This window comes from Paenibacillus sp. Dod16 (assembly GCF_049893405.1).
In the GTDB taxonomy this organism is placed as follows: Bacteria; Bacillota; Bacilli; order Paenibacillales; family Paenibacillaceae; genus Paenibacillus_AQ.
On sequence record NZ_JBNDYG010000038.1, the window covers coordinates 57,672 to 115,342 of the forward strand.

The window sequence follows — 57,671 nt, forward strand, 5'->3', positions numbered from 1 at the left end:
TACTGCACGTTTATTGATGAAACTTTTGAAGGGGATACGTTCTTCCCTGAAGTGAACTGGGACGAATGGGAAATTGTCGAAGAAGTTCCCGGCATAACGGATGAAAAAAACCCGTATGCCTACCGGTTTGTTACGTTTGAACGAAAATAATGAGCTTGATGACGAGCTTTGAAGGGATAGACATACTCCAATCCATCCATGTTGACAACGTTTTGTTAGTAGGATAATACAAATGATCATGCATATAGTCCATTTAACAGGGGAAAAGCGAAATGCTACTATATTTTTAATGTTTATACAAATCGCTGCTTAAATAGCCGCTAATCATGGGGTTTCATGCTCTGATAAAAAATTTTTTAGCATAAATAGAAAAAATAAATCAGACTGAAACCTGTTTCTTGGGTCATCTGAAGGTCGATATCGGATGATTTATGATATGATAAATTGTACATGGTAACCAGCATGGATAGAACGGATGGGGGTAAAGCAGTATGTCTACACCAACAGGATTTATGGAATATCAGCGCCAGCTTCCGGCAGATCGGAGCCCGGCCGAACGAGTTAAAGACTGGGAAGAGTTTCATAAACATTTAGAAGAAGAAGAGCTCCAGACCCAGGGAGCACGCTGCATGGACTGCGGTACGCCATACTGCCATACAGGAATCGATATGCTCGGCGGCACTTCGGGCTGCCCGATTCATAATCTGATTCCGGAATGGAACAATCTTGTATACCGGGGCTTGTGGAGAGAAGCCTTGGAGCGTCTCCACAAAACAAACAACTTCCCTGAGTTTACCGGACGCGTATGCCCTGCTCCTTGTGAGGGTTCCTGCACCGTCGGTTTAATTGGGGAGCCGGTCACGATTAAATCCATCGAGCAAGCGATCATCGACAAGGGCTTTGAAGAAGGCTGGGTCGTTCCCGAGCCGCCGGCGAAGCGTACGGGACGCCGCGTAGCCGTTGTCGGTTCTGGTCCGGCAGGGCTGGCTGCGGCTGCTCAACTGAACAAAGCAGGTCATTCCGTAACCGTCTATGAACGTGCCGACCGTATCGGCGGATTGTTAACTTACGGGATTCCATCCATGAAGCTGGACAAGGGTGTTGTTCAGCGCCGTGTAGATCTGCTCGCAGCTGAAGGCGTCAAATTCGTTGTCAACACCGAGATCGGCAAAGACATTCCCGCCAAGCAGCTGATGGAAGACTACGATGCCGTCGTACTGTGCGGCGGTGCAACAAAACCGCGTGAATTCAATATTGAGGGAAGTGACCTCAAGGGCATTCATTATGCGATGGACTATCTGAACGGAACCATCAAGAGCCTGCTGGATTCGGGTCTCGAGGACGGCAACTACTTGTCGGCAAAAGACAAGGACGTTATTGTCATCGGCGGCGGCGACACCGGCTCTGACTGCGTCGCAACAGCGCTTCGTCACGGCTGCAGCAGTATTACCCAGTTCGGCACGCATAAACAGGCTCCGCTGCAGCGTGATCCGATTGCGAACCCTTGGCCGCAGTTCCCGAACGTGTACACGCTCGATTATGCACACGAGGAAGCCAAAGCGCTGTTTGGCAGCGATCCACGCGAATTCTCCATTATGACCACGAAATTTGTCGGGGATGAAGAGGGCAATCTGAAGGAGCTTCATACCGTTCAAATCGAGCGTATTGTAGACGAAACCGGCCGTAAAGTGTATCAACCGATTCCGGGCACGGAGAAAGTATTTCCTGCTCAAATGGCGTTCATTGCCATCGGTTTTGACGGACCGGAGCATACGTTGGTCGAGCAGCTTGGACTTGAAACGGATCGCCGTTCCAATGTGAAAGCACCGTATGGCAAATATACTACCAATGTAGATAAAGTATTTGCCGCCGGAGACATGCGTCGCGGACAAAGCCTCGTGGTATGGGCCATCAACGAAGGCCGCGAGGTAGCGCGCGAGGTAGACAAATATTTGATGGGTGCGACCGTACTGGTTTAATCCTTCTCCTAAATATGCTATCATACTAATAGTAGTTAAAAGGACTTCGCAAGAGCGAAGTCCTTTTTGGAGTTAGCCACCGCGCCATGGTTACTCATCGGGGAGGAGAATGTCATTTGAAAACGTTGGTCATTGCCGAAAAGCCGGATATGGGACGGAACATCGCTGCGGTCATCGAGCCGCGGGCCAAGAATAACCGTACATATCTTGAAGGTGAGCAATACATCATAACTTGGGCTATCGGACATCTGGTTGGGCTGGCGGAGCCGGATGCATATGATCCGAAGTACAAACGCTGGAATTTACGGGACCTGCCCATCATTCCGGAGCAATTCAAAATCATCCCGAATCCGAAAACCAAGGATCAGCTGAAGGTCATTGGAGAGGTCGCCAAGCGCTGCAGCCATATCGTAAACGCATGTGATGCGGGACGAGAAGGACAATATATTTTCGCTCTTATCCAACAACAACTAAAATTGAAACAGCCTGTAAAAAGACTATGGATTTCGGATTTAACGGCGGAAAGCATCGCCCGTGGCTTTGCGGAGCTGAAGGATGGGGTTGAATTCGAGAATTTAACGCAAGCTGCGCGCGCACGCAGTGAAGCCGATTGGTTGATCGGTATGAATGCTTCGCGTGCCTTTACAACCCGTCATCAGACTTTACTGTCGGTTGGGCGGGTCCAGACGCCGGTTCTGGCTCTGATCTATGACCGGCAGAAGGAAATTGAAGCCTTTGAATCGCAAACGTTCTACGACGTGAAGGCCGTGTTCAAGCAAGAGCAGCTGGAGTATACCGGAACATGGCAGGGAGAGCGGCTGACCTCGCAAGAGAAAGCAGAGACGATTGCAGCCAAGGTTAATGGGAAGAATGGGCTCATCACCAAATATGAAGTCAAAGAAACGAAAGAATATCCGTTTAAATTGTATGATTTGACCCTTCTTCAGCGTGAAGCCAATGCCAAATACGGATACTCTGCCAAAAAAACGCTGGATCTTGCGCAAGCGTTGTATGAGCGTCACAAGGTCATTTCATATCCGCGTACCAACTCCAATTACGTGAATGAACAGAATATCGAAGGCATGCACAAGGCACTTCACATGTTGAAATCGACCTCCTATGCATCGATGGCGGAAGGAGCGGATCCTAGCCGGGTGCACATAAATAATAAAGCGGTATGCAATCCGCAGCGGGTTGAGGATCACCATGCCATCTTGCCGACGTTAAAGCGTCCTGGCACGCTCAGCAAGGAAGAACAGCATATTTACGATCTGGTCATCATCCGGTTTCTCTCGCATTTTTACCCGCCGGCCATGTACAAGCAGCATACGGTGCTTACCGAGGTTGAGGGCGAAACGTTCAAGACGGGGATTAAGGAACTGCTGTCGCTTGGCTGGAAGGTGCTGATTGCCCAGGATAAAGAGCAAAAGAAAGCCAAGTCTTCCAAGAAGGGAAAAGAGGACGAGGAAGAGGAGACCCAGGAATGGAACGACCGTTCCTTTGATCTGTCCCCGGATGAGCCGGTGCACTGCAAGAAATCCGAAGTGAAAGAAAAGGCAACGCAGCCGCCTAAGAGTTATACGGAAGGAACGCTGCTGAAGGCGATGGAAAGTGCCGGAAAATCCATCGAGGATGAAGCGCTTCGGGATGCGATGAAAGACAGCGGGCTTGGAACGCCGGCTACCCGTGCAGCGACCATTGAACGCTTGAAGAAGGTCGGATATATTACGATGCAGGGCAAAAGAATCACGGTTACCCAAAAAGGAAGGACGGCGGTGGAGCTGATCCGTCATGCAGGCGTAGAATTACTTGCTTCGCCTGAGATGACGGGCCAATGGGAACGGCGCCTTCACCAAATATCCAAGGGCGAGGCTTCCGCCGACGTGTTCATGCAAAACGTGCAGAAGTTTACCATTTCGATCATCAATAAGGTATCCTCGCAGCGTCCCGCGCCTTCGTCGCTTTTCGGCGGAGATGAGGACAAGTCCAAAGGAAGAGGGAAGCGAAGCACAGAAAAAGCTGCCGCAGCCCCACGCGACAAGGAAGAACGAACGGCTAAGCGGACTCCGAGATCCAATGCCTCTACTTCAAACGAAACGTCGTCCGTACGTTCTTCATTAGGCCGATGCCCTAGACCCGGATGTGAAGGGCATATTATTGAAGGGCGCAAAGGCTATGGTTGTGCCAATTTCAAAATCGGCTGCAGCTATGTCATCTGGAAGGAATTTGCCGGTAAACAGGTTTCGCATGCGATGCTGAAATCCTTGCTGCTGCAAGGCAAGACCCAGGTATTATCCTTTAAAAACGAGGACGGCAGCACGTTTAAAGGCAGAATTGTCCTAACTGCTGAAGGGAACGGAAAGCTTGCTGTTCAGGCAGAGGACTCGAGTGAAGCCGTGAAATCGTGAAACGGCACAGTTAAATAAAAAAACCGAGCCCATCAGGGATGCCATCCTTGATCGGTTCGGTTTATTTTGATTAATCCAAATGCTCTTCAATGACCTCGGGCACTTCGGTCAGCGCCGATACGGTATATAACACGTTATGAGGCTCCTGCTTCAGCTCGACCAGGTTATATTGCCATTCGCGCTGCTGTTTGATATAGATGCTGTTGATGCCGGCCGTCAGCGCCGGAACGACATCGGTGCGAAGTGAGTTGCCGATCATCCAGGTATCGGAGCGGGAGAATGTCCCCATCGTGAGGATTTCTTCCAACGCCGCAATATTTTTATGCTGGCGAATGTAGATTCGGTCTTTGAAGTAATCGGCCAGCTTCATCTGTTCGATTTTCCGCTTCTGAATCCGGGTCTCGCCTCCTGTGTAGAGATGGAGACAATGGCCATCCTGCTGGAGCTTCTCGAGCGTCTCAACCATGCCGGGGTAGGCTTCGATTTCCTGCTCATATACACTGAGTCCTAATTCGTAGAGAAGCTCTTCTTCCTTGGGCGAGCTTTCTCTTCCATGAATGCGGCCGAAATAATGATACGTATCGATAAGGGATTGCGGGAAGTTCGCACTTGCAAATCCCAGCTTATCTATGCCGGCTACGTCGACCTCCATCTGCTTGGCTCGGACTTCTTCGGTAGTCAAGCCAACATGTTGAAACCATTCGGTCATCCACTCGAAGTAATCGCCAAGAATCAGATCGAAATATTTGTTGCAATGTATTAATGTGTCATCCATGTCGAAGATAATATGCTGCGATGTTTTACTCATGGTTCACTCCTTCTTACTATGAAAGTCGAATGTATGACTCCAGGAACATCTGAAGTTCGGCAGCCCCATCCGGTCGCAGGCTGAATCTTTCGTTATTCTCGGATTTCAGATGGGAGCGCAGCAAGCCGGCTGCCCTCAAAATCATCAGATGGTGCATCAATTTCTCATAAGGCTGACCCAACTCGGAAGCCATTTCGGACACGGCTTTCGGTTCATCGGCAATATATCGCAGGAGACGCAGGCGTTCCGGGTCCGCAAGCGCCTCGGTCATGCGGAGGAGAACCACGGGCGGCTCATCTTCCTCTTCTTCCGGGACATCGATCGGATACTGCAGCAGGAGTACGTTCTCATAGAAGCAATAGGTATTGATCGGCCGGAAATGCGTGCCCGGGAACAAGACTACGTTCTCCTGGGGCACGTCGTCGAGTATAACGCCGCTAGAAGCGTATTCGATTAAATTTTCGTCGTCCATTTTCGGAAGGAGCATTCGCTTCTCTTCGGCATCTTCTTCCAGGAGTTGGTACAGTTCAGGCTCCACTTCCGAGAAGTAGTGCTCATGCCACAACTTCATCAACGGTGTGTAGTTTTCTCGAATTCTAGATGTTTCATCCAGCGAGAGAGACGGCAAGTGCGGCAGCAGCAGGTCATGCAGCTCTTCCACGGCGGAAGATTCGACCCAATTCAGAAAATCCGGGATTTCAATGTGCTCTCCCCGAAGCATGATCAAGGCGTATAACACATCATAATCCGCTAGTGGCCATGAACGGGCTCGACTGAACTGGACACGAACAGGTTGAGGTAATCGCTCGTCCATCTCCGTTATCAGCTGTTTTCCGATATCCAGGTTATCGGTCCATTTCCTTGTTGCATATATCATGAAGCTGCCCAGCAGCTCGTAGACCATAGATACATCGATACTGACTTTATATTTCATTAACGGATACCCTCCCAATTGATGGCATTGTTATTATTATGGCTTGTATGGATTGGGCTTGTCCACTATAATGTTCATCTGACTGTTTAAATTCATCGTTTTTTCACATTAGAGGAGGACTATATTTCAGTGACAGAAGCTGTAACCCCCCGTCAGGGGAGAACTCATTATTTCATTTTAATTGCCGTCGTGGTTGCGGCTGGTTTAAGCCAGGGACTGTTATTGCCGGTGCTGGCTATTTTTTTGGAACGGATGGGCATTTCATCCTCCATGAACGGATTGAACGCGGCGGCCTTGTATTTAGGCTCATTTGCGATGACGCTTGTTGCGGAAAGACTCCTCGGCTGGGTCGGTTTCAAAAAACTGATCATTTCGGGACTGGTCCTGGTGATGCTGTCACTGGTCGCCTTTCCGCTGATTCCGAGCGTGGCCTTCTGGTTTGTCCTGCGGGTGCTTGTGGGTATTGGGGACAGCGCACTTCATTATGCGGCACAGCTATGGGTGCTGATGATGTCTACGACGAAGAACCGGGGGCGAAGCATATCCTTTTACGGCATGTCCTACGGTTTGGGATTCAGTATAGGACCGCTGGGCATTCCGCTGCTAAAGTACGGCGAAGCGGTACCGTTTATAATTCTGGCGGTGCTGTTCTTGTTCATTCTGCTGGTCGTAGTCTCTAAACTTCCGAATCTGAAGCCGGAAAAAAGCGAGAACGGGGAGCAGCAGCCGGCTGGACGATATCTCAAAAGCTACCGCCTGGCCTGGTTTGCATTGATTCCCGCGTTTCTCTACGGCTATATGGAAGCAGGAATTAACAGCAACTTCCCGGTCTACGGTTTAAGAAGCGGATTTACATTGGGCGAAATATCAGCATTGCTTCCTTTTGTCGGCATCGGCGGTCTGGTGTTGCAGCTTCCGCTCGGCATTTGGAGTGATAAATTCGGCCGCAAACGGGTGCTGGCGATTGCCGGTATTGTGGGCGGATGCTGTTTCTTGCTCATTCCCGTGGCGGGAACGAATTTCTGGGCAACCTTAATATTGCTAACGCTGGCCGGCGGACTGGTTGGTTCCTTCTTCTCGCTTGGTTTGGCTTATGCGGCGGATATCCTTCCCAGAGTGCTGCTGCCGGCTGCCAACGTCGTAGCTTCCTTCCATTTTAATGCGGGCAGCATAGCAGGTCCGAATGCCGGGGGCGCCATCATGGAAACAGGGTGGAACGGGGGGATCTTCGTTCTGCTTGGAGGATTGTATATTCTGTTTGCGTGTACGGGATTATGGTTTAAAGTCAAAACTGCATCAACACAGGGATAGAACATCTGTTCTCATGGCAATTGCTTTCGCTTTCTTCTAAACTAGAGAGTAGGAATATGCACTTGACGGGGAGAGACGATAACATGATTAAAGTGGATCGGCTGAAGAAAACGATGGGTCCTGAACGCACACCGGTGTTAAAGGATATCACTTTTCAGATGGAGCACGGGGAAATGATCGGTCTGATCGGTGCTAGCGGAAGCGGGAAAAGCTTGTTAATGAGCTGTCTATCCATGCAGCAAAAATGGGACGGCGGCAAATTAACGATTGATGGCGAAGATATGATGAATCCTGCGGGAAAACGGAGAATTCGCCGGGAATGGGCTTATCTTGAGCAGAACCCGTCCTTGAATGTTAATCGAACGGCACTGAAGAATGTATTGATCGGACAATCCAGCCAGACACCGCTGTGGCGAATGGTAACCGGTATGGTCCGATCTGATGATTATATGGGAGCTATGGATACGATCGAGCACCTTGGGTTGTTGGACAAGGCCAAACGCAAGGCCGGCGAGTTAAGCGGCGGAGAGAAGCAGCGGATAGCTATTGCCCGCGCACTTGTGCATGGTGCCAAGGTGATTTTGGCGGACGAGCCGGTCACGGGACTTGATCCAGCTTCGGCCGAGCATGTATTGAAGACACTTAAAACCTTGTGCGAGGAAGAACGTTTAACCGTATTTACCGTGATACCCTTGGAGCTGGCCGAGAAGTATTGCACCCGGATCATGGGTCTATCCGGCGGAGAGCTGGCCGTGGATGTGACCGGAAGACGTTTAACCCATGGCGAGAAGTCAAGACTGTAATTATCGATCACCAAAAACGCCAGGTGAATGAATAGAAATGAGTTGATACTTATTGAAATATAGAGTGATGCAAGCCCTCTTGGCAGGCTTGTTACTATTAATCATAAGCGGCTGCACGTTTATTCAGGACCCGGTCTCATTAATGAAGAAACCGGATTTGCCGACGGATAAAGCGACGCTGAATGGCGCCATCCAATCTGCGCTTCTGAAGAATAAGCTGGATGCTGGTTCCATTATCCGGCCGCGAAGTGACGTGGACAGCAGTTCCATCCGTATTCATGACCTGGACAATGACGGAATTATGGAAGCTGTCGTCTTCTATCAGACGCCGGACGATGAAGTGAAAATCCATGGCATGATCATGCAGCAGCAAGGCGATACATGGGTGAAGCGGCTGGATTTCGATGGAGAAGGGACGGTATTGGAGTCTTTTGATTTCGTCGATTTTACGAATGACGGCAAGGTCGACATCGTAGCCGGCTTCTCCCGCGGAGAAGAGGATCTTCAGAACCTGCTGGCCGTATATTCATTCTCCGGGGACTCGCTCGAAAAAATACCGGCTTTGCCATATACACACTTTAATATCGGAGATATGAACGGAGATAAGATCAACGATATTACGGTTGTCTATCTTCAGCAGAAAGAGCTCTCGTATATCAGCACCTATCAATACGATAAGTTCGAGAACGCCTTTGTCGAGCTGAACAAGCTGGATCTGGGACCGAATATCGAAAGTTATTACAATGTTGTAGCAGGTAAAGTGGCCAAGGACAAAGAAGGTATCATCTTGGACGCATCGGTTGTATCCAACTCCTCTTATTCCAAGCTCATCATTATGGAGGATAACGAGTTTATTGACGTCCTCCAGGATGAATTGCTTACCTATAAGGAACTGCCTGTTGAGAGCGAAGATGTGAATGATGACGGTATTCTAGAGTTTGGTGTTCTTACAAGACCAAGCGGCTGGGAAGATCGGCTTATCCTGGATGAGATCCCGTTCTTCACCACGTACTTCCAGTGGGACGGAGAAGTACGGGAGAGCAATGAAAAAGAAGGGCTTCAATTCGTACTCCAGCGGTACTACGATATGAACAATCGCTTCTATCTGGACTTTCCGCCCGACATGTACAATAAGATTACCATCACACCGGAATCCAACAAAAATGCTTATTTAAACTTTGTCATGACCGACACGGGAGAGTCCGTTGCCGAGATTAAATTCTTTTCAACGGCCCAGTGGGGGAAAGCTGAATCCGATTGGGATATTTTGGTGAAGGAGAAGAACCGCGTCATTGCTTATCGCAGTCATGGCGATCTGAAACTGAGTAAAAAAGATAAAAAGCCAAGCAGCAATAATGTGGCTCCTATCGAAAGAAAGGGGAACTAGACCTTGAGTAAAGTGCTCATATTAGAAGATGAAGAATCTATTCGCAGTTTTATCGTCATTAATTTGAAACGAAACGGCTTTGAAGTCCTGGAGACTGGGGACGGCAACGAAGCCCTCCGCTTGCTGCAAACGACGCCAGATATCGATATCGCCTTGCTCGATGTCATGGTGCCAGGGATTGACGGATTTGAAGTATGCCGCAGAATTCGGGAAACGAATGAGCGGATCGGCATTATTTTTCTGACGGCAAAAGTTCAGGAGCAGGATAAAGTGTATGCTCTCTCCGTCGGGGCCGATGACCACGTAAGCAAACCGTTTAGTCCAACGGAGTTAATCGCTAGACTGCAATCTCTGCTGCGGAGGGTCAATGTCCAGCGTGCGGGTACCGCCAAGGTATCGTTTCAATCAGGTCCGTTTACACTGGATCTGATCTCCAAGCAGTTTAAGAAGAACGGGCAGCCGGTGGAACTGACGCCTACTGAATTTTCACTGGTGCAGTTTTTCCTGGAGAAAGAAAACACGCCGCTTAGTCGTGATGTGCTGCTCGATCACGTATGGGGCAAAGAATATATGGGTGACCCCAAAATCGTGGACGTGAACATTCGGAGACTGCGCCAAAAAATCGAAGGCAATCCTTCCGAGCCGGAATACCTCCAGACGGTGTGGGGACACGGCTATAAATGGAAGGGTCAGGGACAATGATCATCAAAAAAGGCATTCGGCGGCAAATCGTGCTGCACTACTTCCTGGTAGTGTTCATCGCCTTGCTGCTGATTGAGGTTATATTTCTAATCGCTTTACGATCGTATTATTACGATACGGTATACAATCATATTGTGAATCATATAAATACCGCCAACGCTTTTTATCAGCCCTTCCGATTGACGTCAACGGACAACGTCAACCAGCTGAGTGAGATGATTCGTCATTTTGAATTGTATACAACGGATCTTCAAATTTTGAATCCGGCTGGTCAGGTCCTCTCCACATCAACCGGCTTCGAAATCGAGCAGACCATCAAGACCAGTGATGTCACACAAGCGCTTGCAGGCAATACGGGCCGCTGGATTGGCAAGCAGCAAGGTACGGGGCAGATCGTAATGGCCGTATCCCAAACCGTTTCGAACGGGTTTGAGAAAACGTACATTCTTCGCTACGTGACTTCGCTGGAGTTCATTAACGACAAGTTGATGAAAATTACGCTGTTTGCCGTCAGCATCGGAGGGGCCGTGCTAGCGCTCGTGCTTGCTTTCAGCATTGGGCTGGCCAACTCCATCGTAAAGCCGCTTAACAACATTACAACGGTATCGGCGCAGATGGCCAAAGGCAAGTTTAACGTTAGAATCAAAGGCGACTATAAATATGAGCTTGGCGAGCTATCGTCAACCCTGAACTACATGGCACAGGAGATTGTACGAAGCAACCAGGTGAAGGATGATTTTATTTCATCCATTTCACATGAGCTGCGGACTCCGCTCACTAGCATTAAGGGCTGGAGCGAAACGCTAGACTCCGGCGGCTATGATCCGGAAGAAACGAAGATCGGGATGCAGATCATATCCAAGGAAACCGATCGTTTGATCGGTCTGGTTGAAGAGCTGCTCGACTTCTCCAAGCTCCAGCAGAATGAGATGAAACTTGTGAAGGGTATCGTGAATTTACGTGAGCTTCTGCAGGAGATTATGCTCAATCTGTGGACAAAGGCCGAGAAGAAGGGCATCCAGATCAAACTGGAGACCGACGAAAAACCGATCCTCTATGGAGATGCCAACCGCTTGAAGCAGGTGTTTCTGAATATTGTAGACAATGCAATTAAATTCTCGCATGAGAACGGCGTGATCAACCTGTCCTTCGCTATGGAAGACAAGTTTGTTATCGTAACCGTGGAAGATCACGGTATTGGCATATCGGACGAACATCTGCGGCGGGTAAAGGACCGGTTCTTCCAGGTTAATCCGCTTAACGGAGGAACGGGCCTGGGCCTGGCGATTACGCAGCAGCTCATTGAGCTCCATGGAGGCACGATGGAGATGGAAAGCGAGCTCGGGCATGGAACATCCGTGATCGTCAAGCTGCCGCTGCCTGAAGGAAAAATACCGATGGCCGGCGGATTAGAGAACGGTGAGGACGACGTAGCCGGACCGACCGTATAAGCTTTGCCGGGTTTCCGGCAAAGCTTTTTCTTAAGATCACAGAATTGATAAGTTTTTCACGAAGCGTAAGGATTCTGAAGTATAGACTCGACTTTGTGGGGGATTGTATTGGGGCTCCCGCAAAGTATTTTGAATAAGCGTCGAAGCAAAGGCTCTACGTTGTGGTTTTTTATGAGGGGGAGTGTGGAAGTGGGATACACAGCAGCAACGTTTTCTACGGAGCAAGGTCTGTTTGAATTAAAGGCTGCTGAAGCAGAACAGGCAGGGGAGATGCTGTCGCTTCTCAAGGAAGCGGCTGAGGTAATGGAGCAGCAAGGGCGCAAGCAGTGGAGTCCATCGCTCTTTTCCTTGGACTTGATGGAGCAGTACCTGGCGGAGCGTGAAGTGTTCATCCTATGGCATAGAGACATGGCCGTCGGCATGTTTACGTTACAGTATGGGGATCCAGCCTATTGGGGAGATCGGGACGATCCGGCCTATGGTTAGCCTATGGTTATTTGCATCGGCTGACCGTACGCGCTTCCTATCGGGGACTGGAGCTGGGAACAAAGATGATTTCTTTTGCGGAATCGTATTTGTTATCCAAGGGTAAACAGGGTTTCAGACTGGATTGCGTATCCCATCTGCCAACGCTGAATCAATTTTATCAGCGTCAAGGATTTCTGTTCGTGGCTAAGCAGGATATGGGTGGTCGCTTCGTGAATTTATATGAGAAGAGGTTTATGTAATAATTTTACCGTGTTACCAATCTATGTCGCATGCGCTTAAGACACAGTCAGCAGGGCTCGATACATGAGAAAAAGCGATCCGTCACGGATCGCTTTTTTGTATAAAAGTCTGTAGGATTTATCTCAGAGCTAATATTCTGTTGAAGAAACTCGTTTAAGATGAAGAGACATTCGCCCGCAAGCGTCCTTTTTCGTATACATCCTGAAGCAGTCGGGACGGTTGGGTACGAATGGTTGGTTTCGGAAGCACGGTCTCGTAAGGTCCAACGACCACAACGTTGCCAAGGGCTCCTTTAACAATGGCTCCATCCTTGATGATCGCTCCCTCGCCAATAATAGCATGCTCGATATGGACACCTTTGCCGATTTTGGCATTCGGCATGACCACACTGTCCTTAACGATGGAGTATTTACCGATCTCCGCACCGCAGAATATAACGGAGCTCTTGGCTTTTCCTTCGAAGGTGCATTGGTCATGAATCAAGCAGTCCGTGTGTTCCGCATTGCGTGTCCGCGCTGCCGAAAGTTTGGTCTTCCATGCACGGGTATACATGGGCCAATCGGATCTCTCAAGAACAAGCTCGTTTTGGCTTAGCACATCCATGTGGGCTTCCCAGAGGCTCTCTACGGTGCCCACATCGCGCCAGTAGCCCTGGAAGCGAAACGCAAGCAGCGACTCTTCTCCGGACAGCATCTTCGGGATGACATCCTTCCCGAAGTCATGGCTGGAGTTTGGATCAGCCGCATCCTCAATGAGGTGCTGCTTCAGATAGTCCCAACGAAACAAATAAATACCCATTGAGGCAAGGTTGCTTTGCGGTTCTGCCGGCTTTTCGGCAAATTCAATGATATTGAGATTGTCATCAACGCTCATGACGCCGAACCGGCTGGCGTCTTCCCATGGCACTTCCATCACGGAGATCGTTGCAGGAGCCGCTTGTTTCATGTGAGCTTCAAGCATTTCGCGGTAATCCATCTGGTAAATATGGTCCCCGGATAGAATAAGGACGTGTTCGGGATTTTGATCATCGATGTATGGAATGTTTTTATAAATGGCGTCTGCTGTACCCAAGTATCCATCTTGGTGTGTACTGTTGGATGGAAGCAGAGCAATGCCTTCGCGTCCTGTATGTGTTAGTCCCCAGGGTTCACCTTCACCGATATGTTCGTGTAATGATTCTGCCTCATATTGTGTAAGTACTCCAACCGTATCGATTCCGGAGTTCACACAATTGCTGAGAGGAAAATCGATTATACGATAATGTCCGCCAAAAGGAACGGCGGGTTTTGCCAGCTTGGACGTAAGGGGAGCTAATCGTTTACCCTCTCCACCGGCCAGAAGCATAGCAATACAGTCTTTTCTCTTCATCACGTTTCCCTCCCAATGTATTTTCACGTTGTACATTACATAAACGACATTCCCGGGGTTTGAAACGATTATATTGAAAAAGTAAAATGAAAATTACAAAATTATTTTTCAGGGACATTTTTTATTTTCAACATGGTTAGAATGGGGTAATAGCACTAATAATATTGGATTTTTAAGAAAAAGCGGGTGACGATGATTGAACCAAGCAGTTAGGGAAGGAAACATGACTCCGGAACAATTGTATTTATTTCATGAAGGAACCTGGTATCACAGTTACCAATGCATGGGCGCACACCGTGCAACTGAAGATGGAGAAGAAGGCGTGCGTTTTACGGTATGGGCTCCAAATGCAAGGCAGGTGGGTCTTGCCGGAGACTGGAACGGCTGGGACGGTTCCCAAGACACGTTATATAGGATACCCGATTCGGGAATTTGGAGTCGGTTTTTCCCTGGGATGCAGACTGGAACTTATTACAAATATCATATCACCGGACCGTATGGAGAAACGTTCTTGAAGGCCGATCCATACGCGTTTCAAGCCGAAGTTCGACCTGCAACGGCATCGGTTGTGACCGACCTCTCTGGATATCATTGGCAAGATGCTGCATGGAAAAGAAAGAACAAATCCCCTTACACCAAGCCGATGAACATATATGAAATGCATTTTGGAACCTGGCGGCAAAAGGAGGACGGCTCGTTCTATACATACCGCGAACTGGCGGGCCAGCTGATTCCTTACTTGCTTGAGATGAGTTATACCCATGTGGAATTCATGCCCTTGGCTGAGCATCCGTATGACCTTTCATGGGGGTATCAGGGAACCGGATTCTTTGCGTTGACCAGCAGATATGGAAGTCCCCATGATTTCATGTATCTTGTTGATCAGCTGCACCAAGCGGGTATCGGCGTGCTGCTCGACTGGGTGCCCGCACATTTTGCCAAGGATGCCCACGGGCTTCGGCTGTTTGACGGGGCGCCTCTTTATGAGTACGCAGATCCGCAAAAAGCAGAGAAACCGGGCTGGGGAACATTGTCTTTCGATTATGCCAAGCCAGAGGTGATTTCATTCCTCATCTCCAATGCCTTATTTTGGATGGATATGTATCATATTGATGGACTTCGTGTTGACGCCGTGACAAGCATGATCCGGCTGGATTTTGAAAAGCGAGAAGGTCAGTACAGCCTAAATGCGCATGGTGGGGTGGAAAATCTTGAAGCGATATCCTTTCTGCAGGAATTGAATAAAGCCATGTTTCGATATTACCCGAATGCCTTGATGATGGCCGAGGAATCCAGCGCATGGGCAGGGGTTACCGCACCCGTGCACGAGGGAGGTCTCGGGTTTAATTACAAATGGAACATGGGCTGGATGAATGATACGCTGTCCTATGTGGAGCAAGAATTCGATCAGCGGCCTACCCATCATAATTTACTAACATTTCCCATTTGTTATGCCTATTCAGAGAATTTTACATTACCGCTGTCCCACGATGAAGTAGTTCATGGGAAGAAATCACTGCTTAATAAAATGCCGGGGAGTTATGAACAGAAGTTTGCGGGGCTCCGGATTTTGCTCGGATATCAGATCACCCAGCCCGGCAAGAAGCTGCTGTTTATGGGGGGCGAGTTCGGCCAGTTCATTGAATGGAAGGATCAGGAGCAGCTGGATTGGCTGCTGCTGGACTACGAAAGCCACCGGAAGCAGCTGGCTTACACGTCAGCGTTAAACCGCATGTATGTGGAGGAGAAGGCGCTATGGGAGCAGGATCACAGGTGGGAAGGCTTTGAGTGGCTTAGCGCCGATGATCATGAGCAAAGTGTCCTATCGTACATGAGAATGGGCACAAAACCTGGTGATACACTGATCATCGTCATTAATTTTCAGCCCCGGGCATATGACCAATATCGGATCGGCTTACCGAGATCGGGGCAGTACGTGGAAATATTGAATTCCGATCACACCGATTATGGCGGCTCCGGACTGGTCAATAACGAAGTCATGAAAGCGGAGAAAACGGTGTGGCATGGCCAAACATACAGCCTCGAGATCAAGCTGCCTCCGCTGAGCATGGTGGTGTTAAAGAAAAAGCCGCGTTCCAGAAAGCCGCGTTCCAGAAAGCCGCGGGCTCAAGAGGACGTTTCACTGAAGGCGGCAGAAGTAAAAGAAAAGACGGCACGAAAAACCAAGCGAAATGAAAGGGGGAAGCAGGATTGAAATTGTTATTTGCAGCCTCAGAATGTGGACCGTACATCAAAACAGGCGGATTGGCGGATGTGATCGCTGCTTTGCCTAAATCCCTTCATGGCATGGGCGAGGATATTCGGGTGGTTCTGCCCAAATATCTGGGAATTCCTGAGGACTACCGGGAGCGCATGGCGCATGTAGGGGAAACCCGGGTTCGGGTAGGCTGGCGCGAGCAGTATTGCGGCATCGAGTCCCTGGTTGAGGACGGGGTCACGATCTATTTCATAGATAATGAATATTATTTTGGCCGCGACGGCATTTACGGCTACATGGACGATGGCGAACGCTTTTCGTTCTTCAACCGTGCCGTCCTTGAGCTATTGCCGGTTATCGACTTTCAGCCGGACGTGCTTCACTGCCATGATTGGCATACGGCCATGATTCCGCTTCTCCTTGAAGATGTCTACCGTCATGATCCCTACTATGCGGGAATACGAACCGTATTTACAATCCACAATTTGTTGTATCAAGGTGTGTTTCCGTACGAGGTGCTGGTCGATCTGCTTGGAATCCACAGCCGCCATTTTACAGCGGAAGGCGTGGAATATTACGGAAACGTAAATTTCATGAAAGCGGGCATCGTCTATGCAGACCATGTAACGACGGTAAGCCCGACTTATGCCTCGGAGATTCAGACCGGTTATTACGGATACGGCCTCGATGGGCTTTTGTCAGCCCAAGGTTCGAGATTAAGCGGTATCGTGAATGGCATTGATACCAAGAGCTACAACCCGGCGACCGATTCGCATATCGCGATGAAGTACCGGAGCGGTCTGAATAAAAAAACGCAGAACAAAATTGCCTTGCAGGAAGAGTTGAATCTTCCCGTGGCACCGCATATTCCGTTGATGTCCATGGTGACGCGGCTGGTCGATTCGAAGGGACTCGATCTGGTCATTCGGATTCTGGATGAGCTGCTCTACTACGATGAGATTCAATTTGTTGTCCTGGGAACGGGGGACCCTTCTTATGAACATTGGTTCCGGGAAGCGGCGAATCGGTATCCCAATAAAATGTCGGCCCAGATTCGCTTTAATGAACCGTTATCTCGGCGCTTCTACGCTGGCAGCGACCTGTTCCTGATGCCTTCCAAATTTGAACCGTGCGGTATCAGCCAACTCATCGCCATGCGGTACGGCAGTGTGCCGATTGTCCGCGAAACAGGCGGACTGAATGATACAGTTCATGCATACAACGAATATACGGGGGAAGGGAATGGATTCTCCTTTAAGGATTACAATGCGCATGATATGATGAACACGATCCGGCGCGCGACCGCTATTTACCGCCAGCCTGAGCACTGGCGTAAAGTGAGCAAGAATGCGTTGGGCGGAGATTACAGCTGGAACGTTTCGGCCAAGGAATATCAGGAGATCTACCAGCAAATCACCAAATCTCATGCTTAAAAACGGCAACAAGACACAGGGGTGCAAGGATAGCTGAATAACGCTGCTATCCTTGCACCCCTATGCTCGTTAAAGCCTGGTATGGATTTTACGGTGTCAGTGGTTTACATAAGATGGGTTTACGAATGTTTCAATTGTCGGCATAAAATTCGATACGAGTATGGTTCTAAATCGATATGCATCGTACCGTTTACCGGTTTTACGGGATCCTTCGTCTCGGCATCAATCCAATCGGTCGTGACAATAGGATGCGAGATGGTCCGCTTCGAGTCACTGTTGTTCATCCAGACGATAAAATGCATGGTCTCGTCCGCACGCTCGTACACAATGCAAGGATCATGGAGATTCGCTTGCAGGAAGCGGAAGCGTCCCTGTCTCAGCGCCTTATGCTTTTTCCGAAGCGCGATCATCCCTTGATAAAACTTATAGAGCTCTTGATTTCGTTTCTTAGGATCCCATTCCATGCATTTGCGGCAGTCGGGATCTCCGTCCCCTGTCAATCCGATTTCGTCGCCATAAAAGATGCACGGCGTTCCCATGAATGTAAACAGAAATACAACCGTGAGTTTCATGCGCCGGATATCTCCACCCACACGGGTAAGCAGCCGCGGCGTATCGTGGCTGCACAGCAGATTAAAGACCACTTCGTTGGTCTGCTGCGGATATCGCATCAGGATCGAACCGATGCGGTTGGCAAACGTGAGCCCGTCCATGTTGCCATTGAAGAATTCCAGGACCTTATCGGCAAAAGGATAATTCATCACGGAATCAAACTGGTCACCCTGCAGCCAGATTAAGGAGTCCGACCACACCTCGCCCACGATATAAGCTTCAGGGTTGGCTTTCTTGACTACCTGTCTGAAATCCCGCCAAAAATGATGGTCAATTTCATTGGCAACGTCCAGACGCCAGCCGTCGAGATTGATTTCCTTGATCCAATATTCGGCTACACCTAGCAAATACGCCTTCACTTCAGGATTGGCGGTATTGAATTTCGGCATATTTCCGAAAAAGCCGAAGGTGTCATAGCTGGGAATGCCATCCTTGACCTCGCATGGAAACTGGTTCACATGAAACCATTCGGCATATCTGGATTTTTCCCCGTGCTTCAGCACGTCCTGAAAGGGAGGAAACTCCTCGCTGCAGTGATTGAATACCGCATCGAGAATCACTCGAATGCCTTTTGCGTGGCAAGAATCTACTACTTTTTTCAGCAACTCATTATCGCCAAAGTGCGGATCCACCTGTTTATAATCAACCGTGTCATATTTATGATTGGAGGGGGAGAGGAAAAGCGGAGTAAAATAAATGGCGTTTATACCCAGATCAACGAGATCATCCAGATGATCCAGCACGCCCTGCAGATCACCGCCGAAGAAATTATCCACCTCCGGCTTGCCGCCCCAGGCCTCGGTTTCTTCAGGATTGGTGGCGGGGTTTCCGTTAGCAAAGCGTTCAGTCATAATTTGATAAAACACGGCTTCTTTGGCCCATTCCGGTACTTTGAATACATCGACCTCATGTATGTACGGAAATTCAAAGTAACCTGCAGGCGGATAAGGATAGTCCCATCCAATCCCGCTGTCCACCATATATACCGTCTCATCTCCGGCATGAATCCGAAAGCCGTAGGACAGTCTTTTGTATTTCGGCCTGACTCCGCATTCCCAGTAATCAAACATGTCATCCGAGGCGGCCTTTTCCATGGTGATCTCGAAGTACGTACGGTCCCAATCGTATTTGTCGCCGGTCATGGCAACAACAGAATCAATGTCGTTTTTCTTGGTTCGGATCCGAAGATGAATGGTTTTTGTATCATATGCATAAGCCCATTTATCTCTTGGAACATGATACAGTGCTTCTAACAGCATGGTTACACCTCCTATATGAGTAAAGCTATAGCTAATTAATAACCAACTGCTGGCTTGCATGAATCATGGAGTGAAAGAGACAGTCCGGGAACCGTTCATTTATCATGTGCCGGATTTCATACGCTATTATAAGATGGGAAGGGAACGGATAGATTATGCATCATTAAAAAGGAGTTTGCCCTAGATCCTCTTATCACCTAATGGGTAATGCTGAAGTCCTGTATTTACATTAATATGAAGGAAGAAATGTATGTCCCGTACTGGCTATATGGGCAAAGTATTATCCACAATATGGCTATCTACTGATTTTATCCCCTAATTTATTTGTTTAAATGATTAAAGGAATGAAGAGTTACATAATCCTATGTGTATGATGAATTGACCATTGTATTAAAATAATGAAACAAACGCAATTAGTAAGGCTTATATTAAGTATGATGATCATAAGAGCCGATGAATTTTCATTGCATATTCATGCATCCTGTTTTATAATGACTCAGTTGCATTTTTTCTATGATTGAATCTATACGTAACAGTTAGGGGAGAAACGAGACATATGAAACGTAAATTTACAGCGTGGATGACCCTGTTCATGGTGGTTGTGCTGTCTTTTGGCAGTATCGTCCATGCGGAGGGTGAGAAGAAAACGGTGATTCTCGGTACGAGTGCCGATTATGCACCTTATGAGTTCCATAAAACGATAGATGGCGTGGATACCATCGTCGGATTTGACATCGACATCGCGAAGGAAATCGCCAAGGATCTTGGCGCCGAGCTCATTATTAAGGACACCTCCTTTGATGCACTCTTGCCAGAGTTGACGAGCGGACGCGTGGATTTCGTCATATCGGGCATGAATCCGACGGAAGAACGCCGAAAAAGCATCGATTTTTCCGAGCCTTATTATGCAGCGGAACAATCGGTCGTCGTCCGTAAGGAAGATGCGCTAAAGTTCAACACGCTTGAAAGCCTGGAGGGAGCTCGGATCGGGGTTCAGAAAAGCTCCATTCAGGAGTCCATTGCAAAAACAATCCCGAAAGCCAATGTGATATCACTGGATAAAATCCCGGACCTGCTGCTGCAGCTGGAATCTGAACGCGTGGATGTTGTCCTCGCCGAGTATCCGATCGCAAAGACCAATATGAATGAAGCAACGATGGCGATCACGGACGCTAAACCGACGGCTGAGAACGACGCCTATGCCATCGGGGTTCGTAAAGGGAACGAAGAGCTGCTGAAGAGCATTAATGCTACACTTGAGCGCTTGAAGGAGAATGACCAGATCCAGAAATTTGTCGACGAGGCCAGTGACCTGGCTGCAGGCCGTAAGGCAGAGAATCTGAACACATTTGAATTCTTTTGGAAATATCGCGATTATTATGCCAAGGGCATCCAGTTTACGCTGCTTATTTCGGCACTTGGTGTATTCTTCGGATTCATTCTCGGTCTGATTATCGCTTTAATGCGGATGTCGGGTGTCAAAATCCTTAAGTTTTTGGCTACCGCTTATATCGAGATCATCCGCGGTACCCCGATGCTGGTGCAGTTGTTTATTATTCATTACAGTTTGGCGGCGTTCGATATTAAATTCTCACCGATACAGTCGGGTATTTTGACGCTTTCTATCAACAGTGCGGCATATCTGGCTGAAATATTCCGTGCCGGCATTCAAGGCGTGGACCGCGGTCAATTGGAGGCCGCACGTTCCCTCGGAATGACCAAGGGCAAAGCGATGCGCCACATTATATTGCCGCAGGCGTTAAAAGGCGTTTTGCCTGCCATCGGTAATGAGTTTGTTGTCATCATTAAGGAATCCTCCATCGTCTCCTTTATCGGTGTGGTGGATATTATGTATCAAGCACAGATTTTGCGCGGCATGACCTTTGCGGCATTAAATCCGCTGCTTGTGGCTGCCCTGATCTACTTTATACTGACATTCGTTCTTTCGAAGCTTCTGGGTGTCTGGGAAAGGAAGTTGAGTGCAAGTGATAACCGTTAAGGATCTTCATAAATCATTTGGCAAGCTGGAAATATTGAAGGGCATTAACATCGAGATTGCAAAAGGAGAAGTGGTGGTTGTCATCGGACCGAGCGGCTCCGGAAAAAGCACCTTTTTACGCTGTCTCAATTTGCTTGAAGTGCCGACCAGCGGCGAAATTTCGTTCGAGGGTGAGCTGATCACCGCCAAGAATCACAATATCAATGCTACCCGCGAGAAAATGGGCATGGTGTTTCAGCAGTTTAACCTGTTTCCTCACAAGAAGGTCATCGAGAATATTACGCTTGCTCCTATTCAGGTGAAGGGGGTCTCGGCGAAGGAAGCCGAGGCTACTGCAGACGAGCTGCTAAAGTCGGTGGGGCTGCAGGATAAGAAGGAGTCTTATCCTTCCCAGCTGTCCGGTGGACAGAAGCAGAGAATCGCCATAGCGCGAGCACTCGCGATGCAGCCGCATGTCATGCTGTTTGACGAACCAACCTCCGCACTGGACCCGGAGATGGTGGGTGAGGTATTGGAGGTAATGAAGAAGCTTGCCGATGGCGGGATGACGATGGTCATCGTCACCCATGAGATGGGCTTCGCCCGGGAAGTGGGAGATCGGATCCTGTTCATGGATGGCGGTAAAATCGTAGAGGAAGGTACGCCGGACCAGCTGTTTGGCAATCCGACCCATCCTCGTACGAAAGAGTTTTTAAGTAAGGTTTTGTAACTTTTATATCTACATTGCATCAGACGAAAACAGCGCTATACCTGATTGTTTCAGGAATTGTCGCTGTTTTTGTTTGCGTATTGGTAACAATTGCTTGCAGTATAGGTTACAAAATTGTGATATATTCATGTTCGTTGACATACTACATCCGATTTACCAAGTTACATATAAGGAGGCATCTTTAGATGTTACAACAAATGAAAGCATGGACTAAACATCGTGGACTCAACCATAAGATCGCTGGAAAAACAGCAAAATGGTTTACCATTACAGCCGTTGCGCTAGGCATGACTTTTGCCGGAGGCGGCTTGCAAGCCCATGCAAGCTCCGTACACGTAGCGAAGAACGGCGATACCTTCTATTATTTGTCCAAACAGTACGGTGTTAATATGGACAAGCTGATGAAAGCCAATCCGAAAATTAAAGCAACGAATATATACTCTGGTCTGAAAATCACCATTCCCGGCTCGGTATCGATGAACTCGACAGCGTCTGCTGCACCCATCGCTCCAGGCGCTTCCGGGTTTACGCCTAGCTTGAGCGTTTCCCCTGAGAAGAATGTAGTGGAAGCATGGGGCAAGACATTTAATTACAGCAAAACATTGTCCGTCAAAGCAACCGCATATTCTGCTGCTGCAAGCGAGAACGGCAAATGGGGCGCTGTTGATTACTTCGGAAATTCCCTTGAGCTTGGTACGATTGCTGTCGACCCAAAAATCATTCCGCTCGGCACCAAGGTGCTTGTTACAGGGCATGAGCATCCAGGTCTGCCGAAAAAGGCATTTGTGGCAGAAGCACGTGATATCGGCGGGGCTATTAAAGGGAATAAGATTGATATCTTCATCCCGGGTTCCCAATCGTCCGTGAAGCAATTCGGCATCCAGGATATCAAATTGTTCATTATCGAATAATTCAATCCATCATCATCGAAAAACAATTTTAATATGGTAGACGGCTAGTCTGGATTAATGCTCCAGTCAGCCGTCTTTTTATGTTATGGGGATCTATCTCGACTCTGACACGCCTAACATCTCCGGCAGTGTCACGAAGCTATATCCCTTTCTCCGCAGTTCGGTAATAATATCCGGGAGCGCTTCAATCGTTCCGGTTAGGTCCGATCCCACGCCACCTCCGGCATGCTGGAGTACGATCGAGCCTGGTCCGACAGCTGACAGAATGTTGCTCTTAACCTCTTCCATAGGCAGACCTTTCCAATCGAGCGAGTCAACATTCCAATTCACGACTTTGTATCCGTTTTTGCGTGCCCACTGTAGCTGCTCTTCATTTATATCGCCGTAAGGTGGACGGATTAGCCGCGGATCCACACCGGTTAGTGACTTCAAGATCGTGTTGGTACGTTCGATTTGGCCTTTAAATTTGTCCAGGCTCAACTTGTTCAGCTGCGCATGATTATAGGAGTGATTGCCAATGGCGTGACCTTCATCATGGATTCGTTTTGCGAGATCGGGGTGTTTTTTGGCCCGTTCCCCCACTGCAAAGAATGTGGCTTTTACTTGATACTCTTTAAGGACGTCCAGAACTTTGCCGGTAAATCGGGGATCCGGAACATCATCAAAGGTCAAAGCGATCTGTTTGACCCGGGGTCCGCTAGAGCGAAAGGTATCCGGGTATTTTCTCAGCAATTGACTTAAAGACGGCGCATCGTCTGAAATTTGGTTCTTGCTTTGATTGGCATGCTGACTGGACTCCGACATGACCGAAGTGTCTTGGGGGTGAAGTGACAAACGATGTACATCGGATGCATTTGCCGGGATGTCCGGCCCTATTAAAAAGAGTAACATAATCCACAACAGGTAGCTTCCTGCGCGGTATCGTTTGAACATCACGATCGGCCCCTTTAGCTTTTTAATATGGTATGCCCAGTTGATTGGGGGATTATCCTCAATATGGGAATGCGATGATTTTTAGTTTTCCCTTAGAAAGGTGTATAATAACCGGTATCAGATTTTATTACATCTTGATCATTTGGATATGGAAGGAGATAATCGCTTGGCAGACTTGTTTACACCTTACAATTTCAAGAATTTGACCCTCAAGAACCGCATTGTTATGCCACCGATGTGTCAATATTCCGTTCAAGCCGAGGACGGGATTCCGAATGATTGGCATTTTGTTCATTACGTCAGCCGTGCCGTAGGAGGTACAGGCTTAATTATTGTGGAAATGACAGGTGTCCATCCGGATGGACGGATCACGAATCAGGATACGGGGATATGGGACGACAACCAGATTCCGGCCTACCGCCGTATTGTGGAGAGCGTGCATTCTTATGGAACCAAGATTGGTATCCAGCTTGGGCACGCCGGAAGAAAAGCGCAGGATGCAGAGCCGTCGGTGGCCCCTTCTGCGATTCCGTTCAGCTCCCACTACAAAATGCCCAAGGTGCTATCCGGGGCGGAAGTGGAAGAGCTCATTCAAGCCTTCCAGGAAGGCGCTCGTCGAGCTGTTGAGGCCGGGTTCGATACCGTTGAGATTCATGGCGCCCATGGCTATCTCATTCATCAGTTTCATTCGCCGCTCACGAATCAGCGCAGTGACGAATATGGTCAAGATCTTCCGCTATTCGGCGAGCGGGTTGTTCAAGCGGTTAAAGAAGTGCTGCCTGAAGGCATGCCGATCATTATGAGGGTATCTGCGAAAGAATACGTGGACGGAGGCTACGATGTGCAGTACTGCGCGGAAGTCTGCACACGTTACCGGGATGCCGGCGTCGATATTTTTCATATCTCCTCGGGGGGAGAAGGCCAGGTCGGCGCAAATGGCGGCCCGGAAGCGAAGCCCGGTTACCAGGTGGATCTGGCAGCAGAGTTCAAGCAGCTGTTAAAGGTGCCTGTGATTGCGGTAGGAATGCTGGATGATTACCATGCCGCGCAAGAGGTGGTTTTGTCAGGCAAAGCGGATCTGGTGGCGATCGGCCGGGGAATGCTCCGGGATCCCTACTGGGCTGTTCACGCCGCCAAGGCGCTTGATGGAGGTCAGAAAGTTCCCAAGCAGTATGAACGGGGATATTAAATAAAAAATATTTTGAAACGTTTTGGATCATGGAACGTAAACATTAATCATATACCAGTATTTTAAAGTGAAAGCGAGAGGAAGAGAACGATGTCCATATTTAAAAGATTGCGCGATTTGACCATGTCCAATATTAACGCCATTATCGACAAGGCGGAAGACCCGATTAAAATGACGGATCAGTACATTCGGGATATGACGGAAGATCTTGAGGATGCCGAGAAAGCAGTAGCTTCGCAAATTGCCATCGAGAAACGCTTTAAAGCACTTTATGAAGAGCAAGCTGCACTTGTTGAAAAACGGACGCAGCAGGCTCATACGGCAGCACAAGCTCAAAACGTTGATCTTGCCCGCCGCGCGCTGGAAGAGAAGAAGGCCGCCGAGGCCAAGCGTGATGAGTACAAAGCAAGCTACGATCAGAACAAACTGGCAGCTGACAATCTGCGCGGCAAGCTGGAAGAAATGCGTAAGCAGCTTACCGCGATGAAGAACAAGCGCGAAACTTTGGTCGCCCGTTATAATGCGGCTAAAGCGCAAACCGAGATCAACAAAGCGATGAACGGGTTTGGTTCCGACACAGCATCGGCTGGATTGAAACGTATGGAAGAGAAGATGCTCGCTATGGAAGCACGTGCGGAAGCAAGCAATGAAATGTCGGCAAAAGAGAAATCCCTTGATGAAGAGTTTGAGAACCTTGGCAAGGACAAAGTCGTTGAGGATGAGCTTGCAGCCTTGATGAAGCAATACGAGAACAAGTAAAAACGGATTCAGTGGTCTAACAGGTAATATAGTTTAGGGGGCGAGGGAGAAACAGCAGGGCTGAATACAGCTGTGCTTCTCCTTCGCTTTTGTTTGATTGATCGTAGATATACATGGAGCACATCCCCTTTATGAACGTCTGTCTTCGATTGAAGCAGTTCGAGCTCAAGGAGTTTGTTTGTATGTTGAATGTGGAGGCTTAGAGATGGATTTTGATATGATCTTGCGTGTATTGCTTTGGACAGCTGTCGGTGGGCTGCTGTTGTTTGTTTTGATGTTTGTGGATTCCCTGTTCACGAAATATAACGATCTTGAAGAAGTGAAAGCGGGTAATATGGCGGTAACCACAAGACTGATACTGAAGCTGTTCGCACAAGGGTATATTTTATCCGTGTCGATCGGAACGTCATATCATCTGCTTGAGGCCATTGTGGTATCGATCATTTCATTTATCATATTGCTGGTTCTCGAATCGTTAACAGAGCTCATGCTTCGTAACTTCGGCAAGCTGAACCTTGACAAAGGGACTCGCGAGGGAAAGACGGGATACGGTTTGTTTGCAGGTTCGCTGCATGTGGTTGGGGCGTTAATTATTACCGCTTGCCTATAGAACGCATAATGGAGATAGGGGACAGGAAAGATGAGTATGTGGAAAAGAATCAGCAATTTATTTAGTAAGCCGGAGCCGCCCAAGGTAGAGAAAAGCATGCTGCAGCTGGCTCCTGGCGATATTTGCGAAGTGTCTCTGGTCACTTATGAAGTCACGGGTCGCGTGCACAATCGCGGTCGTAATGCGGTCGTCTTGACGCTGCAGGATGGCAGCACCATTGCTTACCTTCATATCGAAGAACGCGAGACGGTACAGTACGCGTTATACGCTCCGATCGATGGACGGCTGGATTCTCCCGATGAGGTACCATCCATCATCGATTTGGACGATCATGTATTTCATCTGGAAGAGGAATATGGGGGGCATGTTTCGATTACCGGTCGTACCGCGTTTACGCAAAGCGGGGAGCAGCACGTATGGCAATACCAATCGGACGATTACAAGCTGCTGCGGATTGAATGGCAGAACGGGCGGTTTATGTTGTATGAAGGCGAGAAAGTGATACCGGGGGACGTTCGAGTTATCCGGGCGACTTAGGAGTGGTGGCATGAAGGAACGCTCTTTTATATCTATAAAAATCATGTTGGTGCTGAGTTTGTTCGTATCATTATTGAGTGGATGCGGAGCGCCGAATATCAAGGATACCTATCCGCTGGAATCCGTCAATCGAGACGGAAACGCAACGTCCTATGTGTACCGGGCAGCTGATAAAAGCGTTCCGGATGTCGCAGGCGAGCTCATCGCGGCGAACACGCCGGATCAATCGTCTCCTGAGGATACCGAGCGGATGTTTCTGGTATATGGGGATGAGTATTACCATTTGCAGCAGGATCCCCAGAAGCCGACCGATACGCTGATCGAAATCGACTCCAAGGAGTATGTTCAGCGCAATTATGATTCAAGTTTCCTGCAAGGGTACTTAACGGCCGTTCTGATCGGGAATTTATTCGATTCGATGGGCGGCGGGGGTTACCGGGGGTATACAAGTAAAGATGTGTATAAACCGGCACAAGGTAACTATAAGAAGCCAACAAGCCAGGATAAGAAGATCGCTCCGCCGCTGACGGTGGACCGGAGCGGGAAGATTACCCGGCGTGGCCAGGATTCTGCCGGTACGGGCGGAAGCCTGTTCAGACGAAATCCGGATACAGGCGGAGACCGCGGCACGATCAAGCGCGGCGAAAGCGGCGGAGGTTTGTTCGATTCGCCGAAGAAATCGTACAAGAAGCCGAAGACCCGAATCGGATCTGGCAGGATCTCCCGAAGGGGACGAAGGTAAAGCAAAGAGTTCAAGCGCATGGTCAAGTGACCATGCGCTTTTTTGTCTGGTGACCCATACACACTCGGTTGTTGTGATCCTCCTACAAAACGGCGAATGGATGAGACCGGAAGCTCGGTTTGAAGATTGCGCAGAATGTAGTACAGTAAGAATGTCAGTTTTTTCTTTGAGTCAGAAAGCGAGGAATGCGTAGTGAAGGATAATCATTCAATATTGCCTAAGAAACACAATCATAAATTTGATCGGCGTGCATTGCAGGTAAGGGACGCACAAAGGCTAGCCGTTTCTAATGCGGAGCTTGGTCAGGAGGAGCTTATTCGGCTGCAGGACAGCGATGGACGTGTGCTTGCTTCCGATGTGATCGCACCCCACCCGTTTCCGGCTTTTGCGCGTTCGGGCATGGACGGTTATGCCGTTCGATCAGCGGATTTAGCCGCATGCGATTTAGGGGAACAGGTGTGGCTAGAGGTTGTCGACCAGATCCCGTGCGGATATGTGTCTTCCATTTCAATCGAGCAAGGCAAGGCTTCCCGCATCATGACGGGCGCTCAGGTGCCTGAAGGGGCAGACGCTGTCGTTATGCTTGAAGCGACGGAGCTTCGAACAGAGGATGGCCTTACCCATGTAGGCTTCAAGCGGTCCATCGAGACGGGGAAGAATATTACTCCCCTCGGATTCGAGCTTCAGGAAGGTGATTTGATCCTCCGCAGAGGAACACTCATCGGACCTGGAGAAATTTCGGTTCTGGCCACCTTTGGCATACACCAGGTTGAAGTGTATCGTCAACCGGTGGTAGGAATATTCTCGACGGGCAGCGAACTATTGGACATCACCGAGCCGCTTGAACCTGGTAAAATTCGCAACAGCAATACTTATATGCTCGCATCGCAAATTCGGGAAGCCGGTGGTGTCCCGGTGATTATGGAGGCGATCCCGGATGATATCGAGCTCGCCCGCCAAAAGGTGGAAGAAGCGCTCCAGGTGTATGACATCGTGGTGACGACAGGCGGCGTATCTGTAGGCGACTACGATATTATGGGGGAGCTGGTGACATCCGGAGGTCTGGACATGCTGTTTAATAAAGTCACAATGCGGCCCGGAAGTGTTACAACCGCGGCTGTGAAGGAGGGCAAGCTGCTCTTTGCGTTATCGGGTAATCCGGGGGCCTGTTATGTGGGATTTCTGTTGTTTGTCCGACCTGCGATCCGAAAGATGCTTGGCATGGAGCAGTTGTTTTTAACCGAATGGACGGCAGAGTTGGGTTCGGATTATTCGAAAGTGAACAACTTTACCCGTTTCGTCCGGGGGAGCCTGGAGGTGTCTAACGGCAAGCTTGTAGCGACACCTGCTTCCCTTGATGAGTCAAGTGTCATGATCACGATTAAAGACAGTGACTGTTTAATCGTGATTCCGCCAGAGCTTCGTGGTGCCGTTAAAGGCCAAACCGTACAAGTTCTCGTTCTGCCGGGGGCCTGGACATGAAGGTTTTCCAGATATGCGGTTATAAAAACAGCGGCAAAACCACATTGATTGCCAGCTTGATCCCACAGTTGAAACGGCATGGCATTCGGTCAGCCGTCATCAAGCATGACGGGCACGGATTCGAAATGGACCATGAAGGGACGGACACGTACAAATTCAGAGAGGCGGGAGCGGAGGGGATCGCCATCGCTTCACCGGGGCGTACGGCGATGCTGATGGAAACGGAGCTGGAACTTGCGTCGTTGATCCATTTGTACAGTGATTTTGATCTGGTGCTTGTCGAAGGCTATAAGATGCAGCCTTATCCAAAGCTCGTATTGCTGCGGGGAACAGAGGACATGGGGCTGCTGGATCAAGTTAAGGAGACCCGGGGTATCGTCGTGCGTCCTGAAATGCTAAAGGAACCGTCAGCCCTGCATGAGATGCAGCAGCGGCTAGCGGTTCCCCTATTTACATGGAATGACACGGAGCGGATCACGTCGCTGCTGCTGTCATGATGAAGAAGTTAGTCCTCCGAGCGGCGTTCAATCGCCTCGGACATCGTTTTGTCCGTTAAGTGGGCATACACTTCAGTTGTCTCGGTGGACGCGTGTCCCAATTGTTCTTTGGTTTTGTAAATATCATTTTGCAGATAATAGTCGGTGGCAAACGAATGCCGCAGCTTATGAACGGTCAGGGACGGCTTGCCAAAACGCTTGGCGTATTTGATGATCATCGCCTGAATCGCCCGCTTGGTCATGCGCTGCCCTTCATTCTGTCCGTTACGCAGTGCAACGAACAGAGCTTTTTCTTTTTTTGGCACCTTGTAGCGGGCCTGCCGAAGCTGCAGATAATATTCAAGATCGTCTTTGGCTTGCGCACGGAAGTAGACCGGGGTCTTAAAGGTTTCGTCGTTATTACCTTTACGATAGACATGCAGCATTTTATTGTTCAGGTCGATGTCCGCAAGATTCAAATTGACCACTTCGGATACACGAAGGCCGGAATTTAATATGAGGCTGGCGATACAGGCATCTCTGACCTTATTTTGTTCATGCGCATAAAGCGCCTGTCTTCCAGTATTTTTCCTTTTAACTTGGCAGCCGTGTCTTTTGGTTTATGAATTCGCTTAATTTCTACTTTAGCCATGATGTTACGCTTGAGAAGCGGGTAAAACTCCTCGTCTTCCGCAATCTGGCTTAAATAATGAAACAGGGAGCGCAGCGATGAGAGCTTGCGGGAAACCGTGATTCTGGAGTTGGTCCCCTCCCGGCGTGTAGTCAGATATAACCGGTAACTGGTGATGCTGTCCATGCGCAGCGTCTCCAGCTCAAGCAGCGTTACCTCGCGGTTCGAGGCTGCTTGTGACAGCCCCTCCGAACGGAGCCAATTAAAGAACGTTTCATAATCCCTTACATATTCGAGCAGGGTGGAGGGGGAGAGATCCGGGAGCTTGTAGTCGATAAATTGCTGTACAAACCAAGGCATGTCCGGCGATTTCTCATCGAGTCTTGCACGGTCGATATCTTTTTGTATATTCATGTTCCACCTCGAATGATTGTCTTTATAGCAATGACATGTGTCATTAATTACTAGTGTAACATATGGAAAGTCGATCTTGCTTGCGTGTGTCAGATCACCATGGTCGATTCTCACGAACCCGATATGGCGCTTGTGCCACAATGAGCGGATAATACGATGAAGATAAGAAGCATTAAAATGATAGATGAGATGCTTTAGGGAGGCGGCAGCATGATTTCAGATCGATGTGAACGTATGGGAATTGAGCTGGTTCCCAAGCGGAAACAAGCCGTTATCGTAAACTTGATGCAATTGTACTTATATGATTTTACCAAGTATCTGGATATTTCGGTGAATGATCAAGGGCTGTTTTTACCGTATCCGGATCTGGATGAATTCTGGAAAAAACGAGAACGTAAATATCCTTATTTAATAACGTTTGATCAACGGCCAGCCGGGTTTGCCTTGATCGAGCGGATGGATGATGCCCTAGATGCGGACTATTACATGACGGAGTTTTTCGTTATGCAAAAATATCGGCGTACGGGATTAGGGACTTGGGCGGCAACCCGGCTGTTTGATCATTTCCAGGGACGCTGGAAGGTGACGCAAATCAGCAGTAATATACCGGCGCAGGCTTTTTGGCGAAAAGTCATTGAAGCTTATACGGGCGGCCGATATGAGGAATATATTGATCCGGTTCGCCACAATCCTTCGCAATATTTCAATTCCTAGAATTGTTTCACGGATTTTAAGGAACGTTCCATTGTTTGCTTATAAAATTTGGTTACAGATCAATGCTTAGGAGGGATTCGGATGTATTTACCGAGCTTTCATCTGGAAGGGAAAAAAGCTTTTGTTACAGGGGCTGGACGCGGGATCGGACGCGCCATAGCCATAGGATTGGCAGAGGCCGGCTGCGAAGTCGGCTTGATGTCCCGAACCCGAAGCGATTTGGAGGAGACTGCAAATCTGATCAAGAGCTTGAACCAGGGTCAGGCATTTGTGCTGCCGGGTGATCTGACCGTAAGAGAAGAGATGGAGGGAGCGATTCGAGAATTTGTACATCAGGCAGGACGAATCGACATACTGGTGAATAATGCCGGGATGAACATTCGTACGCCTGCGCTGGAAGTGACGGATTCGGAATGGGACGTGATTGTGCAAACCAATCTGAAATCGGCTTTTGTCGCTTCTCAAGCGGCTGCCCGATTTATGAAAGATCAGGGCAATGGAAGAATCATCAACATCTCTTCCGTAGGCGGACACACGGCTCTTCGCACAGGCGTTGTTTATGGTTCAACGAAGGCGGCTCTCATCCATATGACCAAGGTGCTTGCGATGGAGTGGGCGCAGTATGGAATTCAGGTTAACTCGGTCGGACCTTGGTATTTCCGGACTCCGCTGACGGAGAAGCTGCTTAATGATGAAGCTTATATGCAGGCCATATTGGACCGGACACCGCTTAAGCGCGTGGGAAGTCTGGAAGAAGTGGTGGGACCTGTCGTTTTCCTGGCGTCGGAGGCTGCCAATTACATGACCGGGCAAACGCTGCTGGTGGATGGCGGTCTTAGCATTTATGGATTCTAGCAGGGGAGCATTCTTTCAAACAGAATAAATATAGTGAAATCGAAAATGTAACGAAAATAGGCTTTCAGGTTTATTCGTGTCGGGTAATGATGAATGGGATGAACAGGGAGGAGAGTGAAGGAAGATGGAACGAAGAGCATTTGGACGTACGGACATGCAGGTTAGTGTGTTGGGTTTTGGAGGGGCCGAGATCGGCCAGTCGGATCAAAAGACGGTTGACCGGCTGCTGCACAGCGCCATTGATGCAGGCCTTAACATGATTGATACCGCGGAATGTTATGGCCACAGCGAGGAATTAATCGGCAAGGCTTTGTCAGGTCGAAGAGATGATTACTACCTGTTTACGAAATGCGGCCACGCTTCCGGTTTGGATTATCCGGATTGGGATCCCGTGATGCTTGCGCAGAGCATTGACCGCAGCTTGAAGCGACTGCAGGTGGACCACGTCGATGTCATCCATCTTCACAGCTGCTCGGAAGAGATTTTGCGCCGGGGCGAAGTGATTGAAGTGTTAAGAAGAGCTAAGGAGCAGGGGAAAACGCGGTACATCGGCTACAGCGGCGATTCGACCGATGCGCTCTATGCCCTTCAAACCGGCGTGTTCGACAGCTTTGAAACTTCGCTGAACATCGCCGACCAGGAGGCGATCGATCTCACGATTCCGCTTGCCATGAAGCAGGGCATAGGGATCATTGCCAAACGTCCGGTAGCCAATGTTGCCTGGAAGAACGAAACGCTAAGCGAACAGGATTATGCTTATCCTTATTGGATCCGGCTAGGCGAGTTGAATTACGATTTTCTCGCCGATGTTCAGCAAGGCGTTGAAATGGCGTTAAGATTCACTTTAAGCACGTCGGGCGTAGCTACCGCCATCGTCGGTACGGCAAATCCGGAGCGGTGGGAGCAAAATGCTGCGTTACTGGAAAAAGGGCAGCTGCCGGAGGATATTTACGAGTCGATCCGCAACCGCTGGCGAGAGGTTGCCGGTGCGGATTGGGTGGGTAAGGTGTAAGTGATCTAAAAAAGAGCCTGTCGAGTTCTCTCGACAGGCTCTTTTTTGCGGCTTAAAAGAATACGAATGCTGGTAATAAAATTAATGATGTTATTTCAACATATGAAAAATTCACAATAGGGAAGTGCCGATCAATATCATCAGCTAGCAACTACCTTATTTTACCTGGTTTCTCGATACCTAGCACATTTTCTAGTCTAAAAGAGGAGGCGTGAAGCGAATAAAAGATTGATATGGAAATATTTCCCCCTGTAGAAGATGAATGTCCCCCTTTGAAACCAGTAGGGCTTGGAATAAAATTCTGGTAGACAGCAAGTATTTACATAGGGTTCTGAAAAAATACTTAGGGGGATTAGAAATGAAAAGGACTTCCATGTTACTCATGAGTGTCATGTTGCTGCTCTCCATGTTCCTCGCAGCATGCGGTAACAACAGTGGCACCAACACTCCTGCTGCTGGAGGAGGAGAAACTCCGAAGACGGAAACAACTCCGCCGGCCGATGATAAGAAGGATGAAGCCGCTCCGGTTTCACTCCGCGTGTTCTCGACTTTCGGAGGAACTGACGCAGCTCGCGAAGCTTTCCAGGCAGCGTTGGATGAATTCACGAAGGAACATCCGAACGTGAAGATAGACAACGACACCATGTCAGCAAATGATGACGGTTTCAGAACGAAAGTGAACACCGACATGAACAGCGGCAACGAGCCTGACTTGTTGTTCTACTTCATCGGGGCTGACGCAGAAGGATTCGTCAATGCCGGTAAAGTTGTGCCGTTGAACGAAATTCTCGACGCGGACGCTGAGTGGAAGAACGGCTTCATTCCTGATGCGCTCGAGCTTGCCAAGCAAAAGGACGGTAACATTTACGCTGCACCATTGACCGGTTTCTATGAAGGCTTGTTCGTTAACAAAAAAATCTTCGAAGAAAATGGTTTGGAGCTTCCAACAGACTGGGCGAAATTGACCACAGCTGTGAAAACGTTATCTGCCAAAGGCATTATTCCTTTGTCCGTACCATTTGACCAATCTCACTACCTGATCGAGCATACCATTTTGTCTGCAGCAGGACCTGAAGGACAAAACAAAGGTCTGCTTGACGGCATCGATCCAAATTGGGAAAAAGCGTATGCAGCTATGAAAGAATTGTATGACCTTGGCGCGTTCCCTAAAGATGCGGCAACGATCGATCTGAGCATGTCCGGCAACTATTACAGTGAAGGCCTGGCTGCCATGACCATCGAAGGATCTTGGGCCATTGGCGGTTGGAGCGATGAAACCCGTGACAACTCTACAGTACTGCCATTCCCGACAGTTCCTGACGGCGCTGGCAGCGGTAACGATATCGTCGGCGGCTTCGGTTCCGGTTTCTATCTCTCCAAAGCCACTTATGATGACGCAGCTAAAAAAGAAGCAGCAATCGCCTTGCTGAAACATCTGACTTCCCCGGCGTCCATTCAAAAAATCGCTTCGGCTAACGGCGGAACACCTGCGGCTGACGTAGAAGTGACTGGATTGCCCCAAGTAGCTCTTGACGGTTTCGCTATGGCCGCGAAAGCAGCTTCCATCAGCGCGCCGGTTGACAGTAAAGTTTCGCAAGAAACGTTTGGTAACCTTCGTGCTAGCGTCCAGCCTGTAGTGGAAGGCAAGAAAACTCCTACTCAAGCGATCGAAGAAGCGAAGAAAACCGAGGATGCCAACAAAAAATAGTTTTCATCAGAAACGGTAGAAATAAAAGTGACGTACGCCGCCCCTCTGCTTTCATTTGGGCGGCGTAGTCATTTCGGCATGGACGTTGAAGAAAAATAAACATCAAGGGTGATTAATATGAAGGGTGATCGCAAGTATATTGTGATGTTTTTATTACCCGCAGCAGCCATCATGACAATCTTTCTATATTATCCGTTCTTTAAGAGTTTGTATCTCAGCTTCTATCGCACAAGCGGCTTTTTCGATAAAAAGTTTGTGGGAGGGGCTAACTATGAGAGACTCATTACGGATAAATTGCTTGGCGCTGCAACATTGCACACGCTCGAAATCATGCTCTATGTTATCGTGTTTCAGGTGGGGATCGCGCTTGTGTTGGCTGTCCTGGTAGATAACATTTCCAAGCTCAAAGGTTTTTATCGAACGGTCTTTTTCTTCCCGGTTGTCATCTCCGGTACTGCCATTTCCTTATTATTTGTATTGTTCTACAATTACAACTTCGGTTTGCTGAACAACTTGCTGGCGAACTTCAATATTGAGAAGATTTTGTGGCTGGATGCGAAGAATGCGCTAAAGGCGGTATCGATTCCAACGGTTTGGCATTATGTGGGCTTTTATTTTGTTCTGTTCTTGACCGCGATGTCCAAAATACCCGCGGATTATTATGAGGCTGCAAAACTGGAAGGAATCACGGGGCTCAAGAAAACAACGATGCTTACAATTCCGCTCATTATGAGTGACATCAAGGTTGTTATCACACTTGCCATTACGGGTACGTTGAAGGTGTTCGAATTCATCTGGGTCATTACAAGCGGCCAGAATGGAACGGAAGTCCTGGGAACGTATATGTACAAAAAGGCCATGGTGGATCAGAACTTTGGTTACGGATCAGCGGTTGCGATATACATGGTGGTCTTTGGCGTACTGCTTGCGTTAATTGCCAACCGTTTGTTGAAAAGAGACGAGATTACATACTAAGCATTATAGGGGTGTACTGTTATGGAGCCAACCATCGTCGTTGAACACAAAACTCAGCGCGTTAGGAAGAGTCGGTTTAATTTAGGCACCACGTTGATGTACGTTGTTTTGACAGCGTGGTCCCTAACAACCATTTATCCGTTATTCTGGATCGTGAACAACTCGTTCAAGGTTTCTCGCGATGTGATGAATAATTCCTTTGGTATCGCATGGGAACCGGTGTTTGTGAACTATCAGAACGCATTTGACCGCATTAATATCGGAAGAAGTTATATCAATAGTTTGGTGATGTCCTTCAGTACCGTATTCTTGGTATTACTGCTCGGGGGATTAGCCGCTTATGTATTGTCCAGATTCAACTTCAGGGGCAAGCGCACCATCTATTCCATTCTGTATGCGACTTTGTTGATTCCAGCGTTTGCAACCGTAGTCCCGGTATACGAGCTGCTGATCAAAACGAGCCTGGTCAATACATATTGGGGCCTGATCTTCCCGCAAACGGCAGGCAATCTGACGTTTGCCACCTTGGTGATTGCCGGTTATATGGCAACCATCCCGAAAGAGCTTGAAGAAGCGGCTTTCATGGATGGATGTAACCGATGGCAGATGTTTGTTAAGATCTTCGTGCCGATCTCGCAGCCGGTATTTGCATCGGCGAGTATATTTGTATTTATGTGGTCGTACAATGACTTGTTCTCAGCGTTGATCTTTGTAAACAAAGAGAATGTCCGTCCGATCGTTGCATTGCTGAATGAGATCAGCTCCCAATACGGAACAGACTTTGGTCTGATGGCTACGGCAGTATCGTTGACCGTTATTCCGGTGCTGATTGTATACCTGTTTATCTCGAAGTATATTCAGAAAGGTTTGACTGAAGGAGCTGTCAAGGGTTAAGAAGAGAGCGAACTCAACGAATAGGCAAGTCAAGAGGGGACATTGTCGTCACCTGTTTGACTTGCCTATTCGTTGTTATATTCCATTTAGTCTTTTAATCTGAAGCAAGAGTTGAATCAGCAATTTAAGCAGTTGGACGATTAAATTCAACTAAGCGTGAGAAACCATCTTCTCCATGACCGGCATGGATTGCTCTTTGGGCAATGGCTTTTGCTGCGTTTAAAACGCTGCTATCGATGCCGTGATGTTCGGCCACGTGGATGATATGCTCCATACTTGTCATATTGGAGATGAGACTCGAGCCTTCACCAGGGTATACGCCTTGATCCACATCTTGTGCGATATAGGTCATGATATCCGGCATAATGTTGATGATATTTTGCGCATAGGGAGCGATGTCTTTCGCGGCAATGTTCTCAGCGCGTGCGATAGCCAGAGCGTGTACATAGCCGCTCATGGCTGTCCAGAACACATCCAGCAATGCAACATCATAGGCTGCGGCACGACCGGGATCCTCCCCAAGGAACGAAGCGGTCCCTCCCAGACTGGAAAGTGTTTTCAGGTGGCTGCGGTAAACTTTTTCTTGCCCGCTGTACAGAACAACGGCTGAAGGCTGCCCAATGGTCGTTATCGGCGTCATGATCGCACCATCAATATAGTTAATACCGTTCTCGGCTGCCCAAGCCGCCATTTCGCGTGCACGTTCAGGAGAGTCGGCTGTCAGGTTTATAAGGGTCTTCCCTTTCAATGCGCTAGTCGCATTAGAGAGAATGGAGCGGACTGCATCATAATTGAGTACACAGATGATAATAAGCCGGCTGGCAAGCACGGCATCCGGAACAGTCGGAGCAAGCACTGCACCTTGTGTAATAAGTGGGTCGGCCTTAGCAGCTGTCCGGTTCCACACCGTTGTAGCATGGCCATTCTTGATAAAAGCTCCGGCAAGCGCTTGGCCCATAGGGCCGAGCCCGAGCACGGTGACATGTTCCTTATTGGTGTTTTGCTTAGTTTCACGAACATTAGGTTCGATCCCATGACCTTGATTTTGATTCAATTGTTCCATCCTTTTTTCCTCCTTGAGTGTTGGCTTCGAATATAGTGTAGACCTTGACACTAATGTCAAGGTCAATCGTTATTTTTAATCTCCAAAAAGAGGTGAGTAATTCAACATATGAAAAATTCATAACAATGAAGAATAACGCTCTCTATCTCTCAATCAAACTATATACGCTTTTGAACGTACCTAATTACGACGATCATAATAAAATCAATCATAAGACTAACTAAAAGAAAGTTGTTGACAATATATTAGTGATGTGTTAATTTGTATATACAAATGAGAGGTGTCTGGTTATGAACATTGATGATTCCATACTGAGCTCATGCTTGTTTTTTACTTCAAATCGGTTTGCTCGTTCGATGACCAAGATGGCGGAGGATGCTTTTGCGAAGGCCGGCTTATCTCCTACGTATTCCTACGTTTTGGTGGTGATCCATCAATATCCCGGCATTACGCAGAAAGAGCTAAGCGATAAGTTGTCCATTGCTCCATCCACAAGCACACGGTTCATCGATAAGCTGGAGGAGAAGCAGTTAGTACAGCGCAAATCTGAATGGAAAGAAACGCATATTTTCTTAACGGATGAAGGGAAGTCGTTATATGAGGAGCTGAACCAATATTTTGAACAGCTGTATGGACAGTATGTTTCCCTCTTGGGGAAGGAACATAGCGAACAGTTAACTAAACTTCTTCATGAATCCAGTGAAATATTGAAAAAGGGAAAATAAAGCCTTTTTTTCGTCCCTCATTTGCATATACAATTGATAAAGGAGAGATTCACAATGCAGATTGGTATTATCGGTGCGACAGGGAAAGCGGGAAGTCTGATTCTCAAGGAAGCACAAGCACGCGGTCATGAGGTAACGGCAATTGTACGGAATGTTTCCAAGATCTCCGATTCGAGCGTGAACATTTTGGAGAAGAACGTGCTGGATTTGACGAATGCCGATCTTCAGGGCCTCGATGTCGTCGTGAATGCCTTTGCGGCGGCGCCCGGGCAAGAAACGCAATATGTGGAGGTTGGCCGGGTATTGATAGAAGCTCTTAAAGGCACGAATACCAGACTGTTTGTGATGGGTGGGGCCGGAAGCTTGTTCGTGGATGAAGCCAAAACCTTGCGACTCTTGGAAACTCCAGATTTTCCTAAGGAATACTATCCGACGGCATTTCATGCCAGTGAGAACTTGAAAGACCTGGAACAATCTTCCGATGTGAAATGGACGTATCTAAGTCCGGCAGCGTTCTTTAATCCGCACGGTCAGCGCACGGGCAGCTATCAGGAAGGCAAGGACCATGTCATTGTCAATTCAAACGGTCAAAGCTATGTCAGCTATGCAGATTACGCGATTGCGGTATTGGATGAGCTTGAACAGCCGAAGCATATCCATGAGCGGTATACGGTAGTATCCGAGGCGGAATAAGCCCGGCAACAACCTTTATATAAATCTCGACAAGCTGATTTCATTAGAAATCAGCTTGTTTTGATGCGAAATAACTGTTTCAATAAGTGAGTAATTCAACATATGAAAAATTCACAATAATGGAATAACCTCTATTTATCTAGCCACTTCTATCTCTCTGGCACCCCGACCATCCATATAGACCCTGTCACTTAAGTATAAATGGTGGGGAAACCTGCATACAACCAATGTTGTACGCAGGTTTTTTCAGATTGTGACTAACGGGTAAGGTATCTTCGTTCATAAGAAACGAATATTGATATCGCGAAATCGGCCTGTAGACATTTTAGGCATCTTAATTTGTAAAGTGGGCTGTTTATAGGTCGCGATGCTTTGCGCAGGAAGAATGGGGACAGGCAAGACGATGGTCTGGCTTTGATCTTTTGGCAAACCGTGGATTTTGATCTGTGTTCGATTAAGTTTAATCCATAAATTTTCCGGATGGACACGTTTGGGTACATAGCATTTCACAACCAGAAAGTTATGAGTATCAAAAGTTTCGTATCGAAGCGTATAGGGGTTAGGCAGCATTTCATTTCCGGCCGTTGCTTGTCTTATCGTATCCTTCACATAATCTTCAATGACGGTTGGATCCAGCTGAAAATCCTCATTGAGGTCATTAAGATCCTTGAATTGAAAGGAACTGTTGTTGAAAAAAGAGTCCTTCGATAACCATTCAGGGCGCTTGGATCTTGAGTTCACTAGATATCCCTCCTTCGTTCTGTAATTTCATTGTATGGGCGAAGGAAGGTTAGAGTGACATCTGGGCATCCAACCACATAGAATAAATCCAAGCGTATGATTTTGAATGAAGAGGTGGAATTGTGGTTTCGATTATCGGCAATATGAAGATTGTTAACGTGGGCCCCAGTTCTACGGTCTTGGTTGGAAATACAGGCGTCATTGATTTAAACAGCTCCACAAAAACGTATTCCGGCGCCAACTCGTTCAACACCGGTGACAATATTGGCACGAATATTGCAAACAACCAGGCCAACAGCTTGAACACCATTGATCCGGACCTGATTGATTCGGCTAATGCTTAATTAAGGTTGTGATCCACTGTGAATCTAACGGTACATCAATGTATTAACATACAGCAGCTTCGGGTTGAGGCGGTAACGAATTCTTCGGTGCTGCAGATTGGGACCGCTGGAGAGATCCGGGCATTGTCCAATATTTATAATACGGGTGGATTTACAGGCCCTGCCCCTGAATTTGAGCCTCAGCCTAATAACAATCCCCTGGTTCCTCTACCTGCTCCGACTGAAGGACTATATAGACAAGAATGAGGTGAATGGCCTGCGCATAGATTGTATAGGAGCAGGGGGGCGGTTCCATGTACGATTATTATATACAGCAATTGTTCCATATTCTTCATACCCAGTCAGAGCAGCTGAGTAGAATGGAACAAATGCTGAAGGAAATGCGCAGTGAAATAGATCGATTAAGACAGGGAAGCGAGAAAACGATAGATCGGGTGGAATATAATTTTGATTTATTGAAAATTGAAAAGTTGGAAGGCACTTTAAATATTGGACTGATGCCAAAGGATGGGCAGTCCCTGGACGATATTACCGTGAATGGTCAGCCGCCGTTAGAACTGTCCCAGTCGGGATATTCGGGCGGCGAACTGTACTCGAACATCTATCAGAATGTATCACGTTATCTAGAAGATACAGTACCCGAGCAGATCGAGCGCATGATTCCCGAAGCCCATCTTGTGCTTGGTGATGAATATGCTGCCGTTATTATTGAAGATGTGCGCAAACAACTCGGTGACCGAATTACGGTGTATTTGAAGCAATATCAAACGAACAGGGAAACCATGAACCCGCAAGAGGTAGAGCAATCGATCATCAAACAAATGAAGAGTGAGATCGCTTCAGCAGTTGAGCAGCACCTTCTTAATTTGCAACGAGGGAAGTGGCATTCAAATGAAAATGACAGTCGTCAATAAAGAGCTCCAGGTTGGTTCGATCCGCATTACGGCGATCTCAAGCTCGTCCGTACTGTTGATTGGAGATACCCATGTGATTAATAGCTCCTCCATGTATGATACACCTTCCGAATCACTGCAGATCAGCCCGCTTGTTCCGTTATCCCCGGGTTCCGCACCATGAAACGTCATTCACATGTTGATCACATGTATATCATCAATATTTCAGATAGTTCAGCATGTATATGCGGTGAATCGGGACATATCGATGCCAATACACGCGCATTGGCGGTTCAGCGGCAGGTGCCGGTGTTTTTTGAAGACGAGGGAGATTATGAGGATTACTCGATATTTTCCCGATCCATACCCACATGGCCGCCGCAATCAGACGTAGAACTAAACATTATACAAGACCATAAGAAGATTCATGTGGGATGTATCGATATTATAGCGACTGCATCTGCGTCGGTTGTACAGGTGGGTCCGAACGATACCATGGATTTGGAATCCAGGGTGAAGGCAATCAGACACTTTATTACGGGTGCGCCCGAGTATTTAAAGGATTATAAGGGAGTCATTGTCAAAAAGAATTTCGTGAAGAAGGAATAATCTAAGTCGGCTCGATTGAGACAGCTGATTCAAAATAGGTGATGTCTCATGGCTAATACGATATGTACAAAACAGGAGGAGCATTATATGCGCCTCCTGTTTTTATGTTGATCTATGGATTATTCTCCTTGCTGATGAGCAGCTTCGTCTTTGATCTCTTCCCGGAAGCCGGAAATACTCTTTTCACGACGAGCATTACGAGCTTGAATCTGTTCTTTCTCGCTTGCCGGAATTTCATCTCCAAACTCCTCGAGATAATCTTCGGCTTCACGGTAGTTCTCAATCGTGTTCTGGACCGCCTGCTGCAGATGCTCTACATTGTCTTCGCGATTATCGGGTTTAGCCATGACATTTCACCTCCTTAAATTCAACTGTCTTGCTAAAATTACACACCTCAAATAGTTTTCCATCATAAAAACATCCTTATGCATATGAGACTGACACTATCAAAAAAGCTACAGTATTGTAAATTTTGCAAGTCAGTTCTTTACATTTCTGTTGGACGGAATATGTTATAATGTCGAAAAAGCAGACTTGCAGCATGACATCGAAATAAGAGGAGGAAGAATTCTTGAGATCAAGTCGTTTTATAGTCTGGCTCAGTATGCTAATGATGATGGCATTCATGTTAGCAGCCTGTACCTCAGAACCGATAAAACAACAGCAAACTTCTACAGTAGAAGGCCCTCCTGAATCGGTTGAAGATGAAGAAGAAGGTCAGACCATTACACTAGTAACGCCGGATACGGCGATGAAAGCACCCGAGGAAAAAAGCAAATATCAGATACATACACGGTTGACGGATTTCCAACTCTTGAATGAGTCAACGGGGATTGCTTGGGGGATAACGAACACGGAATTACGTCTGTATCAGACTCAGGATTATGGCGAAACGTGGGTTGATATCTCTCCATCCTCCAATGTACAGTTCGTTGATAAGCTGGAGTATGGGAAAGACATCGTGTTTACGGATAAAAAACATGGTTGGATTATACGCAACAAGCAGAGATCAGCCGAAACGATCCTGCTCAATACGACGGACGGGGGAGACACCTGGAAGCTTTCTTCGCTGCCGGAGACGGGTGTCGTCACGGCCATGTCCTTCGTTTCGTCTCAGCAGGGATGGATTATGGCGAAAGGCGATCTATCCCGGGGCTCTGAGGAGAAGTCGCTATTTCGAACCAGTAATAATGGCGGGTTATGGGAAGAGGTCATGCAGAATACGGAGTATCCTACATCCCGTGTTCCCGGCAGCGTGATTCCACGAACAGGGTCCATCATCGGCTTAACCTTCACGGATTCGCTTGTCGGATTTGCGACCATCCGTGAAATGCAATCCTCCAAACTGTATATTACCCGTGATGGAGGCCAAAAGTGGAAGTCCTCCGGACAGATATTTAAGAGCAAGCTGCTGGATCGGTGCGGTTCGATCTTTGCCGGCGCCCCCAAGTTTCTGGGCAGAGGAAGTAACGGAAGCGAGGTTTATATACCGGTTACCTGCGTGAAGGATGATCAGGCAAGCTATTTGGGTTACTTTACGGCCGACACGGGGAAATCATGGAATTTGGTGTCATTCCCCATGACGGGTGATACCGGCAAGGGCTCCATTCAGCCTGTTTTCCGCCGGCTTCATGACGGGTGGAGAATGGTGAACGGTATTGTTTATCATACGAATGATATGGGCAAGACCTGGAAGCCATTTCCGAGAAGCAAGCTCCTGAACGATAATCTCGCCAAATATCCGAACGTGGTGAAACTGCAATTTACATCGTCTGATGTCGGTTGGATGCTGATTGAAACAACGGACAAGAATCGATCGCGTCTAATGAAAAGCAGTGACGGTGGGGAAACCTGGCAGGGTCTATAGATTGTGGCGAGAATACGTGTTTGAATATGCCAATAAAAAGACCAGATTAAAAAAGCTTTATCAACCGCGACTTTATCAGTTTTGATAAAGCTTTTTTTTCGGCTTATTTTGTGAAATTAATCACAAACTTTAACCTCCATGTATGCTACTATAAAGATGTAATCAGATACTCCAAATTGTTTAGAAGGGGACGATCCTCATGCATACCGATCAAATGACGATTAACTTCCTACGTCTTTGCTACCATTGTGATGATGCATGTTTATGCGACACCGAGGAGCAGTGTCTGGCTTGCTGGAATGAGCAGGAAATGACACCAGAGGAGCATGAAATGACAGGACAAGAAGAAACGATGAAATGGATGAGATTGGCTTACGATTGAATAATGATGACAAAGATGACCATGAAGAGTATGAATGGAAGCGGACGTTCTAGTCTTCGCGAAGAAGCTGATGACTGGTTAAGTGCAGACATCGGCTTTTTTGGTGCTCCCAGAAAAGGACAAGTTCTTTAAAATTTCAATCAAACTTTCCATGAGCTATGAGTTAAATTGTCCGAAATAAAGCATATACATATTTCAAGACAAGGTGGAGGGGGGAGCCGTATGGGATCGGGGTCAGTTTGGATGTTCGATTTTTTCGGCAGCGTTATGCCCGTGTTTTTCATCGTCGTCATCGGGATCATTCTGCTGTCGGCCGGTAAGGGAATCTTGCAATGGAGTCAGAATAACCGACAGCCTTTGCTATCGGTCGATTCCAAGATTGTGAGCAAACGAACGGAAGTGAAACATACGCAGCAGACGGATGATACGATGTCGAGCCGTACTCGTACCACCTATTATCTGACCTTTGAAGTGGAGAGCGGAGACCGCATGGAGTTTGTTGTAAATGGGGAGGAATTCGGCATGTGCGCGGAAGGAGACGAGGGACTGCTGCGTTTCCAGGGAACCCGGTACTACGGATTCGTTAGGCACCCTAGAGCGAAACTTAGCGTGGTCCGTGGTTATGACCATCCTAAATAAGAGACGGACTTAATTTTATATACACCTTCTCCTGTGGTATATAATGAAGGAGAAGGAGGGGCGGCATATGAAATTTCAGGATAAAACGGTCGTAATAACGGGCTCAGCCCATGGGATTGGCCGCGGATTGGCTGAGGCTTATGCTCTAAGCGGGGCTCGAGTGATATTAAGCGATGTACATGAAGAACAGGGCAGCCTGGCGGCAAATGCCTTGCAGGAACAAGGATTGAACGCGGTCTTCATCCCTTGCGATGTAAGGAAGGAAGAAGATATTAAACGCCTGATGAACCAAGCCGTCCAATATGCCGGCACCATCGATATATTGATTAATAATGCCGGGGTCTCCCGTTGGAAATCGCCATATGAGCTAACGGTTGAAGACTGGGACGATGTGATCAACACGAATGCCCGAAGCTGTTTTTTGGCAACGCGCGAAGCGGCGGTACATATGAAAAAAGCTGGGAATGGCGGGGCTATCGTCAATATGTCATCCACGCGTTCGATCATGTCCGAGCCGAATTCGGAGGCTTATGCAGCTTCCAAAGGAGCCATTGTCGCGTTGAGCCATGCCATGGCCGTAAGCCTGGGGCCCGATGGAATCCGGGTGAATTGTATAAGTCCGGGGTGGATTGAAACGGGAAACTATGATGAGCTTCGTACAGCGGACCATGAGCAGCACCCAGCCGGACGGGTAGGGACCCCAGCTGATATCGCCAAAGCCTGCTTTTATTTTACCGATCCGGATAATGATTTCGTAGCGGGGGCCCATCTGGTTGTGGATGGCGGCATGACCCGCAAAATGATATATGAGCCTTAGTTCACCTGAATATCTAAGAGCGTCTTCCCATGGAAGGCGCTCTTCTTCTTGATAGCCATGGGGCCGATACTCTCGAATATGATACAAATTCGTGATGCATTAACATTTTTGAAGAAAACCTGTTCATGATAAATAAAAACAGTATGATGTAATTAATGTAAGTATGAAGAAGGTCACATCTAAAGAATGGGAAGGAATGAGGGTATGGGGAAATTGACGACAACCAGTGCAAAAAATGAACGTTCCAATCGAGTGTCCGTGTTCGTTACACTGCTCATGTCCTATCTTGTGATACTGCTGATCCCGGTCATCGTGTTCTGGGGACTGTATACGCAAATCGAGCGGATTATGATCGAAAATGCCAACAACTCCAACATGGCACTGATCGAGCAGGCGAAGCAGGTGGTGGACAGCCGATTGGATGAAATGCATCTGATTTCCCGGAACATCACTTTGCATCCGCGACTGGATGCGCTGCTAAAGGCAAGCTCCCCTCAAAATGGAACCGAGAACTACAATTACTACACTTTCATGCAGGAGATGCAGCGCTACCGTAACAGCAGCAGTTTTATCACCGATTTTTACGTATATTTACGGGAGAGCGATACGGTTCTCAGTCCCTCCTTAAAAACAACGTCTCGTGTCTTGTTTTCCGATATTTACGGATATGAAAAATTAACCTATCAACAGTATCAAGCAGATATTCTGCACGGAATCCACTTTAACCGGTATTTGCCCGTGACCGAAGTTGGCAAAGGGTTAAATCAGAAACGCATGCTCACATATATGCAAACGCTTCCATTTGGTGAGAAAGCCAATCCCAAAGGCGCGCTTGTTATGCTGATTGAGGAGAGGCAGATCGCAGGATTGCTTGATGAGATTGTGAAAACAAACCACGGAACCATTTACATCAAGGATGCCAGCGGCCAAGTGATTCTTAGTGCCGGTGAATCCGAGGTTCACAGTACGGGTAAAACCGCGGATAATCCGCGTGTGATGACGGTATCGACAAGGTCTGCCCGGAGCGGGTGGGAATATGTATCGGCCGTGCCGGAAAAAGCGTTTATGGAAAAGGTCTATATGGTCAAGCGAATGGCCGTTGGCGTTCTGGCCATCTGTCTTGTTGCTGGGATTGCGGCCTGTGCGTTCATGACCTACCGCGCGTACTTCCCTTTGCGTGACATTATCCGTTTCATCCGGCAATCTCATCCGGCTAAGGAGGGTAAGGTACGTAACGAATATGATTTTATCAAATCGACGATGGCGGATTCCTTCGGTAAGCAGACGGAGATGAAGGAGCAATTGTCCAGGCAAACACCGGTGATTCGGTCCAACTTTTTGCAGCGTTTATTGAAGGGAAACGTGGACACGGCGGATATGTCCGATCATGCTCTGGATTTCATGGGGATCTCGTTCCCGCATTCGAGTTTTGCGGTTGCCTTGATCGAGCTGAGGGATGCCAGCGGGTTCATACATAATGAGCGGGAAAGCGAATGGGCCCTGATCCGTTTTGTCACCGGGAAGGTGGCGGAAGAAATTCATCCCTTTACCGCATATTCCGTGGAGCTGGAGAAGAACCTGGTTGCCATTATTCTAAACATGCCGGAACCGCTGCATGATAAGGCAGACCAGCTGTACGATTGGGCAGAGCAAGTGAAGCTGGTGATTGAACAGCGCTTTAAATCCGATATCACGATCGGGATTAGCGAAATCCGTACAGGTCTTGGCTGTTTGGCGAGCGGTTACACCGAAAGCTTGAAGGCTTTGGAATATTCCATTTTTACTGCGTATAAACCGATTTTATTGTACGAGGAAATGAAACAGAAAACGGAGGTGTATTATGATTTTCCCATTGAGACGGAAATCCAGCTCATTAACGCCATGAAAAGCGGGGATACGGATAAGGCGCAAGATATCATCCAGAGTCTGTACCACAATAACTTCAACGGACAATCCATCTCACCTGAGCTCGGCAGACTTATGTTCGCTAACCTGCTCAGTACGATGTTCAAGCTGCTGAATGCTTTGAATTTGAAGTACGAGGATATATTCGGCGAGTCAGGCAAAACGCTTGAAGAAATTACGGAGGGGAGCACGGTTGAGGAGCTCTACCGGGAAGTGAAATGGATGTTCGGCAAGGTTTGTCTCTACGTAAAAGATCAAAGAGGCGATTCCTCTTCGCTGCTGCTTGAGAAAATCAAGAGTTACATTGCGGATCATCACGATGATGCCATGATCAGTCTGGCTTCCATTGCCGAGCAATTTGATATTACGCCGCCGTATCTGTCGGCTTTCTTCAAGAAAAACAGCGGCACCAATCTCACGGATTACCTGGCCAAGATTCGGATCGAACGCTCCAAGGAAATGATGCGGGATGCCAAAAACACGATTTCGCACATTGCCCGTTCCGTCGGTTATACCAGTGACGTCGGTTTTATCCGGGTGTTCAAGAAATACGAAGGGATCACTCCGGGAAAATACAAGGAAACCCTGCATTCCCTATCATCGACCTTAAGAAATGATCATCTCAATTCTTAATCCCTGTTTATGGATGTTGAAACTGTACGGTATACGATGTAAGCGCTTCAGCGTTACGATTTGAACAGAGCGGGCTGGTTGGAACCACCTAAGCCTAATCTTATCGAATGATCATTCATTAGGGAAAAAGGGAGGCGTCGTGATTTGAAGACAAACCGGAAACGTGTTGTGAGACTTGTGATCTTTATGCTGATTGTGGCTATGATTGCCGGATGCAGCGGAAAAAGCTCGGGGGCCGAGGAGCCTGCCGGGGAAAAAGGTAAGGAAGGTACAGGCGTGGCCACTGGTGGTGACCCGGAATATCCTGAACAGTTGACCTATTGGGTATCGCTGAATGCAAATGCCTCTGCAACGATGCAGGATATGAACGGAATTGCCGCATATCAGGAATTGGAAAAAACGACAGGCACCAAGGTGAAGTTCCAGCATCCGCCGGCGGGCCAGGAGGCAGACGCTTTTAACATTATGGTCTCTTCAGGCAATTTGCCGGATGTGGTGGAGCATGGATGGGCCAACGTATCAGGAGGTCCGGATAAAGCCATTTCGGACGGGTCCATCATCCGTCTGAATGAGTTGATTGAAGAGCATGCACCAAATCTAACGAAAGTGTTGAATGAGCACCCGGAATATAAAAAGCTGATTACGACAGACGGAGGAAACATTTACGTATTTCCATTTATCCGCGGAGACGAATATTTGCTGACCTTTAACGGTCTGATCATCCGCAAGGACTGGCTTGACCAGCTTCAGCTGCCCGTACCGGAAACGATTGATGAGTGGTATGAAGTATTGAAGGCGATCAAGACCAAGGATCCGAACGGAAACGGGCAAGCGGATGAAATCCCGCTGCTGCTGGATATGGATATGACGGGCATCAATCATGCGTTTGTCGGTGCATGGGGAGTTACAACCGGATTTTATCAGGTGGATGGGAAGGTCCAGTATGGACCCATCCAACCGGAATTCAAATCTTATTTGGAAACGATGAGCAAATGGTATGCCGAAGGCCTGATCGATCAGGATTACGCGGCAACGGACGGCACGCTTAAAGATGCCAAAGTGACCAACAATCAAGTGGGTGCCTTCTCCGGTTACATGGGCAGCAGCCTCGGGCGTTATTCCGAGCTCATGTTAAAAAGCAATCCGGATGTAGAACTGGTGGGCGCTCCGAACGTTGTCCTGAAGAAGGGGGATAAACCGGTCCTTGGACAGAAGGATTCGCCGTTCAACGGATTTGGGGCGGCTGTGACGAAAGCGAACAAGTTCCCGGCGGAAACGGTGAAATGGCTCGATTACAAATATGGGGAAGAAGGACATATGCTGTTTAATTTCGGAGTTGAGGGAGTCAGCTACGAGATGAAGGACGGATACCCGACTTATACCGATGAAGTGATGAAAAATCCAGATGGGCTGTCAATCACCCAGGCGATGTCAAAATACAACCTGGCCAGTTATTCGGGACCTTTCGTCCAGGATCGCCGATACATCGAGCAGTATTCCGCGCTGCCTCAGCAGAAAGCGGCTATTGAGACATGGATGAATGCGGAGAATGACCGTTTGATGCCGATTATTTCCCCAACGGCAGAAGAAAGCACGCGTTATGCCTCGATCATGAACGATATTAATACGTACTACGAAGAAATGGTCAACAAATTCATTATGGGCGTGGAGCCGATCAGCGGTTTTGACCAATTTGTCCAAACGGTACAGGGTATGGGCATTGAGGAAGCGCTCCAGATTCAACAAGCCGCGCTGGACCGGTTCAACAGCCGTTAAGTTGTAGGCGCATGAAGAGGGAGAAGACCTCGGGATTCTCCCTCTAACTGTGAATGATTTTTTTGTCAGAGGAGGGCATACGGAGAGGTTTAGCGCAAGAGCTGCGAAGGACTTTCGCCGAAACTCCACGATTTACCTGATGCTGCTGCCGGTTGTGGCGTTTTATGCCGTGTTTCACTACGGACCGTTATATGGCCTGCAGATTGCGTTCAAGAACTTTTCGGCAGGGCTCGGCATATGGAATAGCCCGTGGGTCGGATTTCAACACTTCAGCGAATTCTTTAACGGATTTTTCTTTGAACGAGTGGTTACCAATACCATTATCCTCGGAGCGTATGATCTCATATTTGTTTTTCCCGCATCCATCGTGCTGGCGTTAATGCTGAATGAGGTACGACATCGCATATTTAAGCGGACGGTACAATCCATTACGTATATTCCCCATTTCATATCTGTCGTTGTGGTTGTCGGGATGCTGGTGGATTTCTTGTCGGTAGACGGGCTGATTAATCATATCATCACCTACTTCGGCGGCAAACCGATATCATTCATGCGGCTGCCGGAATGGTTCCGCACCATATATACCTCATCTGCCATCTGGCAAGGGATCGGTTGGGGCTCCATTATATATCTCGCAGCTATTTCCAATATCGATCCGTCCCTTTATGAAGCGGCTAAAGTGGACGGTGCCGGCCGCTGGAAGCAGATGCTTCAAATTACGCTGCCCGGCATTCTGCCAACGGTCATCATTCTGCTCATCCTGCGGATTGGTTCCTTTATGGCGCTGCAGGATGAGAAGATCCTGATTATGTACAATCCGGTTACCTATGAGACGGCCGACGTTATCGGTACCTACGTCTACCGTAAGGGGATTCTGGAAGCAAGCTACAGCTTTAGTGCCGCCGTTGGCATGTTTAATTCCATGATTAACTTTATGCTGCTCATTGGAGCCAATTATCTCAGCAAGCGGTTTACGGATACGAAGCTGTGGTAGAAAGGGGGGGCATCTATGCGAACTTCAAAATCTGTCAGTGAAGTCCTGTTTGATTCTGCGAATGTCATTCTCTTGTGCTTGCTATCGATCGTCACGTTATACCCGTTTCTCTACGTATTGTTTGCTTCCATCAGCACGCCGGCTGATTTCGTTCAGCACCGGGGAATCCTGCTGTGGCCCAAGGGCTTCTCGCTGGATTCCTATCGTATGGTATTTGAGAACCCCAATATTATCCGAAGTTACCTGAACACGATATTTTATGTGGTGGTCGGCACGACGCTGAACATTCTGATGACGGCTCTCGGAGCCTATGGCTTATCCAGGAAAAACGTGATGTGGAAGGGCACCATCATGATGCTGATCGTAATGACGATGTTTTTTGACGGCGGGCTCATTCCGAAATACCTGCTCGTGAAAAATATGGGTCTGCTCGATACGTACTGGGCATTGATTATTCCAAGCGCCATGACGACATGGAACTTGATTATTATGCGAACGGCATTTCAAGGAGTACCCGATGCGCTCGAGGAATCCGCGCGGATCGACGGAGCCAGCGATTGGACCATTCTGTTCCGGATCATCATCCCGTTATCGCTGCCGGTCATTGCCGTCATGGTGCTCTTTTACGGGGTGTGGCATTGGAATAAATGGTTTGACGCCCTCATCTATTTAAGGGACCGGGACTTGTTTCCGCTTCAGCTCATCCTGCGCGAAATTCTGATCCAGAACGATACCAGCAGCATGATGACCTCGGTAGGAGGGGGAGATAGGATGCCGGTTGGCGAAACAATTAAGTATGCAACGATTATGGTGGCTACGCTGCCGATTTTGTTTCTATATCCATTCCTGCAGAAATATTTCGTGAAAGGCGTCATGATCGGAGCCATTAAAGAATAAGGAGGCAGTTGACTCATGTGGGAGCAAGCTATTATGGATGCGGTAGAAAAAACCAAGCGGAATATCGGTCAATTTCCGATGAAGTTTCCTCATATCACGGAAGAGAAGCGTTACGAGTGGGGAGAAAGCAATGACTGGATTGAAGGATTCTACACCGGGATGATCTGGCTGTGTTATGAATACACGAAAGACCCCCTGTTTAAGGAAACGGCAATAGCACACTTGGAGGATTATAAGCAACGACTGCAGGAACAGCGGCATCTGGACCATCACGATATCGGATTTCTGTATCTTCCCTCTGCACTGGCAGCGTGGATTGTGGATGAGCATGAAGAAGGTAAACAGCTCGCTTTGAAAGCAGCGGATCATCTGATGCTGCGCTGGCGGGAAGAGGGTCAGTATATTCAGGCCTGGGGCCGGAAAGGCGACGAGAAGAACGGCGGTCGCATTATCATCGATTGCATGATGAACATTCCGCTGCTGTATTGGGCATATGATCAGACGGGTGATGAGCGATACAAGCGCGTCGCCGTAGCGCATGCGGACAAGAGTCGACGCTACTTAATGCGGGGTGATGATTCGTCGTATCATACCTTTTACTTCAATCCGGAGGATGGAACCCCCATCCGAGGAGGAACGCATCAAGGATATCATGACGGATCAACATGGACGCGCGGCCAGGCATGGGCCATCTACGGATTTGCGCTCTCATACCGCTATACCCGTGATCCGAAATATTTGGATACGGCTTTACGCGCCGCTCGTTTCTTTATTGAATACTTGCCGGATGATCATGTTGCAAATTGGGATTTTGACGTTCCGATTGAAGAGGGTACACCTCGCGACAGCTCCGCCTCCGCCATTGCGGCGTGCGGCATGCTGGAGATATTGGAGCATCTGGACGGAGAAGATGACAATAAAGGGCTATTGACAGAAGCCGTTGAGAAGTCGATGATATCTCTCGTAAACCAATATTCTACCATCGGTGAAGCAGCAGAGGAAGGCTTGATCAAGCATGGTTCCTATTACGTCAGAGGCGGTGCGGGTCCGGATGATTATATGATCTGGGGCGATTACTATTACCTCGAAGCCTTGCTGCGGCTGACCAAAGGGATACCTGGCTATTGGTATGAGAGAGGTTAGCATATTAGAATCTGTGTAACAAAGTGGGGATGTCGCGTGTTATGCGGCACCTCCTTTTTTGTGTGAAATATGTGGGGTTCATTGTTCACAATTTACTCATTAGCATTGTCAGAATGTCTTTGTTATGATGAGGAAGATTCAAATTTGAGATAAATGGTTTGGAGGAGATATGCGTGTTGAAACATGTGAAAACTTCAGTCTTGCTGACCCTGGGTCTGCTGCTAATACTGGTATTCCCGACTGCAACGTGGGCCCATTCCAAGCTGGAAACCAGTACGCCCGCGGCGGATGCCAAGCTGACGGAAAGCGTGCAGGAAGTAAGCCTGTCATTTAATGAAAATATCGATGAAAACTTGAGCACGCTCAAGATAAAGAATGCGCAAGGCGAATCGGTTGAAGTAGCAGAGGTCAAGATCAGTCAGAACACCATGCTGGGGACGCTGTCTGCACCGCTTCCATCCGGCTCCTACACGGTGGAGTGGAAAATTGTGGGCGGCGATGGACATCCCGTGGACGGGACATACGCTTTCGAAGTAGATGCCCCGGAAGCGGAAGCCGCTCCGGAGACACCAGCAGTTTCTGAAGAAACGCCTGCGGATACAGGAAACACGCAGGATGAAACAACGCCTGCGCAGGATACCGCTGCGGACAACACGGATCAAACGGCTGGCCAGGATCAGCAGGCAGACAACGCTTCGGCTCCCGAACAATCGGCAGGCAGCGGTTCAACCGTGTGGATCGTCGTCATCGTGATTGTAGCCTTTGTCGCAGGATATTTTGGAATTCGAGCCTCACGGAAGAAAAAATAAATGTCTTACTATTGGTTAAGTGAGCCGTTTCTATATTTAGCCTACGCCATTCTGGCAGGCATCACGGTACTGTCCCTCGTACCGAAAGCATATAAGCCGGACATTTCGGTTCCGGCCTGGCTTGGCCCGGTAGCGGCAGGGGCCATCATCGTATTTGGATTTGTGCCGCTGCTGCAGATCATGATGTTCTTCAAGGATGATATCGGGTTCTGGAAGTCTTTTAACAGCATCATGTTCAAGTTCAGCGAGGGTGAGCGTTACGCCTGGATTCTGGTTCTAGCGATCCTGTTAGCAATTCTGACCATGATCGTCCGCCGGAAGCCGGGTTCCGTATTACGCTGGCTTATGCCTGTTGCCTTGCTGGGCATTGCAGTGGCCATGTCCTCGTTTAATCACGCTGCATCCCTGTTCGAAAGCACAGGACAGCTTGCATTCTTCGGCCATTTTACAGCGATGGCGATATGGACGGGAACGCTGCTGATAACAGGATGGTTCAGTACGGATCAGAGCCGCTGGAGTGCGTTTCTTAGATGGTTCCATCCAACTGCGATCGTCTGTGTCATCATTGTTATCGGATCGGGATTATTCTTGATGACGGCCGTGACGCCGGAGCCGATAAACAGCTGGACGCTGTCTTATGGTCAGGCTCTGCTGGTTAAGCATATTCTCATTCTGCCGCTGTTAGTGTTCGCGTTTGTAAACAGTCATCTCGTCAAGCGCAAGCTGCGCCGGGATTCCGGTTATCATCCGATGGCATGGGCACGAAGTGAGGGTGTTCTGATCTGGTTGATTTATATCGTCACCGGATACATGAACCAGCAGCCTGCTCCGCATGAGGTCATTGATACATTGGCCCTGTATGGCCCTGCTGCAACTTTTGTTTGGTTCCATCCCGGGTTTACGATCGGTGAGCTGGCTTTCACGTGGAGTTGGATAGGAATCCTTAGCCTCTGTCTCGGGCTAGCGCTTCTGTGGAACGTCGTGAACGTATTCCGCAGAAACCGGGCCGCGGCAGGCGCGTTGTTATGCGGGCTCGGCGCCGTTGTGCTCATTTATTGCGGCCTGATGTTCTCGGTTACTACAGTTTAATATCGTTTGAGTTGACAAGATCCTTGCTGTTTACGCGGCAGGATCTTTTTTTTATGATAGGATGAGGAAGCTCAGGCTGGATAAAGATGGTATACTGGCGAGTAAAAGGACCACCTGCACCTACTCTGCGAATGGAGGAAGTTTTATGAAAAAAGAGAGACATATCCGCTTGGCCTCTCATTCGGACGCATCCATCCTGGTCCGGTTAAACTGGGAGTTTAATGAAGTGTTAATGCCGCTGGAGGAAGCTGAACATCACTTAAAACAATCGGATGAAATTGTGGCCATAGCCTATTTAGGCGATGACCCTGTTGGATTTGCCTGTGCTCAGTCCTTCCAATCCTTCTGTTACAGTGAGCTTGTTGGCGAGATAACGGAAATGTACATTCAGGAGCGGGCAAGAAGGCAGGGGCTGGCAGGAATGCTGCTCGTTTTTCTGGAGGATCAATTGATTGCGCGTGGGGTGAAGGCCGTTAAGGTGCTTACGGGTCATGATAACCACCAAGCCATCGGAGTTTATGAGAAATCAGGTTATAAGCGGGAGGATGAAGTGCTTCTGGAGAAAGAGCTTGGGTAATATGTCGCTGTGTGTAACCTGCTAAGCAATGGGAATTTCTCTTATCGATAGGGGATGGAGTGAGCCTGATGTTATGTGATAAAGACCAATACGTTGAAGAATTGCTCATTCTGAAGACAATAGCGGAAAATTTGAACCAGAGCAACGATATGAAGCAAATGCTGCAAACGACACTCGAAAAATTGCTGGATTTAACCCAGCTTGAGACAGGATGGCTTTTTCTGATCGGGGATCAACCACATTATGATCAAATAGCCGATGTCAACCTTCCGCCTGCTTTATCACGGGATAACAAAAAACCGATGCGATGCGGAGACTGCCTATGCCTGCGCTTGTATTGGGCAGGAAATTTAAATGAACCGGTTACGATTATTGAATGTGAACGACTGCATAATGCCAAAAAGGAGTGCTGGGGAGAAACTCACAATCTGACCCATCATGCTACGATTCCCCTCACGGTTCAAGGTAAACGGCTGGGGCTGCTGAATGTGGGTTCGCCAGGCAAAGAGCATTTTAGCGAGGGAGAACTTGCGTTGTTGCAATCCGTTGCCTATCAGATTGGAACGGCGGTCGAGCGGACAAAACTGTCGGAGCAAAGGGAGAAACAGGCGGTGGACAGCATAGCCCGTTTCATCGTCGATTATTATGCCAAGGCAAGCAAAGTAACCAGATATCTATGGAAAATTAACGATATGAAGAGAATGCATGTGGCGATTGTGGAGGAGCTTGCTCATGCATTTGGCTGGCCGACTGTTGCTATGATTACGTCTGACGATGACAACTTGTATCTTCGTGCGGTCCGTCAGAATGAAGTGACGCATAGCTGCAAGGAGTTGGTACGAAAGGCTGCCCATAAGACCGCACGAAAGTCAGGAATCGTACAACGGGCATATGAGGAACAAAACGTAGTGGTGCAAGAAGGCCTGGTCCGGGTGCTTCCCGGCGTTCAGCCCCATACGTATACGGCGGCGATACCATTAAAGCATCTTGAGCGTATTTTTCAGACCTATGAGACGATGGGGGTGCTCTTTATTGGCCGTGAGAGTGGGCCTTTCTCTGAGCTGGAGGTTGAAATCTTAGAGGTGCTGGCGGAGCATATATCATTGGCCATTGAAAAGATATGTTTATATTACGAGTGGCAGGATTTATTGTTGGTTGAAGAGAGGAACCGTTTGGCACGGGACCTACATGATTCCGTCAATCAAAAGCTGTTCTCTCTTTCACTGCTTGCCCAAGGCGTGCGTGAGACGACCTTACATGAGAATCCGCATACGGCGGAGGCAATACACGATATTGGACAGCTTGCCCAGGAAACGCTCACTGAAATGCGCTCGTTAATTTGGCAGCTGCGACCTTCCGGAGAGGCCAAAGGGATATTGGCTTCACTGAAGGACTATGCTGAGAAACTTGGCATACAGCTGACGTTTATCATGAAGGAAATTCCTGTTTTGACGAACCGGGTGGAAGAGTCCTTGTATCGAATTGGGCAGGAGGCATTGAACAATATCAGTAAACACGCGGGTACGAATCGAGCCTGGATCCGAATGGAACAGGACGAGTCCAGTCTATATATGAAAATATCGGATCAAGGCCGAGGATTCAACCCGGGATCGCCCGAACTCTGTCCGCATTCGCTTGGGCTTACCAGCATGAGGGAGAGGGCTTCAGAAATACAAGGAACCTTAAGTATAAGCAGCGAGGAAGGCACAGGGACGATGGTGACCGTAATGGTTCCGTTTTTATCCAAGAAAGAGGTTTGAACTTATGAAGATTAAAGTGCTAATTGTTGATGATCATCTCGTTGTATTAAGGGGGTTGCGTTATTTTCTGCAGACACAGCCCATGATCGAAATCGTAGATCAAGCTCTTAACGGGCTAGAGGCTCTGGATAAGGTAGAGAAGCTGCAGCCTGATGTGGTCCTGATGGATCTGAAGATGCCGGAGATAGACGGAGTCGAAGCCACGAAGCGAATCACAAACAAGTTTCCACATACGAAAGTTATCATTCTTACCAGTTTTGCCGATCGGGATTCGGTTTTGCCGGCGATTAAAGCGGGAGCTATTGGATATCAACTGAAGGATATCGAGCCTAAAGTGCTGGTCGAAACCATCATCGCTGCCGT

57 protein-coding genes and 1 pseudogene (2 of these 58 cut by a window edge) are annotated in these 57,671 nt (G+C 48.2%); 49 read left to right on the forward strand and 9 right to left on the reverse strand.

The features are described from left to right. The 3 genes from ACPV3A_RS25605 to ACPV3A_RS25615 all read left to right on the forward strand — a co-directional run. Nucleotides 1–150, forward strand: partial view of a dihydrofolate reductase gene (locus tag ACPV3A_RS25605; RefSeq protein WP_426202019.1) — the 3' portion only. The gene continues 339 nt to the left of window position 1, outside the view; the window shows 150 of its 489 coding nt (coding positions 340–489); the start codon falls outside the window, past its left edge; its stop codon occupies nucleotides 148–150. A 341-nt stretch (nucleotides 151–491) separates the two neighbouring features. Then, complete coding sequence (locus ACPV3A_RS25610) at nucleotides 492–1,979, forward strand: glutamate synthase subunit beta (RefSeq protein WP_426202021.1); 1,488 nt, start codon at nucleotides 492–494, stop codon at nucleotides 1,977–1,979. A 116-nt stretch (nucleotides 1,980–2,095) separates the two neighbouring features. Beyond that, on the forward strand, nucleotides 2,096–4,387 hold the full coding sequence (locus ACPV3A_RS25615) for a DNA topoisomerase 3 (RefSeq protein WP_426202024.1): 2,292 nt from the start codon (nucleotides 2,096–2,098) through the stop codon (nucleotides 4,385–4,387). Nucleotides 4,388–4,457: 70 nt separating this feature from the next. Here ACPV3A_RS25615 and ACPV3A_RS25620 read toward each other — a convergent pair whose 3' ends face one another. Then, the gene (locus ACPV3A_RS25620; protein ID WP_194542082.1) at nucleotides 4,458–5,195 is read right to left on the reverse strand and encodes an HAD family hydrolase; all 738 of its coding nucleotides are present in this window, start codon (nucleotides 5,193–5,195) and stop codon (nucleotides 4,458–4,460) included. Between the two features lie 16 nt (nucleotides 5,196–5,211). Next, nucleotides 5,212–6,129, reverse strand: a complete 918-nt coding sequence (locus ACPV3A_RS25625; protein ID WP_426202026.1) for an ArsR/SmtB family transcription factor — start codon at nucleotides 6,127–6,129, stop codon at nucleotides 5,212–5,214. Nucleotides 6,130–6,258: 129 nt separating this feature from the next. Between ACPV3A_RS25625 and ACPV3A_RS25630 the strand changes: the two genes are divergently transcribed. From ACPV3A_RS25630 to ACPV3A_RS25660, 7 genes are all read left to right on the forward strand, one after another. After that, nucleotides 6,259–7,440 carry an MFS transporter gene (locus ACPV3A_RS25630; RefSeq protein WP_426202028.1) on the forward strand — a complete coding sequence of 394 codons (1,182 nt, stop codon included), beginning with the start codon at nucleotides 6,259–6,261 and terminating at the stop codon, nucleotides 7,438–7,440. A gap of 83 nt (nucleotides 7,441–7,523) precedes the next feature. After that, complete coding sequence (locus tag ACPV3A_RS25635) at nucleotides 7,524–8,243, forward strand: phosphonate ABC transporter ATP-binding protein (RefSeq protein ID WP_100536497.1); 720 nt, start codon at nucleotides 7,524–7,526, stop codon at nucleotides 8,241–8,243. A 52-nt stretch (nucleotides 8,244–8,295) separates the two neighbouring features. Next, entirely contained in the window at nucleotides 8,296–9,630 is a 1,335-nt protein-coding gene (locus ACPV3A_RS25640; protein WP_426202031.1) for a hypothetical protein, read from the forward strand. 3 nt (nucleotides 9,631–9,633) lie between these two features. Then, entirely contained in the window at nucleotides 9,634–10,332 is a 699-nt protein-coding gene (locus tag ACPV3A_RS25645; protein WP_216531110.1) for a response regulator transcription factor, read from the forward strand. Then, a complete protein-coding gene (locus tag ACPV3A_RS25650; RefSeq protein WP_426202034.1) occupies nucleotides 10,329–11,783 on the forward strand; it encodes a sensor histidine kinase in 1,455 nt (484 codons plus the stop codon). Before ACPV3A_RS25645 ends, ACPV3A_RS25650 begins: the two co-directional genes overlap by 4 nt. Nucleotides 11,784–11,972: 189 nt before the next feature. Further along, nucleotides 11,973–12,269, forward strand: a complete 297-nt coding sequence (locus tag ACPV3A_RS25655) for a hypothetical protein (RefSeq protein ID WP_426202036.1) — start codon at nucleotides 11,973–11,975, stop codon at nucleotides 12,267–12,269. After that, nucleotides 12,236–12,511 carry a GNAT family N-acetyltransferase gene (locus ACPV3A_RS25660; protein WP_426202039.1) on the forward strand — a complete coding sequence of 92 codons (276 nt, stop codon included), beginning with the start codon at nucleotides 12,236–12,238 and terminating at the stop codon, nucleotides 12,509–12,511. The genes ACPV3A_RS25655 and ACPV3A_RS25660 overlap by 34 nt, the downstream gene beginning before the upstream one ends. A gap of 154 nt (nucleotides 12,512–12,665) precedes the next feature. On the opposite strand, the gene ACPV3A_RS25665 is transcribed toward ACPV3A_RS25660, so the two are convergent. Next, entirely contained in the window at nucleotides 12,666–13,880 is a 1,215-nt protein-coding gene (locus ACPV3A_RS25665) for a glucose-1-phosphate adenylyltransferase (RefSeq protein ID WP_426202041.1), read from the reverse strand. A gap of 223 nt (nucleotides 13,881–14,103) precedes the next feature. Between ACPV3A_RS25665 and glgB the strand changes: the two genes are divergently transcribed. Continuing rightward, nucleotides 14,104–16,095 (forward strand): 1,4-alpha-glucan branching protein GlgB, encoded by a 1,992-nt coding sequence (gene glgB, locus ACPV3A_RS25670; RefSeq protein ID WP_426202042.1) that lies wholly within the window; start codon nucleotides 14,104–14,106, stop codon nucleotides 16,093–16,095. After that, complete coding sequence (glgA, locus tag ACPV3A_RS25675) at nucleotides 16,092–17,531, forward strand: glycogen synthase GlgA (RefSeq protein ID WP_426202044.1); 1,440 nt, start codon at nucleotides 16,092–16,094, stop codon at nucleotides 17,529–17,531. The genes glgB and glgA overlap by 4 nt, the downstream gene beginning before the upstream one ends. Before the next feature lie 119 nt (nucleotides 17,532–17,650). On the opposite strand, the gene ACPV3A_RS25680 is transcribed toward glgA, so the two are convergent. After that, nucleotides 17,651–19,402 (reverse strand): alpha-glycosidase, encoded by a 1,752-nt coding sequence (locus tag ACPV3A_RS25680; protein ID WP_426202046.1) that lies wholly within the window; start codon nucleotides 19,400–19,402, stop codon nucleotides 17,651–17,653. 556 nt (nucleotides 19,403–19,958) lie between these two features. On the opposite strand from ACPV3A_RS25680, the gene ACPV3A_RS25685 reads away from it, so the two are divergent. From ACPV3A_RS25685 to ACPV3A_RS25695, 3 genes are all read left to right on the forward strand, one after another. Next, nucleotides 19,959–21,401 carry an ABC transporter substrate-binding protein/permease gene (locus ACPV3A_RS25685; RefSeq protein ID WP_194542091.1) on the forward strand — a complete coding sequence of 481 codons (1,443 nt, stop codon included), beginning with the start codon at nucleotides 19,959–19,961 and terminating at the stop codon, nucleotides 21,399–21,401. Further along, complete coding sequence (locus ACPV3A_RS25690; RefSeq protein ID WP_194542092.1) at nucleotides 21,388–22,110, forward strand: amino acid ABC transporter ATP-binding protein; 723 nt, start codon at nucleotides 21,388–21,390, stop codon at nucleotides 22,108–22,110. Before ACPV3A_RS25685 ends, ACPV3A_RS25690 begins: the two co-directional genes overlap by 14 nt. Before the next feature lie 185 nt (nucleotides 22,111–22,295). Beyond that, nucleotides 22,296–23,021 (forward strand): 3D domain-containing protein, encoded by a 726-nt coding sequence (locus ACPV3A_RS25695; RefSeq protein WP_220685732.1) that lies wholly within the window; start codon nucleotides 22,296–22,298, stop codon nucleotides 23,019–23,021. Nucleotides 23,022–23,114: 93 nt separating this feature from the next. Here ACPV3A_RS25695 and ACPV3A_RS25700 read toward each other — a convergent pair whose 3' ends face one another. Continuing rightward, nucleotides 23,115–23,954, reverse strand: coding sequence for a polysaccharide deacetylase family protein (locus tag ACPV3A_RS25700; RefSeq protein ID WP_426202049.1), 840 nt, complete (start codon nucleotides 23,952–23,954; stop codon nucleotides 23,115–23,117). Nucleotides 23,955–24,120: 166 nt separating this feature from the next. Between ACPV3A_RS25700 and ACPV3A_RS25705 the strand changes: the two genes are divergently transcribed. The 7 genes from ACPV3A_RS25705 to mobB all read left to right on the forward strand — a co-directional run bounded on the left by ACPV3A_RS25705 (nucleotide 24,121) and on the right by mobB (nucleotide 29,770). Then, the gene (locus ACPV3A_RS25705; protein WP_220685730.1) at nucleotides 24,121–25,143 is read left to right on the forward strand and encodes an NADH:flavin oxidoreductase/NADH oxidase; all 1,023 of its coding nucleotides are present in this window, start codon (nucleotides 24,121–24,123) and stop codon (nucleotides 25,141–25,143) included. Nucleotides 25,144–25,233: 90 nt separating this feature from the next. Further along, the gene (locus ACPV3A_RS25710) at nucleotides 25,234–25,902 is read left to right on the forward strand and encodes a PspA/IM30 family protein (RefSeq protein WP_071218178.1); all 669 of its coding nucleotides are present in this window, start codon (nucleotides 25,234–25,236) and stop codon (nucleotides 25,900–25,902) included. A gap of 205 nt (nucleotides 25,903–26,107) precedes the next feature. Beyond that, complete coding sequence (locus tag ACPV3A_RS25715; protein ID WP_071218177.1) at nucleotides 26,108–26,512, forward strand: DUF350 domain-containing protein; 405 nt, start codon at nucleotides 26,108–26,110, stop codon at nucleotides 26,510–26,512. Between the two features lie 30 nt (nucleotides 26,513–26,542). Further along, complete coding sequence (locus ACPV3A_RS25720) at nucleotides 26,543–27,049, forward strand: DUF4178 domain-containing protein (RefSeq protein ID WP_076321199.1); 507 nt, start codon at nucleotides 26,543–26,545, stop codon at nucleotides 27,047–27,049. 10 nt (nucleotides 27,050–27,059) lie between these two features. After that, on the forward strand, nucleotides 27,060–27,791 hold the full coding sequence (locus ACPV3A_RS25725) for a DUF4247 domain-containing protein (protein WP_194542096.1): 732 nt from the start codon (nucleotides 27,060–27,062) through the stop codon (nucleotides 27,789–27,791). 192 nt (nucleotides 27,792–27,983) lie between these two features. After that, complete coding sequence (glp, locus tag ACPV3A_RS25730; protein ID WP_194542097.1) at nucleotides 27,984–29,273, forward strand: molybdopterin molybdotransferase MoeA; 1,290 nt, start codon at nucleotides 27,984–27,986, stop codon at nucleotides 29,271–29,273. After that, on the forward strand, nucleotides 29,270–29,770 hold the full coding sequence (mobB, locus tag ACPV3A_RS25735) for a molybdopterin-guanine dinucleotide biosynthesis protein B (protein WP_194542098.1): 501 nt from the start codon (nucleotides 29,270–29,272) through the stop codon (nucleotides 29,768–29,770). The genes glp and mobB overlap by 4 nt, the downstream gene beginning before the upstream one ends. Before the next feature lie 8 nt (nucleotides 29,771–29,778). Here mobB and ACPV3A_RS25740 read toward each other — a convergent pair. After that, nucleotides 29,779–30,794, reverse strand: a pseudogene (locus ACPV3A_RS25740) (tyrosine-type recombinase/integrase). A 210-nt stretch (nucleotides 30,795–31,004) separates the two neighbouring features. Here ACPV3A_RS25740 and ACPV3A_RS25745 point away from each other — a divergent pair. From ACPV3A_RS25745 to ACPV3A_RS25770, 6 genes are all read left to right on the forward strand, one after another. Then, entirely contained in the window at nucleotides 31,005–31,508 is a 504-nt protein-coding gene (locus tag ACPV3A_RS25745; protein WP_426202053.1) for a GNAT family N-acetyltransferase, read from the forward strand. 81 nt (nucleotides 31,509–31,589) lie between these two features. After that, nucleotides 31,590–32,363 carry a glucose 1-dehydrogenase gene (locus tag ACPV3A_RS25750; RefSeq protein WP_339223283.1) on the forward strand — a complete coding sequence of 258 codons (774 nt, stop codon included), beginning with the start codon at nucleotides 31,590–31,592 and terminating at the stop codon, nucleotides 32,361–32,363. Between the two features lie 124 nt (nucleotides 32,364–32,487). Then, nucleotides 32,488–33,375 carry an aldo/keto reductase gene (locus tag ACPV3A_RS25755; RefSeq protein ID WP_426202056.1) on the forward strand — a complete coding sequence of 296 codons (888 nt, stop codon included), beginning with the start codon at nucleotides 32,488–32,490 and terminating at the stop codon, nucleotides 33,373–33,375. Nucleotides 33,376–33,733: 358 nt separating this feature from the next. Continuing rightward, on the forward strand, nucleotides 33,734–35,083 hold the full coding sequence (locus ACPV3A_RS25760; protein WP_071218168.1) for an ABC transporter substrate-binding protein: 1,350 nt from the start codon (nucleotides 33,734–33,736) through the stop codon (nucleotides 35,081–35,083). A 117-nt stretch (nucleotides 35,084–35,200) separates the two neighbouring features. Beyond that, nucleotides 35,201–36,058, forward strand: coding sequence for a carbohydrate ABC transporter permease (locus ACPV3A_RS25765; RefSeq protein ID WP_071218167.1), 858 nt, complete (start codon nucleotides 35,201–35,203; stop codon nucleotides 36,056–36,058). Nucleotides 36,059–36,079: 21 nt separating this feature from the next. Next, entirely contained in the window at nucleotides 36,080–36,952 is an 873-nt protein-coding gene (locus ACPV3A_RS25770) for a carbohydrate ABC transporter permease (RefSeq protein WP_071218166.1), read from the forward strand. Between the two features lie 124 nt (nucleotides 36,953–37,076). On the opposite strand, the gene ACPV3A_RS25775 is transcribed toward ACPV3A_RS25770, so the two are convergent. Continuing rightward, nucleotides 37,077–38,015 carry an NAD(P)-dependent oxidoreductase gene (locus ACPV3A_RS25775; protein ID WP_426202060.1) on the reverse strand — a complete coding sequence of 313 codons (939 nt, stop codon included), beginning with the start codon at nucleotides 38,013–38,015 and terminating at the stop codon, nucleotides 37,077–37,079. 290 nt (nucleotides 38,016–38,305) lie between these two features. On the opposite strand from ACPV3A_RS25775, the gene ACPV3A_RS25780 reads away from it, so the two are divergent. Further along, nucleotides 38,306–38,740 carry a MarR family winged helix-turn-helix transcriptional regulator gene (locus ACPV3A_RS25780; RefSeq protein WP_194542106.1) on the forward strand — a complete coding sequence of 145 codons (435 nt, stop codon included), beginning with the start codon at nucleotides 38,306–38,308 and terminating at the stop codon, nucleotides 38,738–38,740. Between the two features lie 54 nt (nucleotides 38,741–38,794). After that, nucleotides 38,795–39,433: an NAD(P)-dependent oxidoreductase gene (locus ACPV3A_RS25785; protein WP_339223291.1), complete on the forward strand. Its 639-nt coding sequence runs from the start codon at nucleotides 38,795–38,797 to the stop codon at nucleotides 39,431–39,433. Nucleotides 39,434–39,712: 279 nt separating this feature from the next. Here ACPV3A_RS25785 and ACPV3A_RS25790 read toward each other — a convergent pair whose 3' ends face one another. After that, nucleotides 39,713–40,174 (reverse strand): Hsp20/alpha crystallin family protein, encoded by a 462-nt coding sequence (locus ACPV3A_RS25790; protein WP_426202062.1) that lies wholly within the window; start codon nucleotides 40,172–40,174, stop codon nucleotides 39,713–39,715. Between the two features lie 122 nt (nucleotides 40,175–40,296). Here ACPV3A_RS25790 and ACPV3A_RS25795 point away from each other — a divergent pair, with 122 nt between their 5' ends. From ACPV3A_RS25795 to ACPV3A_RS25815, 5 genes are read left to right on the forward strand one after another with little or no spacing between them, the layout of a single operon-like run. Then, nucleotides 40,297–40,518 (forward strand): spore germination protein, encoded by a 222-nt coding sequence (locus ACPV3A_RS25795; protein WP_071218161.1) that lies wholly within the window; start codon nucleotides 40,297–40,299, stop codon nucleotides 40,516–40,518. Nucleotides 40,519–40,536: 18 nt separating this feature from the next. Next, a complete protein-coding gene (locus tag ACPV3A_RS25800; RefSeq protein ID WP_074961788.1) occupies nucleotides 40,537–40,764 on the forward strand; it encodes a spore germination protein GerPB in 228 nt (75 codons plus the stop codon). A gap of 47 nt (nucleotides 40,765–40,811) precedes the next feature. Continuing rightward, entirely contained in the window at nucleotides 40,812–41,432 is a 621-nt protein-coding gene (gene gerPC / locus ACPV3A_RS25805; protein WP_339223295.1) for a spore germination protein GerPC, read from the forward strand. After that, complete coding sequence (locus tag ACPV3A_RS25810; RefSeq protein ID WP_071218159.1) at nucleotides 41,410–41,595, forward strand: spore gernimation protein GerPD; 186 nt, start codon at nucleotides 41,410–41,412, stop codon at nucleotides 41,593–41,595. Before gerPC ends, ACPV3A_RS25810 begins: the two co-directional genes overlap by 23 nt. Beyond that, nucleotides 41,592–42,020, forward strand: coding sequence for a spore germination protein GerPE (locus ACPV3A_RS25815; RefSeq protein ID WP_216531140.1), 429 nt, complete (start codon nucleotides 41,592–41,594; stop codon nucleotides 42,018–42,020). Before ACPV3A_RS25810 ends, ACPV3A_RS25815 begins: the two co-directional genes overlap by 4 nt. Nucleotides 42,021–42,139: 119 nt before the next feature. Here ACPV3A_RS25815 and tlp read toward each other — a convergent pair whose 3' ends face one another. Beyond that, nucleotides 42,140–42,367, reverse strand: coding sequence for a small acid-soluble spore protein Tlp (tlp, locus tag ACPV3A_RS25820; RefSeq protein ID WP_339223297.1), 228 nt, complete (start codon nucleotides 42,365–42,367; stop codon nucleotides 42,140–42,142). A gap of 224 nt (nucleotides 42,368–42,591) precedes the next feature. On the opposite strand from tlp, the gene ACPV3A_RS25825 reads away from it, so the two are divergent. From ACPV3A_RS25825 to ACPV3A_RS25890, 14 genes are all read left to right on the forward strand, one after another. After that, a complete protein-coding gene (locus ACPV3A_RS25825; RefSeq protein ID WP_194542112.1) occupies nucleotides 42,592–43,887 on the forward strand; it encodes a YCF48-related protein in 1,296 nt (431 codons plus the stop codon). A gap of 199 nt (nucleotides 43,888–44,086) precedes the next feature. Next, on the forward strand, nucleotides 44,087–44,269 hold the full coding sequence (locus ACPV3A_RS25830) for a hypothetical protein (RefSeq protein WP_071224374.1): 183 nt from the start codon (nucleotides 44,087–44,089) through the stop codon (nucleotides 44,267–44,269). Between the two features lie 222 nt (nucleotides 44,270–44,491). Next, a complete protein-coding gene (locus ACPV3A_RS25835) occupies nucleotides 44,492–44,908 on the forward strand; it encodes a DUF2500 domain-containing protein (RefSeq protein ID WP_220685715.1) in 417 nt (138 codons plus the stop codon). Between the two features lie 67 nt (nucleotides 44,909–44,975). Next, on the forward strand, nucleotides 44,976–45,725 hold the full coding sequence (locus ACPV3A_RS25840; protein ID WP_426202068.1) for an SDR family NAD(P)-dependent oxidoreductase: 750 nt from the start codon (nucleotides 44,976–44,978) through the stop codon (nucleotides 45,723–45,725). A gap of 204 nt (nucleotides 45,726–45,929) precedes the next feature. Further along, nucleotides 45,930–48,263: an AraC family transcriptional regulator gene (locus tag ACPV3A_RS25845; RefSeq protein WP_426202070.1), complete on the forward strand. Its 2,334-nt coding sequence runs from the start codon at nucleotides 45,930–45,932 to the stop codon at nucleotides 48,261–48,263. Nucleotides 48,264–48,407: 144 nt separating this feature from the next. Then, the gene (locus tag ACPV3A_RS25850; RefSeq protein WP_426202072.1) at nucleotides 48,408–50,039 is read left to right on the forward strand and encodes an extracellular solute-binding protein; all 1,632 of its coding nucleotides are present in this window, start codon (nucleotides 48,408–48,410) and stop codon (nucleotides 50,037–50,039) included. 49 nt (nucleotides 50,040–50,088) lie between these two features. Then, a complete protein-coding gene (locus ACPV3A_RS25855) occupies nucleotides 50,089–51,033 on the forward strand; it encodes an ABC transporter permease (RefSeq protein ID WP_426202074.1) in 945 nt (314 codons plus the stop codon). A 15-nt stretch (nucleotides 51,034–51,048) separates the two neighbouring features. Next, the gene (locus tag ACPV3A_RS25860; protein WP_194542117.1) at nucleotides 51,049–51,930 is read left to right on the forward strand and encodes a carbohydrate ABC transporter permease; all 882 of its coding nucleotides are present in this window, start codon (nucleotides 51,049–51,051) and stop codon (nucleotides 51,928–51,930) included. A gap of 15 nt (nucleotides 51,931–51,945) precedes the next feature. Next, complete coding sequence (locus ACPV3A_RS25865) at nucleotides 51,946–53,073, forward strand: glycoside hydrolase family 88 protein (RefSeq protein ID WP_426202077.1); 1,128 nt, start codon at nucleotides 51,946–51,948, stop codon at nucleotides 53,071–53,073. A gap of 173 nt (nucleotides 53,074–53,246) precedes the next feature. Further along, nucleotides 53,247–53,882, forward strand: coding sequence for a copper resistance CopC family protein (locus tag ACPV3A_RS25870; protein ID WP_426202080.1), 636 nt, complete (start codon nucleotides 53,247–53,249; stop codon nucleotides 53,880–53,882). Further along, nucleotides 53,883–54,971, forward strand: a complete 1,089-nt coding sequence (locus ACPV3A_RS25875; protein WP_426202082.1) for a copper resistance D family protein — start codon at nucleotides 53,883–53,885, stop codon at nucleotides 54,969–54,971. Between the two features lie 145 nt (nucleotides 54,972–55,116). Beyond that, nucleotides 55,117–55,548, forward strand: a complete 432-nt coding sequence (locus tag ACPV3A_RS25880) for a GNAT family N-acetyltransferase (protein ID WP_426202084.1) — start codon at nucleotides 55,117–55,119, stop codon at nucleotides 55,546–55,548. A gap of 68 nt (nucleotides 55,549–55,616) precedes the next feature. After that, complete coding sequence (locus ACPV3A_RS25885) at nucleotides 55,617–57,308, forward strand: GAF domain-containing protein (protein ID WP_426202086.1); 1,692 nt, start codon at nucleotides 55,617–55,619, stop codon at nucleotides 57,306–57,308. Between the two features lie 4 nt (nucleotides 57,309–57,312). Further along, nucleotides 57,313–57,671, forward strand: partial view of a response regulator gene (locus ACPV3A_RS25890; RefSeq protein ID WP_426202088.1) — the 5' portion only. It continues 283 nt past the right edge of the window; only the first 359 of its 642 coding nucleotides appear in the window; its start codon is at nucleotides 57,313–57,315; the stop codon falls past the right edge of the window.

Excerpts from the sequence above, each read along its gene's own strand:
- ACPV3A_RS25685 (WP_194542091.1), top strand. The coding sequence starts at position 19,959 with ATGAAACGTAAATTTACAGCGTGGATGACCCTGTTCATGGTGGTTGTG.
- ACPV3A_RS25745 (WP_426202053.1), top strand. The coding sequence starts at position 31,005 with ATGATTTCAGATCGATGTGAACGTATGGGAATTGAGCTGGTTCCCAAG.
- ACPV3A_RS25665 (WP_426202041.1), bottom strand. The coding sequence starts at position 13,880 with ATGAAGAGAAAAGACTGTATTGCTATGCTTCTGGCCGGTGGAGAGGGT.
- ACPV3A_RS25650 (WP_426202034.1), top strand. The coding sequence starts at position 10,329 with ATGATCATCAAAAAAGGCATTCGGCGGCAAATCGTGCTGCACTACTTC.
- ACPV3A_RS25810 (WP_071218159.1), top strand. The coding sequence starts at position 41,410 with ATGAAAATGACAGTCGTCAATAAAGAGCTCCAGGTTGGTTCGATCCGC.
- gerPC (WP_339223295.1), top strand. The coding sequence starts at position 40,812 with ATGTACGATTATTATATACAGCAATTGTTCCATATTCTTCATACCCAG.
- ACPV3A_RS25775 (WP_426202060.1), bottom strand. The coding sequence starts at position 38,015 with ATGGAACAATTGAATCAAAATCAAGGTCATGGGATCGAACCTAATGTT.
- ACPV3A_RS25700 (WP_426202049.1), bottom strand. The coding sequence starts at position 23,954 with ATGTTCAAACGATACCGCGCAGGAAGCTACCTGTTGTGGATTATGTTA.
- ACPV3A_RS25710 (WP_071218178.1), top strand. The coding sequence starts at position 25,234 with ATGTCCATATTTAAAAGATTGCGCGATTTGACCATGTCCAATATTAAC.
- ACPV3A_RS25760 (WP_071218168.1), top strand. The coding sequence starts at position 33,734 with ATGAAAAGGACTTCCATGTTACTCATGAGTGTCATGTTGCTGCTCTCC.
- ACPV3A_RS25680 (WP_426202046.1), bottom strand. The coding sequence starts at position 19,402 with ATGCTGTTAGAAGCACTGTATCATGTTCCAAGAGATAAATGGGCTTAT.
- ACPV3A_RS25720 (WP_076321199.1), top strand. The coding sequence starts at position 26,543 with ATGAGTATGTGGAAAAGAATCAGCAATTTATTTAGTAAGCCGGAGCCG.
- tlp (WP_339223297.1), bottom strand. The coding sequence starts at position 42,367 with ATGGCTAAACCCGATAATCGCGAAGACAATGTAGAGCATCTGCAGCAG.
- ACPV3A_RS25610 (WP_426202021.1), top strand. The coding sequence starts at position 492 with ATGTCTACACCAACAGGATTTATGGAATATCAGCGCCAGCTTCCGGCA.
- ACPV3A_RS25885 (WP_426202086.1), top strand. The coding sequence starts at position 55,617 with ATGTTATGTGATAAAGACCAATACGTTGAAGAATTGCTCATTCTGAAG.
- ACPV3A_RS25815 (WP_216531140.1), top strand. The coding sequence starts at position 41,592 with ATGAAACGTCATTCACATGTTGATCACATGTATATCATCAATATTTCA.
- ACPV3A_RS25780 (WP_194542106.1), top strand. The coding sequence starts at position 38,306 with ATGAACATTGATGATTCCATACTGAGCTCATGCTTGTTTTTTACTTCA.
- ACPV3A_RS25635 (WP_100536497.1), top strand. The coding sequence starts at position 7,524 with ATGATTAAAGTGGATCGGCTGAAGAAAACGATGGGTCCTGAACGCACA.
- ACPV3A_RS25840 (WP_426202068.1), top strand. The coding sequence starts at position 44,976 with ATGAAATTTCAGGATAAAACGGTCGTAATAACGGGCTCAGCCCATGGG.
- ACPV3A_RS25750 (WP_339223283.1), top strand. The coding sequence starts at position 31,590 with ATGTATTTACCGAGCTTTCATCTGGAAGGGAAAAAAGCTTTTGTTACA.
- ACPV3A_RS25845 (WP_426202070.1), top strand. The coding sequence starts at position 45,930 with ATGGGGAAATTGACGACAACCAGTGCAAAAAATGAACGTTCCAATCGA.
- ACPV3A_RS25875 (WP_426202082.1), top strand. The coding sequence starts at position 53,883 with ATGTCTTACTATTGGTTAAGTGAGCCGTTTCTATATTTAGCCTACGCC.
- ACPV3A_RS25835 (WP_220685715.1), top strand. The coding sequence starts at position 44,492 with ATGGGATCGGGGTCAGTTTGGATGTTCGATTTTTTCGGCAGCGTTATG.
- ACPV3A_RS25715 (WP_071218177.1), top strand. The coding sequence starts at position 26,108 with ATGGATTTTGATATGATCTTGCGTGTATTGCTTTGGACAGCTGTCGGT.
- ACPV3A_RS25755 (WP_426202056.1), top strand. The coding sequence starts at position 32,488 with ATGGAACGAAGAGCATTTGGACGTACGGACATGCAGGTTAGTGTGTTG.
- ACPV3A_RS25785 (WP_339223291.1), top strand. The coding sequence starts at position 38,795 with ATGCAGATTGGTATTATCGGTGCGACAGGGAAAGCGGGAAGTCTGATT.
- ACPV3A_RS25765 (WP_071218167.1), top strand. The coding sequence starts at position 35,201 with ATGAAGGGTGATCGCAAGTATATTGTGATGTTTTTATTACCCGCAGCA.
- glgB (WP_426202042.1), top strand. The coding sequence starts at position 14,104 with ATGACTCCGGAACAATTGTATTTATTTCATGAAGGAACCTGGTATCAC.
- ACPV3A_RS25880 (WP_426202084.1), top strand. The coding sequence starts at position 55,117 with ATGAAAAAAGAGAGACATATCCGCTTGGCCTCTCATTCGGACGCATCC.
- ACPV3A_RS25725 (WP_194542096.1), top strand. The coding sequence starts at position 27,060 with ATGAAGGAACGCTCTTTTATATCTATAAAAATCATGTTGGTGCTGAGT.
- ACPV3A_RS25620 (WP_194542082.1), bottom strand. The coding sequence starts at position 5,195 with ATGAGTAAAACATCGCAGCATATTATCTTCGACATGGATGACACATTA.
- mobB (WP_194542098.1), top strand. The coding sequence starts at position 29,270 with ATGAAGGTTTTCCAGATATGCGGTTATAAAAACAGCGGCAAAACCACA.
- ACPV3A_RS25625 (WP_426202026.1), bottom strand. The coding sequence starts at position 6,129 with ATGAAATATAAAGTCAGTATCGATGTATCTATGGTCTACGAGCTGCTG.
- ACPV3A_RS25695 (WP_220685732.1), top strand. The coding sequence starts at position 22,296 with ATGTTACAACAAATGAAAGCATGGACTAAACATCGTGGACTCAACCAT.
- ACPV3A_RS25860 (WP_194542117.1), top strand. The coding sequence starts at position 51,049 with ATGCGAACTTCAAAATCTGTCAGTGAAGTCCTGTTTGATTCTGCGAAT.
- ACPV3A_RS25865 (WP_426202077.1), top strand. The coding sequence starts at position 51,946 with ATGTGGGAGCAAGCTATTATGGATGCGGTAGAAAAAACCAAGCGGAAT.
- ACPV3A_RS25830 (WP_071224374.1), top strand. The coding sequence starts at position 44,087 with ATGCATACCGATCAAATGACGATTAACTTCCTACGTCTTTGCTACCAT.
- ACPV3A_RS25770 (WP_071218166.1), top strand. The coding sequence starts at position 36,080 with ATGGAGCCAACCATCGTCGTTGAACACAAAACTCAGCGCGTTAGGAAG.